49 protein-coding genes and 1 tRNA gene (2 of these 50 only partly in view) are annotated in these 56306 nt (G+C 70.9%); 31 read left to right on the forward strand and 19 right to left on the reverse strand.

Features of this window, described 5'->3' with window-relative positions:
* The 3 genes in view from QSJ33_RS05535 to QSJ33_RS05545 are tightly spaced (at most 1 nt apart) and all read right to left on the reverse strand, a layout consistent with a single transcriptional unit that may run on beyond the window.
* A protein-coding gene (locus QSJ33_RS05535; RefSeq protein ID WP_285723566.1) for a cation:proton antiporter crosses the window boundary here: on the reverse strand, positions 1-339 show its start. Its footprint begins 924 nt before the window's first position; the window shows 339 of its 1263 coding nt (coding positions 1-339); its start codon is at positions 337-339; its stop codon lies beyond the left edge, outside the window.
* On the reverse strand, positions 336-1301 hold the full coding sequence (locus tag QSJ33_RS05540) for a carbon-nitrogen hydrolase family protein (protein ID WP_285723567.1): 966 nt from the start codon (positions 1299-1301) through the stop codon (positions 336-338). Before QSJ33_RS05540 ends, QSJ33_RS05535 begins: the two co-directional genes overlap by 4 nt.
* A 1-nt stretch (position 1302) precedes the next feature.
* A complete protein-coding gene (locus QSJ33_RS05545; protein WP_285723568.1) occupies positions 1303-1932 on the reverse strand; it encodes a GNAT family N-acetyltransferase in 630 nt (209 codons plus the stop codon).
* Positions 1933-2003: 71 nt separating this feature from the next.
* Here QSJ33_RS05545 and QSJ33_RS05550 point away from each other — a divergent pair, with 71 nt between their 5' ends.
* The gene (locus QSJ33_RS05550) at positions 2004-3134 is read left to right on the forward strand and encodes a glycosyltransferase family 2 protein (RefSeq protein ID WP_285723569.1); all 1131 of its coding nucleotides are present in this window, start codon (positions 2004-2006) and stop codon (positions 3132-3134) included.
* A gap of 142 nt (positions 3135-3276) precedes the next feature.
* On the opposite strand, the gene QSJ33_RS05555 is transcribed toward QSJ33_RS05550, so the two are convergent.
* Positions 3277-4455, reverse strand: coding sequence for a hypothetical protein (locus QSJ33_RS05555; RefSeq protein WP_285723570.1), 1179 nt, complete (start codon positions 4453-4455; stop codon positions 3277-3279).
* Position 4456: 1 nt separating this feature from the next.
* Positions 4457-6946, reverse strand: a complete 2490-nt coding sequence (locus QSJ33_RS05560) for an ATP-binding protein (protein WP_285723571.1) — start codon at positions 6944-6946, stop codon at positions 4457-4459.
* Positions 6947-7083: 137 nt separating this feature from the next.
* On the opposite strand from QSJ33_RS05560, the gene recA reads away from it, so the two are divergent.
* Together recA and QSJ33_RS05570 are read left to right on the forward strand one after the other, a co-directional pair.
* Positions 7084-8142, forward strand: a complete 1059-nt coding sequence (gene recA / locus QSJ33_RS05565) for a recombinase RecA (protein WP_285723572.1) — start codon at positions 7084-7086, stop codon at positions 8140-8142.
* Between the two features lie 136 nt (positions 8143-8278).
* Entirely contained in the window at positions 8279-9238 is a 960-nt protein-coding gene (locus QSJ33_RS05570) for an isopenicillin N synthase family dioxygenase (protein ID WP_285723573.1), read from the forward strand.
* On the opposite strand, the gene QSJ33_RS05575 is transcribed toward QSJ33_RS05570, so the two are convergent.
* Together QSJ33_RS05575 and QSJ33_RS05580 are read right to left on the reverse strand one after the other, a co-directional pair.
* The gene (locus QSJ33_RS05575; RefSeq protein WP_285723574.1) at positions 9235-10509 is read right to left on the reverse strand and encodes a tetratricopeptide repeat-containing S1 family peptidase; all 1275 of its coding nucleotides are present in this window, start codon (positions 10507-10509) and stop codon (positions 9235-9237) included. The two genes, QSJ33_RS05570 and QSJ33_RS05575, sit on opposite strands and share 4 nt — an antisense overlap.
* Positions 10510-10555: 46 nt before the next feature.
* A complete protein-coding gene (locus QSJ33_RS05580; protein WP_285723575.1) occupies positions 10556-11737 on the reverse strand; it encodes a hypothetical protein in 1182 nt (393 codons plus the stop codon).
* Positions 11738-11843: 106 nt separating this feature from the next.
* Here QSJ33_RS05580 and moaA point away from each other — a divergent pair, with 106 nt between their 5' ends.
* The gene (moaA, locus tag QSJ33_RS05585; protein WP_285723576.1) at positions 11844-12848 is read left to right on the forward strand and encodes a GTP 3',8-cyclase MoaA; all 1005 of its coding nucleotides are present in this window, start codon (positions 11844-11846) and stop codon (positions 12846-12848) included.
* A 17-nt stretch (positions 12849-12865) separates the two neighbouring features.
* Entirely contained in the window at positions 12866-13861 is a 996-nt protein-coding gene (locus tag QSJ33_RS05590; protein WP_285723577.1) for an isoaspartyl peptidase/L-asparaginase, read from the forward strand.
* A gap of 80 nt (positions 13862-13941) precedes the next feature.
* On the opposite strand, the gene QSJ33_RS05595 is transcribed toward QSJ33_RS05590, so the two are convergent.
* From QSJ33_RS05595 to QSJ33_RS05610, 4 genes are all read right to left on the reverse strand, one after another.
* Positions 13942-14550 (reverse strand): hypothetical protein, encoded by a 609-nt coding sequence (locus tag QSJ33_RS05595; protein ID WP_285723578.1) that lies wholly within the window; start codon positions 14548-14550, stop codon positions 13942-13944.
* A gap of 160 nt (positions 14551-14710) precedes the next feature.
* Entirely contained in the window at positions 14711-18190 is a 3480-nt protein-coding gene (locus tag QSJ33_RS05600; protein ID WP_285723579.1) for a PKD domain-containing protein, read from the reverse strand.
* Positions 18191-18461: 271 nt separating this feature from the next.
* A complete protein-coding gene (pheA, locus tag QSJ33_RS05605; protein ID WP_285723580.1) occupies positions 18462-19580 on the reverse strand; it encodes a prephenate dehydratase in 1119 nt (372 codons plus the stop codon).
* A gap of 183 nt (positions 19581-19763) precedes the next feature.
* The gene (locus QSJ33_RS05610) at positions 19764-20210 is read right to left on the reverse strand and encodes a hypothetical protein (protein ID WP_285723581.1); all 447 of its coding nucleotides are present in this window, start codon (positions 20208-20210) and stop codon (positions 19764-19766) included.
* 113 nt (positions 20211-20323) lie between these two features.
* On the opposite strand from QSJ33_RS05610, the gene QSJ33_RS05615 reads away from it, so the two are divergent.
* From QSJ33_RS05615 to QSJ33_RS05635, 5 genes are all read left to right on the forward strand, one after another.
* Positions 20324-22918, forward strand: a complete 2595-nt coding sequence (locus QSJ33_RS05615) for a CHASE domain-containing protein (protein WP_285723582.1) — start codon at positions 20324-20326, stop codon at positions 22916-22918.
* A gap of 153 nt (positions 22919-23071) precedes the next feature.
* Positions 23072-25843 (forward strand): NADPH-dependent glutamate synthase, encoded by a 2772-nt coding sequence (gltA, locus tag QSJ33_RS05620; protein ID WP_285723583.1) that lies wholly within the window; start codon positions 23072-23074, stop codon positions 25841-25843.
* A 118-nt stretch (positions 25844-25961) separates the two neighbouring features.
* Complete coding sequence (nifJ, locus tag QSJ33_RS05625; protein WP_285723584.1) at positions 25962-29516, forward strand: pyruvate:ferredoxin (flavodoxin) oxidoreductase; 3555 nt, start codon at positions 25962-25964, stop codon at positions 29514-29516.
* An 11-nt stretch (positions 29517-29527) separates the two neighbouring features.
* The gene (locus tag QSJ33_RS05630; protein ID WP_285723585.1) at positions 29528-30520 is read left to right on the forward strand and encodes a dihydroorotate dehydrogenase-like protein; all 993 of its coding nucleotides are present in this window, start codon (positions 29528-29530) and stop codon (positions 30518-30520) included.
* A gap of 140 nt (positions 30521-30660) precedes the next feature.
* On the forward strand, positions 30661-31197 hold the full coding sequence (locus QSJ33_RS05635) for an RrF2 family transcriptional regulator (protein ID WP_285723586.1): 537 nt from the start codon (positions 30661-30663) through the stop codon (positions 31195-31197).
* A gap of 89 nt (positions 31198-31286) precedes the next feature.
* Here the strand turns inward: QSJ33_RS05635 and QSJ33_RS05640 are convergent, their stop codons facing one another.
* A complete protein-coding gene (locus QSJ33_RS05640) occupies positions 31287-31604 on the reverse strand; it encodes a carboxymuconolactone decarboxylase family protein (RefSeq protein WP_285723587.1) in 318 nt (105 codons plus the stop codon).
* A 25-nt stretch (positions 31605-31629) separates the two neighbouring features.
* Positions 31630-32094: an RrF2 family transcriptional regulator gene (locus QSJ33_RS05645; protein WP_285723588.1), complete on the reverse strand. Its 465-nt coding sequence runs from the start codon at positions 32092-32094 to the stop codon at positions 31630-31632.
* Positions 32095-32447: 353 nt separating this feature from the next.
* Here QSJ33_RS05645 and QSJ33_RS05650 point away from each other — a divergent pair, with 353 nt between their 5' ends.
* The 13 genes from QSJ33_RS05650 (at position 32448) to QSJ33_RS05710 (ending at position 46123) form a co-directional block, all read left to right on the forward strand.
* The gene (locus QSJ33_RS05650) at positions 32448-34112 is read left to right on the forward strand and encodes a thiamine pyrophosphate-dependent enzyme (protein ID WP_285723589.1); all 1665 of its coding nucleotides are present in this window, start codon (positions 32448-32450) and stop codon (positions 34110-34112) included.
* Positions 34109-34708 carry an indolepyruvate oxidoreductase subunit beta gene (locus tag QSJ33_RS05655; protein WP_285723590.1) on the forward strand — a complete coding sequence of 200 codons (600 nt, stop codon included), beginning with the start codon at positions 34109-34111 and terminating at the stop codon, positions 34706-34708. Before QSJ33_RS05650 ends, QSJ33_RS05655 begins: the two co-directional genes overlap by 4 nt.
* Position 34709: 1 nt before the next feature.
* Positions 34710-36845 carry an acetate--CoA ligase family protein gene (locus tag QSJ33_RS05660; RefSeq protein WP_285723591.1) on the forward strand — a complete coding sequence of 712 codons (2136 nt, stop codon included), beginning with the start codon at positions 34710-34712 and terminating at the stop codon, positions 36843-36845.
* Between the two features lie 63 nt (positions 36846-36908).
* Positions 36909-37676 carry a YwiC-like family protein gene (locus QSJ33_RS05665; RefSeq protein ID WP_285723592.1) on the forward strand — a complete coding sequence of 256 codons (768 nt, stop codon included), beginning with the start codon at positions 36909-36911 and terminating at the stop codon, positions 37674-37676.
* Between the two features lie 70 nt (positions 37677-37746).
* Positions 37747-38193: an RrF2 family transcriptional regulator gene (locus QSJ33_RS05670; protein ID WP_285723593.1), complete on the forward strand. Its 447-nt coding sequence runs from the start codon at positions 37747-37749 to the stop codon at positions 38191-38193.
* A gap of 74 nt (positions 38194-38267) precedes the next feature.
* Positions 38268-39380 carry a hypothetical protein gene (locus QSJ33_RS05675; RefSeq protein WP_285723594.1) on the forward strand — a complete coding sequence of 371 codons (1113 nt, stop codon included), beginning with the start codon at positions 38268-38270 and terminating at the stop codon, positions 39378-39380.
* Positions 39381-39387: 7 nt separating this feature from the next.
* On the forward strand, positions 39388-41649 hold the full coding sequence (locus QSJ33_RS05680; RefSeq protein WP_285723595.1) for a molybdopterin oxidoreductase family protein: 2262 nt from the start codon (positions 39388-39390) through the stop codon (positions 41647-41649).
* On the forward strand, positions 41649-42299 hold the full coding sequence (locus QSJ33_RS05685) for a 4Fe-4S dicluster domain-containing protein (protein WP_285723596.1): 651 nt from the start codon (positions 41649-41651) through the stop codon (positions 42297-42299). The genes QSJ33_RS05680 and QSJ33_RS05685 overlap by 1 nt, the downstream gene beginning before the upstream one ends.
* Positions 42299-42859, forward strand: a complete 561-nt coding sequence (locus QSJ33_RS05690; RefSeq protein WP_285723597.1) for a QcrA and Rieske domain-containing protein — start codon at positions 42299-42301, stop codon at positions 42857-42859. The genes QSJ33_RS05685 and QSJ33_RS05690 overlap by 1 nt, the downstream gene beginning before the upstream one ends.
* A complete protein-coding gene (locus QSJ33_RS05695) occupies positions 42856-43077 on the forward strand; it encodes a DUF6755 family protein (RefSeq protein WP_285723598.1) in 222 nt (73 codons plus the stop codon). The genes QSJ33_RS05690 and QSJ33_RS05695 overlap by 4 nt, the downstream gene beginning before the upstream one ends.
* Before the next feature lie 17 nt (positions 43078-43094).
* Positions 43095-43724: an HPP family protein gene (locus QSJ33_RS05700; RefSeq protein ID WP_285723599.1), complete on the forward strand. Its 630-nt coding sequence runs from the start codon at positions 43095-43097 to the stop codon at positions 43722-43724.
* A gap of 32 nt (positions 43725-43756) precedes the next feature.
* A complete protein-coding gene (locus QSJ33_RS05705) occupies positions 43757-44974 on the forward strand; it encodes a protoporphyrinogen/coproporphyrinogen oxidase (protein ID WP_285723600.1) in 1218 nt (405 codons plus the stop codon).
* A gap of 9 nt (positions 44975-44983) precedes the next feature.
* Positions 44984-46123, forward strand: coding sequence for a molybdopterin molybdotransferase MoeA (locus QSJ33_RS05710; RefSeq protein WP_285723601.1), 1140 nt, complete (start codon positions 44984-44986; stop codon positions 46121-46123).
* A gap of 84 nt (positions 46124-46207) precedes the next feature.
* On the opposite strand, the gene QSJ33_RS05715 is transcribed toward QSJ33_RS05710, so the two are convergent.
* From QSJ33_RS05715 to QSJ33_RS05735, 5 genes are all read right to left on the reverse strand, one after another.
* Positions 46208-46882, reverse strand: a complete 675-nt coding sequence (locus QSJ33_RS05715; RefSeq protein WP_285723602.1) for a Crp/Fnr family transcriptional regulator — start codon at positions 46880-46882, stop codon at positions 46208-46210.
* A gap of 200 nt (positions 46883-47082) precedes the next feature.
* On the reverse strand, positions 47083-47649 hold the full coding sequence (gene efp / locus QSJ33_RS05720) for an elongation factor P (RefSeq protein WP_285723603.1): 567 nt from the start codon (positions 47647-47649) through the stop codon (positions 47083-47085).
* Positions 47650-47726: 77 nt separating this feature from the next.
* Positions 47727-47801: transfer RNA gene (locus QSJ33_RS05725), tRNA-Val, on the reverse strand.
* Positions 47802-47856: 55 nt separating this feature from the next.
* Positions 47857-49071 (reverse strand): pyridoxal phosphate-dependent aminotransferase, encoded by a 1215-nt coding sequence (locus QSJ33_RS05730; protein WP_285723604.1) that lies wholly within the window; start codon positions 49069-49071, stop codon positions 47857-47859.
* A gap of 8 nt (positions 49072-49079) precedes the next feature.
* Complete coding sequence (locus tag QSJ33_RS05735; RefSeq protein WP_285723605.1) at positions 49080-50003, reverse strand: LysR family transcriptional regulator; 924 nt, start codon at positions 50001-50003, stop codon at positions 49080-49082.
* A gap of 80 nt (positions 50004-50083) precedes the next feature.
* On the opposite strand from QSJ33_RS05735, the gene QSJ33_RS05740 reads away from it, so the two are divergent.
* Together QSJ33_RS05740 and QSJ33_RS05745 are read left to right on the forward strand one after the other, a co-directional pair.
* Positions 50084-51070: a YeiH family protein gene (locus tag QSJ33_RS05740; RefSeq protein ID WP_285723606.1), complete on the forward strand. Its 987-nt coding sequence runs from the start codon at positions 50084-50086 to the stop codon at positions 51068-51070.
* A 20-nt stretch (positions 51071-51090) separates the two neighbouring features.
* The gene (locus tag QSJ33_RS05745; protein ID WP_285723607.1) at positions 51091-51672 is read left to right on the forward strand and encodes a gamma carbonic anhydrase family protein; all 582 of its coding nucleotides are present in this window, start codon (positions 51091-51093) and stop codon (positions 51670-51672) included.
* Between the two features lie 7 nt (positions 51673-51679).
* Here QSJ33_RS05745 and QSJ33_RS05750 read toward each other — a convergent pair whose 3' ends face one another.
* Positions 51680-52402, reverse strand: a complete 723-nt coding sequence (locus QSJ33_RS05750; RefSeq protein WP_285723608.1) for a hypothetical protein — start codon at positions 52400-52402, stop codon at positions 51680-51682.
* Between the two features lie 103 nt (positions 52403-52505).
* Here QSJ33_RS05750 and QSJ33_RS05755 point away from each other — a divergent pair, with 103 nt between their 5' ends.
* The 6 genes from QSJ33_RS05755 to pyrH all read left to right on the forward strand — a co-directional run.
* Entirely contained in the window at positions 52506-53579 is a 1074-nt protein-coding gene (locus tag QSJ33_RS05755; RefSeq protein ID WP_285723609.1) for a hypothetical protein, read from the forward strand.
* A gap of 128 nt (positions 53580-53707) precedes the next feature.
* Complete coding sequence (gene rplM, locus QSJ33_RS05760; protein ID WP_285723610.1) at positions 53708-54142, forward strand: 50S ribosomal protein L13; 435 nt, start codon at positions 53708-53710, stop codon at positions 54140-54142.
* A 13-nt stretch (positions 54143-54155) separates the two neighbouring features.
* The gene (rpsI, locus tag QSJ33_RS05765; protein WP_285723611.1) at positions 54156-54548 is read left to right on the forward strand and encodes a 30S ribosomal protein S9; all 393 of its coding nucleotides are present in this window, start codon (positions 54156-54158) and stop codon (positions 54546-54548) included.
* A 158-nt stretch (positions 54549-54706) separates the two neighbouring features.
* The gene (gene rpsB / locus QSJ33_RS05770; RefSeq protein ID WP_285723612.1) at positions 54707-55459 is read left to right on the forward strand and encodes a 30S ribosomal protein S2; all 753 of its coding nucleotides are present in this window, start codon (positions 54707-54709) and stop codon (positions 55457-55459) included.
* A gap of 103 nt (positions 55460-55562) precedes the next feature.
* Entirely contained in the window at positions 55563-56213 is a 651-nt protein-coding gene (gene tsf, locus QSJ33_RS05775; RefSeq protein ID WP_285723613.1) for a translation elongation factor Ts, read from the forward strand.
* 87 nt (positions 56214-56300) lie between these two features.
* A protein-coding gene (pyrH, locus tag QSJ33_RS05780) for a UMP kinase (RefSeq protein WP_285723614.1) crosses the window boundary here: on the forward strand, positions 56301-56306 show its start. 699 nt of this gene lie beyond the right edge of the window; 6 of the gene's 705 nt are visible here — the first part of the coding sequence; the start codon lies at positions 56301-56303; its stop codon lies off the right edge, out of view.

The following is a 56306-nucleotide window of genomic DNA, read 5'->3' on the forward strand; positions in this document are numbered from 1 at the left end:
GAGCATCGGCACGAGGACGCCCACCGTGGCCACCCGCAGGGAGGGCAGGCCCACCCGCATCATCTGGGGGACGGTGGACTCCAGGCCCACGGCGAACATGAGGACGATGACGCCCAGGTTCGCGAGCACGCCCACGGGTTCCGAAGCGCCCACCTCGGGGAAGCGCGGGAACGCCTGGTGCAGCCCGGCCAGGACCAGGCCGGCGCAGAGCTCGCCTGCCACCGTGGGGAGCTTCAGGCGCAGCGCCACCTCGCCGCCCACCTTGGCCGCCAGCCAGACCAGGGCCAGGAGCAGCAGGGTGCCCGCGAAGGGGTCGACGACGAGCAGGGCGAGGGTCATCGGGCCCGCTCCGTGGTGCCGGGTCCGGGGTCGGACCAGGGGAGGTGATGGATGAGGATGCGTCCGTCGAAGGCGACGTGGAGCCCATCGCGGGCGGCATCCTGGTGGTTCAGCACGGAGCCCCGAGCCCGGGCCTGGTCGAGGAGGGCGAGGTCGATGTCGCCCACCAGCACCATCTCGGAGTTCGCGGCGGCCTCCGTGGTGATGCCGTCCATGGGGAAGGGGAAATCCGAGGGGGTGTAGATGCCGCTCTGGGCGTACTGGGCGGTGAGGTCGGTGATGAGCGGCAGGCTGCCCACGGTGCCGGCGGTGGCCACGTAGATCTGGTTCTCCACGGCCCGGGCCCGGGCGCAGGTGGTCACGCGGGTGTAGCCCCGCCGGTCGTCCGTGAGGTAGGGCACCAGCAGCAGCTGGACGCCCTGTTCCGCCTGGACCCGCGCCACCTCGGGAAACTGCACGTCGTAGCAGATGGAGACGCCCATCCGCCCGAAGTCCGTCTCGATGACATGGATCTCATGGCCTGGCTCGAAATGCCAGACGTTCCGCTCGGTGGGGGTCAGGTGCAGCTTGGGCTGGTGGACCGGGGCATGGCCCGGCACGAAGATCGAGGCCACATTCTGCAGTTTCCCGTCCACGAAGGCCGGATGCGTCCCGGCCACGATGATCCGGTCGTACTTCCGGGACATGCGCTGGAAGAAGGCCTCGAAGGGCTCGGTGAACCGCTCCGCCAGGACCCGCATGGCCTCGGCCGGGGCGAACCCGCCGGGGAGGCAGCTGAGCAGCTGGACGGCCAGGAGCTCCGGGAACAGGATCACGTCCGCGTCGTAGTCGTCGCCGACATCCACGTAGTTCTCCACCTGCTGGGCGAAGGCGTCGAAGTCCGCGACGGGACGCAGGCAGTACTGGATGCCGCAGACCCGCACTGGGCGGGACATGAAGGGGGTCGGGGCCTTGAACCGCATCTCAGAGCTCCAGGAGGATGAGGGCCGCATGCCCCAGCGTTTCGTGGTCGGGCGCATAGTCCCGGAGCAATCCCAGCACCCGGAAGCCCACCTGAACCTGCTTCGAGAGGGTGGGATCGAACATCCGCCCCGCCACCACCGCCTCCAGGTAGGCTTCCGGCGTGAGCGTGGCGGCGTGCCGGTGGTAGCCCGGAATCCGCGCCCCGGCCACGAAGGCCCGGCAGCCGAGCCGCCGGCCGAGGGCCAGCCGGGCCTCGTAGAGCAGACGGCCCACCCCCCGGCCCTGCCAGGCCGGATCCACCGCGATGTTCACGCCGTAGAGGACCTCCCCGGCCGGGTCATGGGTGGCCAGGGAGCCGGCTCCGGTGATCCCGGACCAGGTGTGGGGGGCCAGGGCGAGCTCCCGGGAGATCCTCAGGGTCGTGGAGGTCCCGATGAGGCCGGCCCCCGCCTCGGCGACCATCTGCCCCTCCGGGAACCGCTCGAGGTGGCGGCGGAGGTTCCCCGCTCCCCACACCGCCTCGGGCCCGTGGGGTGGCGGATAGACCCGGCGCATGAGGTCCTGGATGGCGGGAATGTCCTCGACCGCCCTGGGGCGCACGATGGGGGACACGGCAGGAAGATCGGGCATCTCGCTCCTGGGGCCGGTGATTGTCCAGGATAACCCACGGCCCCGGCCCTCCCGGCCCGCTAGCCTGGAGCATGTCCTGGATCGACGCCGCCGCCTGGTCCTCCGCCATCCTGCTGCTGGCGGGGCTGGTGCTCCTGCGGCGGCACTGGTCGCGGCTGCCGGCCCTGGAGGACGATCCCCCGCTGCCCGCGGATCCGCCCACGGTGTGCCTCTGCATCCCCGTCCGGAACGAAGTCCGGGAGCTGCCCGCCGCCGCGGATTCCTGGCTGGCCCAGGACTATCCGGCCCTTCGCATCGTCGCGGTGGACGACGGCTCCACGGACGGCAGCTCCGAGGTCCTGCGAGCCCGGGAAACCGCGCGGCCCGATCGCCTTCGGGTGCTCCGCAACGACCACCTCCCCCCCGGCTGGCTGGGGAAGAACCACGCGCTCCACCTGGCCTCGGAACAACCCGAGGCCCGGGCCGCGATCTGGCTCCTCTTCGCGGACGGGGACGTGCAGGCCTCGCCCTCCCTGCTCCGGCGGGCCATGGCCTTCGCGCTCCGGCAGCCCACGGACATCCTGGCCCTCATTCCGGCGGTGGACGTGGGGTCGCCCGGCGAGCGGCTGGCCCTGCCCCTCGCCGCCTCGGCCTTCCTGGTGCTGGTGCCGCCGCACCGCGTGCCCGATCCCCGCCACCCGGCCTTCTGCGGGGTGGGCGGCTTCACCCTCGTGCGCCGCGCGGCCTACGATGCCGTCGACGGCCATGCCGGCGCCCCCCTGGAGGCCGTGGACGACATGATGCTGGCTCGCCGGGTAAAGCAGGCCGGGTTCGTAAACCGCGTGGCCCGGGGCGGCCCGGACCTGCACCTCCGCATGTACCACGGCCTCTGGGACGTGGTCCGCGCCATGCGGAAGAACACGGCGGCCCTGCCCATCTGGTGGACCATCCCCGTCGCCCTCCCCGTCCTGATGGCCGTGGGCCTCTCGCCCCTCTGGCTGCCCTTCGCCGGACATCCCGCCCTCGCTCTGCTCCTCTGGCTGTTGGTGCCCGCCCTGGCGGGGGACGTGCAGCAGCGGATCACGGGCCGCCCCATGGACCTCATCTGGGCCCTGTGGCCCCTGAACGCCTTCCCTCTCGGCTGGGGCACGGCCTGGGCCTTCGCGGACCGCCTGCGCGGCGTGAACCACTGGCGGGGCCGCGAAGTCCGGCTCCGCCCCTGAAGCATCAAGGCCCCCCACGAAGGACACGAAGGGAAGCCAAGGCCACCAAGACGAACAAGGTGGGCACCTGGTCCCTCTCGTTCATTCGTGTGCTTCGTGCGCCCGAAGGGCGCCTTGGTGCCCTTCGTGGAGGACTTTCGCCTCAGGCGCCCTCGAAGAGCTTCAGGGTCTCGTCCAGCTTCCGGAGGGTGGCCAGGATGCGGAAGGGCTCCACGGCGATGTAGTCCACGGCCCCGGCGGCCACGGAGTGGTGCCGCTTCTTGGCCTCGTCCTCCTCGGTTCCCAGCAGCAGGATGGGCAGGGTGCAGCCCTCCTTCTGCACCAGCTGGCGGCAGAGGTCCAGGGCCCCGGTGAGGCGGAGCTGGTTGTGGATGAGCACCATGCGGACGCGGCCCCAGCCCTCCCCCCCGCTGACCGGGGCGATCTGCGCCTTTACGGGCCCCTTGATGTAGTCGAGGGTCACGAGCCCGAACTTCCGGCCCATGGCCTCCCCCAGGCGGCGGGCGAAGTCCTCGCGCTCGGTGAGCAGGAGCAGCACCGGATCGCGGTCCACGAGGAGCCGGGCCGAGGGGAGGGCCGCCCCCTGGACGGACCGCTCGAGGGACTCCTTGAACCCCCGCGGGCTGAAGGCCTCGCGGTCCTGCTGGGCCTGGAGGCGCTGCTGGTCCTGGATCCAGGCGCGGTAGCGCTCCAGGAGTGCGCCGTCGGCCTGCTTGGTGAACCGGAGGCCCACCAGGTTCTCGCCGAAGTAGGCCACCGTCGTGGGTGCGCGCAGCCGCAGGTTGGCCGCCAGGGGCACGTCGAGGAGGGACTCCTCGCCCATGCGGAGGAGCTCCCGGACGTCCTGCTTGCTGTTGCGGAGGACCAGCTCCAGGCCCTCCTCCCCGAAGCTCTGGACCAGGCCGTCGATGAGGGCGTTCCGGGTGTTGGTGAAGGTGGCCACCTGATTCTGGGCGGCGAAATCCGGGATGAAGTCCGCCAGGCGGTGCATGTCCGAGCGCCGCAGCACCCGCGGCACGGTGGCGAGGCAGGCCTCCACGCCCTCCATCACCTCCCGGCCCACATGGGCCACGACGCACTCGTACTCCAGGCCGCGGTCCTTGAACTTCAGGGCCAGGCTGTCGCCGGGCTCCAGGCCCCAGGCGGCGATGGCCTCGTGCTCCATGCGGAAGGCCAGGCGTTCGCCATCCTCCGTGAGGATGGGGAAGCTGCCCCGCTGGTCCTGGAAGGCCACGCCCAGGCGCGCCCCTTCCACGCAGAGCCGCTGCAGCACCATGCGGATGGCGACATCCTCCTCGACGAGCGCGGCGGAACGGGCCATCTCAGTCCTCCACCGGCGGCAGGGCCCCGACGGGAAGCCAGCGGGACAGGGCCCGGCGCAGGTCGTCCATGCGCACGGGCTTGGGGATGTAGTCGTCCATGCCCGCCTCCAGGCAGCGCTCCCGGTCGCCCACCATGGCGTTGGCGGTCATGGCCACGATGGGGAGGCGCCGGCTGCCCCGCTCCCGTGCGCGGATGCGGCGCGAGGCCTCGAAGCCATCCATCTCGGGCATCTGGCAGTCCATGAGCACCAGGTCGTAGGACACGCCGACGAGGGCGTCCAGCGCCTCCAGGCCCGTGGCGGCCACGTCGGCCTCGATGCCCAGCTTGGCCAGCATCCGCTCGGCCACGCGCTGGTTGACCAGGTTGTCCTCGGCGAGCAGCACCCGCACGGTCACGGGGCCCTCCGCCTCCCCCGCCTCCCGCTCGCGTACGGTGCCGGTCCCCGCGCCGACGCCGGGTTCCACCAGGGCCCGCAGCTGGGCCGGGGAGACCGGCAGCGACAGGAAGGCGGGGATGCCCCGGGCCCGGGCCGCCTGCCGCAGCTCGGGCTGGTAGAGCGGACCGGCGAAGGCCAGGCCCTCCTCGGGCTCCCGGCCCTCCGGGAGGGTGTCCAGGGCACCCGCCCCCAGGATGGTCAGCGTGCCGGTTTCGGGGAGGATCGCGCCCCCCCGGCCGACGGCCTCCCGGATGGCGGCCTCCAGGCCCCAGGCGCGGAGCTGCTCGGCCATGACCCGGGCCGAGGCGGGCGGCAGGCCGATGAGCTCGACCCGGCGGACGGCCGGCTGGACGGGAACCGCGGCGGCGCGCTGTCCCAGGCGGACCGTGAACCAGAAGGTGCTGCCCTCGCCGTGGACGCTCTCCACGCCGATGCTCCCGTCCATGAGCTCCGCCAGCTTCTTCGAGATGGCCAGCCCCAGGCCCGTGCCGCCGTACTTCCGCGTGGTGGAGCTGTCGCCCTGGAAGAAGGAATTGAAGAGCCGGTCCACCACCTCGGGCCGCATGCCGATGCCGGTGTCGCGGATCTCGAAGCGGAGAAGGACGCCCTCCGGCCCCGAGGACACGGGCGCCACGCGCACCTCGACGGCACCCTCGGCGGTGAACTTGAGGGCGTTGTCCATGAGGTTCGTGAGGATCTGGCGGAGGCGGCCGGGATCGCCGGCCACCAGCGGTGGGGTTGCCGGGTCCACGAAGGCGGCCAGCTCCACCCGCTTGGCGTGGGCCTTCACGCCCAGCACCGCCATGACGTCCTCCAGCACCGCGAAGAGGTTGAACTCCAGCGTCTCGAGGGCCAGCTTGCCGGCCTCGATCTTCGAGAAGTCGAGGATGTCGTTGATGAGGGTGAGGAGGGATTCGCCGCAGGAGCGCACCGTCTCCGCGTACTGCCGCTGTTCCGGCTCCAGGGGCGAATCCAGCAGGAGGCCCGTCATGCCGATGATCCCGTTCATCGGCGTGCGGATCTCGTGGCTCATGTTGGCGAGGAACTCGCTCTTCAGGCCCGACAGCTCCAGGGCCTTGTCCCGGGCCTCGGCCAGCTCCCGGTTGGTGCCCTCCAGGGCCCGGGCGGCCTCCTCCAGCTTCATCTGGGCCCGGCGCCGGTCCGTGATGTCGTGGTACTGCCACAGGTGGCCCAGGTCGTCCCCGCCCACCACGATGGGCACGAAGTCCCGGGAGAGGATCCGCCCGTCCACGAGGCGGATCTCCTCGCCGATGACCGGGGTCCGCTGCTCCAGCAGCTCCGCCTGCCGCCGCTCGAAGGCCTCCGGCTCCTCCAGCAGGGGCCGGCACTCGTCGAGCAGCTCCTGGGCCTCGCTCTCCACCAGCACATGTGCCGGGACGGGAATCTGGAAGAGCCGGCAGAACTCCTCGTTCAAGAGCGCGATCCGGCGCCCCTCGGTCTCCACGAGGATGCCGGCCTGCATGTTCTCGATGAGGGCCCGCAGGCGCGAGGTGGCCATCCGCAGGACCAGCTCCGCGTGCTTGCGCTCGGTGATGTCGTTGAGGGTGCCGGAGACCCCCACCACCAGACCCGACCCGTCCAGGGTGATGCGCTGGTACAGCTCCACCCAGCGCACCTCTCCCGCCTTGGTGGAGAACCGGAATTCCCCCTGGAGGGCCTTCTGCCCCGTGTCCAGGGCGTAGGTGAGCATGTTCAGGTACCGCGGCTTGTCCGCGGGATGGAGGTAGCCGAGGAAGGGCGTCCCCAGGCTCTCCGTCACCTCGAAGCCCGTGAGCTGGGTCCAGGCCGGGTTCAGCAGGGACCAGAGGCCGTGGCGGTCGATCTGGAAGAGCACCTCCTTCAGGTGGTCCACGAGCACCCGGTAGCGCTCCGCCTCCAGCCTCGACGCCTCGCACCGCTCCCCCGCCGCCTGGAGGAAGGCCTCCCAGGCCGGCCCCTCCGGCAGGGCGATGCCGGAGGCCTCCAGGGCCCGGAGGGGGCCGTCGAAGGGGGAGAGTCGGGGCGGCGTGGAGGCGGAGGGGTCGTTCGGCATGCCCCCCTCTCTTCGGGCGGGGGCGCTTCCGACCTTTGATCGGCACCGCGGCTATGCTGGTCCCCCGGCGCCCGGAAGATTTTTCTTGTTTTTTTCGCTTTTTGCCCCATTCTTAGGTTCCGCCCCCTGGAGGACCCATGGCCGCCACCGAGCACGACGACCGCCTGAAAGCCCTGACCCGCACCGTCGCCGACATCGAGCGGGCCTTCGGCAAGGGCTCCATCATGAAGCTCGGGGACCGCATGGCCGGCGCCGAGGGCATCGACGTCATCAGCACCGGCTCCATCGCGCTGGATTCGGCCCTGGGGGTGGGTGGTGTGCCCAAGGGCCGCATCGTGGAGGTCTACGGCCCCGAGGCCAGCGGCAAGACCACCCTGGCCCTCCACATGGTGGCCCAGGCCCAGAAGAAGGGGGGCCTCGCCGCCTACATCGACGCCGAGCACGCCCTGGATCCCGAGTACGCCAAGAAGCTGGGCGTGGACGTGGACAACCTCTTCATCAGCCAGCCGGACAGCGGCGAGCAGGCGCTGGAGATCTGCGACCAGCTCGTGCGCAGCGGCGCCCTGGACATCATCGTGGTGGATTCCGTGGCCGCCCTGGTGCCCAAGGCCGAGATCGATGGCGAGATGGGCGACAGCCACGTGGGCCTCCAGGCCCGGCTCATGAGCCAGGCCCTGCGGAAGATGACCGGCACCATCAGCAAGACCCAGTCCTGCGTGGTGTTCATCAACCAGATCCGCATGAAGATCGGCGTGATGTTTGGCAACCCCGAGACCACCACCGGCGGCAACGCCTTGAAGTTCTACGCCTCCGTGCGCCTCGACGTCCGCAGCATCCAGAGCATCAAGGGCAGCACGGGCGATCCCCTCGTGGCCGCCAAGGACGAGGACTCCTCCGTCATCGGCAAGAAGACCAAGGTCAAGGTCGTGAAGAACAAGGTGGCGCCCCCGCTGAAGATCGCGACCTTCGACATCATGTACGGCGAGGGCATCAGCCGCACCAGCGAGCTGGTGGAGCTGGGCACCCAGCTCGAGATCATCCAGAAGAGCGGCTCCTGGTACAGCTACAAGGACAGCCGCCTGGGCCAGGGCGCCGAGAACGTGAAGAAGCTCTTCACCGACAACCCCGAGCTGGCGGACGAGATCGAGGGCCAGATCCGCGAGCGGCTCGGCCTGAAGGCCCTCGTCGAGGCCTAGGAACCCCATCCAGTCGCCTCCCTTGGAAGGGGAAGGCAGGCGGCGGCGCCCCCCACGGGTCGCCGCCGCCCATGCGTACGGGGGACTCGCCTGTCGCGACAGGTGGCTACACTGGCCGTTCCCCTCCGGAGGCCCCATGTCGCGTTCCGCCTTCCAGGTCGAGACCGTCCACCTCACCCAGTTCGAGGCCGGCGAGGCCCGGGACCGCGCCGACTTCGTGCGCCGCCTGGGCGACAGCCTGCGGGACACCGGCTTCGTGAAGGTGGCCGGGCACCGGGTGGAGGCCGCGGACATCCGGGGCGCCTACGACGCGGCCCGGGCCTTCTTCGCCCTTCCCGAGGGCACCAAGCGCCGCTACCTCCTGGAGGGCTCGGGCGGGGCCCGGGGCTTCACCCCCTTCGGCAGCGAACATGCCAAGGACAACCCCGTGGGCGACCTCAAGGAGTTCTGGCACGTGGGCCAGGAGCTGCCGTCCGGCCACCCCCTCCAGGCCCTCTACGGGGAGAACCTCTGGCCCGAGGCCGAGGTGCCCGGCTTCAGGGCCCACACCCTCGCCCTCTACCGCGCCCTGGAGGCCTGTGCCGGCACCCTGCTGGAGGCCCTGGCCCTCTACCTCGGCCTGCCCGAACGCAGCCTGGCGGACATGATCGTGGACGGCAACTCCATCCTGCGGATCATCCACTACCCCGCCCTGCGGGACCGGTACCTCGAAGGCGGCGTCCGCAGCTCCGCCCACGAGGACATCAACCTCATCACCCTCCTGCCCGCGGCCACCGACGCGGGACTGCAGCTCCAGGACCGCGAGGGGAACTGGCACGCCGTGGACGCCGGGGCGGGCGAGATCGTGGCCGACGCCGGCGACATGCTGAGCCGGCACGTGAACCTGAAGATCCCCAGCACCACCCACCGCGTCGTGAACCCCGACAGCCCGGACGCCGTGCGCTACTCCATGCCCTTCTTCTGCCACCCCCGGCCCGACGTGGTGCTGGACTGCCCGGACCAGCTGCTGGCCCCCGGCGAGGCGCGGCGCTTCCCGCCCATCACCGCCCACGCCTTCCTCCTCCAGCGCCTGCGGGAGATCGGGCTCATCAACTAGGGCCGAGCGGGCTGGCGCCGGGAGACTCGCCGCAGGACCCGGCGCAGGCGATCCACCAGGGGCGAGTCCCATTCCACCAGCCTCCGCAGGACGTCCTCGGCCTCGGCCCGGCGGCCCAGGTGGGCCTGGGCGGCGCCGTAATCCAGCCACAGCTCCTGGGAGAGGGGCCGGTAGCGCAGGGCCACCTCGAGCACCTCGATTTCGGCCCGCCAGTCCTGCAGCTTCCGCTGGCACTGGGCCAGCCGGATCCAGCCCTCGGCCTCATCGGGGCGGAGCACCAGCCCCTTCCGGAAGGCCGTCGCCGCGGCGTCGAACCGGAGGGCATTCAGCAGGGTGCTGCCCAGGTTCAGCCAGGCCAGGGCATAGTCCGGGCGCAGCTTCAGGGCCTCGTCGAAGGCGTGCTCGGCCTCCACGAAGCGGTTCTGGGCGTCCAGCGCCACCCCCAGGTTGTTCCAGACCCGGGCCTCCGGACGCAGGGCGAGGGCCCGCCGGTAGGCCTCGACCGCCTCCTGCACGCCGGTCCCGCCCGCCCCGCCGCCGCGGATCTCCCGGCGCTCGGCCTGATCCAGGGCCAGGCCCAGGGCGAACCAGGCATCCGGGCTCCCGGGCTCCGCAGCCACCCAGGCGCGGGCGGCGGGCTCCCACTCGGCCGCATTCCGGGGATCCTCGGCCAGGGCGGCGAGGTAGTCCTCGGCTTCCGTGAAGCCGGTCCTGAGGGGCCGGCCCGGCGTCTCGGCCGGCAGACCCTCCAGGGCCTCGAGCCCCGAGATCGAGATGGCGAAGCTGAGCCGGGGGCTCCGGGCCGCGGTGAAGGTGGTGAGCCCCAGGAGGCGCCCCCGGGCATCGAAGAGGCCGCCGCCGCTGGAGCCTGGATGCGTCTCCACATCGGCCTGCAGCAGCCAGCCATCCCGGTAGTGCCAGATCGCGCGCAGCCGCCCCTGGGAGACCACGGGCCCGTGGCCGCCGGGGAACCCGAGGGCGAAGACCGGCGCCCCGGCCGCCAGGTTCCCGCCGCCGGCCTCCGCGGGGGGCAGCGGCAGGCCCGGCACCGTGAGGAGGCAGAGGTCCAGGTCCGGGTCCACCCGGATGGCCGTGGCCCTCCAGGTCACCCCGCCCTGGCTCACGAGAATGGGGCTGCCGCCCGCCGCCACATGGGCATTGGTGGCCACGAGCCCCGGGGCGACGACCACGCCCCCCCCCACCCGGTCGAGTTCCCCCTGGGGCAGCCGGGCCCGCACCTTCACCAGGCTGGCCCCGGCCTGGATCGCCACCGGGGCGGGCGCCTCCTGGTGCGGGAGTGCGGCCGGGAGCAAGGGGCTAGTCCCCGTCCTGCATGCCGAGGCCCGCGCCCTGGAGGTGCCGGGGCAGCGACGGGACCGGCTGGGTGGCGAATCCGCCGGCCGGTGCGGCTGGAGCCTTGGGCTGTGGGCGTCCACCCTGGGCCTGCATGGCCTTCATCTGCTCCCCGGTGGCGAAGCACTCCAGGCGGGCCAGCTGCTCGGCGTCGGGGAACCCCTCGTGCCGCACGCGACGGGGACCCCAGATCTCCACCAGCTCGCCCCGGATCTCCGAGAGGCGCGGCAGGGACTGGCGCCAGTAGATCCCCAGGGGTTCGCCCTCGGCGGTGGTGAAGGCCACCAGGTCCGCCTCGGGCAGGAGGGCCGGGGCGCCGGCCACCCAGGTGGCCACCGTGAGGGACTTCCCCTGCTGGGTCTTGAGCAGGCCCACCGGGGCGGGCCGGCCCAGGGCCGGATCCAGGTCGCGCTCCTGGGTGCGGATGGCCTCCAGCTGGTCGAGCTGCTTGAACTCGCGCTGGGGGCCGGACATGGGATGGGGTTCCTGGATCCGGGCGGGGACGAGGTGCTCGCCGATGCGCTCCAGCACCGCAGCCTGCAGCAGGGGTGCCCCCTCGGAGAGGGCCTTGCCCACGGCCTCCATCAGCTTGGGCAGCAGGACCTGGGGGGCCGCCAGCAGGAGGCCCGGGGTGGGGATGGCGAGGAAGGGATGCTGGTCCCGGAAGAGGCCGTCCCACACCTCCGGAAGCAGGAGGCGCGCGGCGTCGTGGCCGTCGTGCCAGGGTCCCCGGTAGATGCCCGAGGGCAGGCGCTCGAAGGCGCCCTCCGTGCGGTGCCGGAGGTTCTCCAGGGCCAGGTCGTGGACCTCGGTCTCGGACTGGTCCCAGAGCCGCATCCAGGCCGCGGGCACGGCCATGTCGTCCAGGCGGACGCGCTGGAAGAGCCCTTCGACGAAGAGGCGGTGCCACCGGCCCTCCCGCTCAGCGCGCCAGGCCGGCACCAGCTCGGGAAAGAGCCGGTCCTGGACCTCCTCCCAGGGCGGCGGCAGGGGCAGGCCGGCCCGGTGGGTCACCGCCACGGCCTCGGCCCAGCTCTCCCGCCCGGGGGCATCCCGGTGGGCCTCGAAGGCCGGCACCAGGGCCTCCAGTCCCGGCAGGTCGGCGGGCAGGCCCCGCGCCTCCAGGAGGTCCGCCAGGGTCGGCAAGGGCCCCTGGGGAGCGCGGTTGAGAAATCGGTCGAAGAAGCCCATCGCGGATGATCCAGACGAAACAATCCATTCTGACCCATGAAGTGAATTTATGCTTGGAGGAATGGAGCCGCTGGACACCCTCGGCCGCCCGCTCCGGGCGCTGCGCCTGTCGGTCACCGACCGGTGCAACTTCCGCTGCACCTACTGCATGCCCCGGGAGGCCTTCGGCCCCGACCATGCGTTCCTGCCCCGGGAGGCCCTCCTCACCTTCGAGGAGATCGCCCGGCTGGCACGGATCTCCGCAGGCCTGGGCGTCACCAAGCTCCGGCTCACGGGGGGCGAACCCCTGCTGCGCCGGGAGCTGCCCGCCCTCGTGCGGATGCTGACCGCCCTTCCGGGGGTGGACGACCTCGCCCTCACCACCAACGGGGCCCTCCTGCCCGAACTGGCGGCTCCGCTGAGGAACGCGGGGCTGAAGCGGATCACCGTCAGCCTGGACACCCTGAACCCCGACCGGTTCCAGCGGATCAGCGACACCCAGATCCCCCTCTCGCAGGTGCTGGCGGGCCTCGAGGCGGCGCGGGCCGCGGGCTTCGGTCCCCTCAAGCTGAACTGCGTGGTCCAGCACGGCGTGAACGACGACGAGATCCTGGACCTCGCCGCCTTCGCCCGGGAGGCCGGCCACAGCCTCCGCTTCATCGAGTTCATGGACGTGGGCACCACCAACGGCTGGCGTCTGGATTCCGTGGTGGGAGCGGAGGAGATCCGCCGCCTCGTCCACGGCAGGTGGCCCCTGGAGCCGGTGGACGACCCCGCCGGCGCCGTGGCGCGCACCTGGCGCTACCGCGACGGGAAGGGCGAGCTGGGCCTCATCGCCTCCGTGACCGCCCCCTTCTGCCGGGGCTGCGATCGGGCGCGGATCTCCGCCGAGGGGCGCCTCTACACCTGCCTGTTCGCGGGAGACGGGCTGGACCTGAAGGCCTTCCTGAGGGGCGGCCACAGCGATGCCGATCTGGCCGCCCTCCTGGCCTCGCGCTGGACGCGGCGCGACGACCGGTATTCCGAACGGCGCCGGAGCCAGACCCCGGGGCTGCCGAAGGTCGAGATGTCCCACATCGGCGGCTGAGCCGCCCGGAGCAGACCATGTCCCTCATCCCGCGCCTCGTGCCCCTGTTCCTGGCCTCCCTGCTGGCCGCTGCGCCCGCCGCGGTCGTCCACGGGGGGGCCGGCAGCCCCCGGGCCCGGAAGGATGGCACCGATCCCGCCGCGGCGAAGGCCCTGGCCGTGCTGAAATCCGGTGGCAGCGCCCTGGACGCGGCCCTGGCGGCCGTGGTGGTGCTGGAGGACGACCCCCGCTTCAACGCCGGCACCGGCGCCAACCTCCGCATGGACGGCAGGACCATCCAGATGGACGCGGCCTGCATGGACGGCAGCTCCGGCGCCTACGGGGCCGTGGCCGCCATCGAGCGGGTGAAGAACCCCGTGCTGGTGGCCCGCAGGGTCATGGACACGCCCCACCTCCTCATCGTGGGCGAGGGCGCCACGCGCTTCGCTCGGGCCATGGGCTTCCCCGACTACGACCCGACCTGCGCCGAGAACCGGGCCAAGTTCGAGCGCGTGAAGGCCATCCTCACGGGGGCCCAGCCCGGCGAAGAGGAGGCCTGGAAGCGGTTCGACTGGCGGAAGGCCTGGAACTTCCCGAACCCCATCCCCGCCGAGCTGAAGGCGGCCCTGGGCCCCTCGGACACCGTGGGTTGCGTCACCCGCGATGCGAAGGGCCACTACGCCGCCGCCATCAGCACCGGCGGCACCACCATCACCTTCTACGGCCGGGTGGGGGACGTGCCCATGTACGGCGCCGGCATCTACGCCGGGCCCCTGGGCGCCGTGGCCTGCACGGGCAACGGCGAGGACATCATCAAGCACCTCATGGCCAAGACCGTCTACGACCTGCTCGCGAAGGGCGTGCCGCCCCAGCGGGCCGTGGACCGGGCCCTGCGTGCCTTCCCGCCCCGCATCGACCTCGGCCTCATCGCCATCGGTCCCCGCGGCACCGGCGGCGGCTGCAACTATTCCCCCGAGAAGCAGGCCTACGTCACCGACTACCGGCACCAGATGGCCTGGAGCGTGGCGGAGTAGGGACCAGGCCCGGGGGGGGGGACAATTGTGAAGAGGGCCCGGCATGACCGGGCCCTCTTCCGTTCCGGGCGAGCCTGGCGCTAGAACTGGAAGCCGGCGTAGACAGATCCGGACCAGGTGGGGGCCATCGCCCGCAGCGTGTTCGCATCCAGGGCGGAAAGGGGCATCACCTGGGACTGAGAGGTCTTCACGAGAGCCGCCGCAGCCTCGACACCGATGAGGGGGCGGAAGGATCCGGCGCTGAACTTGACGTCCAGGCTGAGGCGGACCCAGGGGCGGAAGTACACATTGTGGGCGTCGATGTAGCCCACCCCCCCCGCGGTCGTGGAATATTGGCCCTTGGGGTTGATGGTCTCGCCCCGCCCTTCGAGGTGGAACCCCAGGTCGACCGCGCTGCCCAGCGGAAGAAGATAGGCGCCACCGAGGGACCAGTAGCTGTAGTGGATCTTGGTCTGGGTGGCATCAAGCACGTTCGGGGGAGGGGTGGAGCTGATGTCCCGGTTGGTGACCATGCGGGCGGAACTCTCGAAGCGACCCCCGACCTCCCAGTACCAGCGGGATTCGTCGATCTGGCCGACGATGCGGATCCCGGGACCCGTCTGATAGCCGGCCTGGTCCTTGACCCCCTGGCCGAGGAGGACGCCGGAAGTCTGGATGGTCTCGCCGAACAGGATCACTCTGGCGTTCAAGGAATCAGCGGTCTCCTGGGCGCACAGCGCCCCCGTCGCAAGAGCCGCTGCCAGGATGCTGAGGGATTTCACGGAACCTCCGTTGCAGATGGGAAAGGGGGGACGACCACGCAGAGTGGCCTCCCATGGGCCGCCCCGGACGTCGGGCCCGGTTTCAGGATCAGGGTGCGACCGGGGTCTGGGGACCGCTGGCCACGACGATGTCCCAGTCGAAGTTGAAGGGGATCTTGTAGGCGTAAGTGAGGTCCACCCCGCTGGAGGTGAGCATCTTCATGGTCGCCGTGGCCGTCTTGATGGCATCCATCCAGTCCGGTCGGTTCAGGGGCCGGGCGGCTGCCACCGGGTGGTTCTTGAGGATCGACTTCACCGCGAAGACAGTGAGGGTCGCTCCGGAAGCGGGGCGCAGCTCGACTGGGACATCGAACCAGCAGTACCCGGGTGCCACGCGATCGGTGGTCTGGGTGGCCGGCGGAACCGGGGGAACCGGCCCTGCGGACGGGGCGTTGCCAGAAGGCAGGTAGGTGCGGGCATCGGTCAGGATCAGGCTGTTCACGCTCTGGGTGCCGCTGGGATAGCTGCCGGGCAGCATGAAGTGCTTGGTGCCGGAGGCATCCTTCAGTTCCACCACCCAGAAGTCGGGAGGCACGGGGTTGAGGCTCGCGTCCTGCGTCGGGTTGTACCAGGTGACGCGGTAGCCACCGAGCAGGCTGCCGTTGAGCGAGCCATCCGCATTGCGGCCACGCTTGTCGACGATGGTGTCCTGGGGAGTCATGAACCCCAGGGCGTCGGTGGCATCCCCGGTGGCGCTCGCCGCGGGGAACGAGGTGGGCGGCTGCTGGGTGGCATCGTCGGCCAGCCAGGTGCGCGCGATGGCCGCGCCCGAGTTGGCATCCCCGCCATAGCTGGGGGTGAAGGCCGTCCAGAAGAAGCGGCCGACCCCCGTCGCGGACGCCGCCGCCCCGGCCAGCCCCACCGGTGCGGAACCGTCGAAGACGCCGCCCCCGCGTACCGTCAGGTCGAAGGCGCTGTTGTCCGGGCTGATGCCCGAGGCCTTGGGCCAGGAACTGGGCTTGCTGTAACGGAAATAGGGGAAGGTAGAGATCGGGGCGATGAACTTCGGGCGGGCGGTGTTCAGCACCAGCGGCCGGGCCCAGACGGTGGACCAGAGGTACTCCGAATAGCTGAAGACCTTCCGGATGTTCGAATAGGAGCGGGTGGTGGGCGCCATCAGGGGCACCCGGTCCGGGTCATTGGGATCGTAGGGCAGGGGCAGGCTGGCGATGCCGCCGGCCAGGGGCGTCGAACCCGGCGCGCCGTAGACGAGGTTGTCGAAGAAGGCGGGCACGGACCCGTTCAGGGGAACGGGATTCAGGGCCTCATGCACATCGAGGGCGGTGCTCTTCATCTGCGCGTCGATGCTCTGCCAAGCCGGGGACAGCTGGTAGGGATCGGTCACGCCGGCTGGCACGCGGAACGCCTGCATGGAGAAGGCCGTGAAGGTTTCGCTGGGCTGGGTATCTCCGGAGTACTTGGCGTAGTCCAGCACGAACCCGAGATCGCTCGAGACGCCCGGGCTCCCCGTGGGGTCACCGTCTCCCAGATCGCCCGACTTGCGGGTCAGGAGCAGCGTGGGCCACTCCGCGAAGAGCTGGTAGGCGGGGACGCCGCTGAGCTGGCCCACGGCGTTGCTCGCCTGGGACCACTGGATGGCCCCGGTGGGATCGTTGGCGGGCACGGACAGCCGATCCAGCCAGCGCTGGTTGGCCGGCGTGGTCCCGAGCACGATGTCCGTGTAGCCGTTCAGCTTGCGCTGGGGGGCGGTGAGCGATTCCGGCGCGAATCCCTGGGCCGTCACGATCTGGAGGCTGGGATTCCAGGGGGCCGTGGCGTTCTGGAAGCTGAAGGTGGAGCTGCCGACCGGGGCGGAGGCCGTCAGGGTGGGATCGGCGTAGGCGCCCGACGGCGCATTGGGGATGCGCATCAGGTAGGTGGTGGCGTCATTCCCGAATCCCGGGATCTCCACGTAGAACGGAAGGTCCGATCGGACAGGGATGTTCACCACTGCCTTCGCCCCGCTGAGCTGGGCCTGGTTCTGGACGTTGTAGGTGTTCGACAGGCCATCCTGGAAGATCTGGATGCTGGCCCCGAGGCCATTGGCAGCCGTGGCCACCGGTGTGAGCGAGGTGTTGGTGTTGTTGTCGCTCTTGAGCCGGTACTGGAAGGACAGGTTGAACTGCTGGGTGTTGATCCCGTCCACCAGCACCTGCTTGGTGGCGGTGGCCGTCCGGCCGAAGGCGTCGGTGACCGTGTAGGTCACGGTCTCGGCGGTGATGGCGCCTGGCGACCCGGCGAATATGACATTCCCGGGGTTATCCCCCGTGGCCACGCTGGGCCCCCCACCCGGGAAGGACCAGGACGTGGTCACGGCATCCTGGCTTCCGGGAAGGGTGGAGGAGCCGGTGAAGGTGAGCTTGCCGTTGAGGGGGATGACCACGTAGGGCGGAGTGATGCCTGCCTGGAGACCCGTGGGGGCCGTACCGCTCGCCTGGGGGGAGAGGATGGTAGCCGTGGGAAGCGTGTTGAAGGTGACGTTGACCAGGCGGGCCTTCGGGGTTGCGGTGCTGTTGGTCGACCGGTTGTCCGTGGCCGTGACGGTGATCGAGACCCCCTTCGTCGTGGCGGTGAAGCCATCCGCATATTTGTGCGTGAGCGCTACGGAAGCGCCGGCGGCCGTGGGTCCGGTGGTCGTGCCGGTGACGGCGGGTGAGCCGTCCCCCCAATCCACCGTGTAGGCGATCGGGTCATTCTCCGCATCCGTCAGCGTGAACCCGAAGTCGAAGGGCTTCGAGGTCCAGGCCACCGTGTTGTCGGTGGCGGGCGTGATCAGGGTGATGACCGGGGCGGAGTTGGTCGCGGACACCGAGTTGATGGTGATGACCGGGCCGGTGGCCACCGGGCTGCTGATGCCCCCCGAATCCGTGACGGTCACGGTCGGGGTGACCTGCCGCTGTCCGACCGTCGAGGCCGCTGGGTAGGTGACCGCGATGTTCCAGTTCCCGCCACCCATGTCCACGGGCGTGGCCTGGGTGGAGCCGGTGTCCCCCGAGACCAGGACCACCCCGCTGGGGGCGATGGTCCCCGTCCCGGTGTTCGTGACATTCACCGTGAACGTGACGGTCACCGCACTGCCGATCGAGGGGTTGACCGTGGTGGCGGCGGCGGGGCTGGTGAAGACCGCCGCGAGGGGCGAAGGCGCGGCCACGACCGACAGGACCCTGGTAACGGGAGAGGATGCGAGCCCGGCCGAGTTCTTGGCCGTCACGGTCAGCGTGGGCGTACCGCTCGTCACGTAGGCATAGGTGCAGCTGCCGGTGGGGATCCCGGACACCACCACGGAAGGGGTCACCTTGCGCGTGCCGTCGCCGAAATCCCAGTCGAATTCCGAGATGCCTCCACCGATGTTGGGGTCGGTGGCCGTGGCGGTGAAGGTATAGGCCCTGTACTGCTGCAGCGAGGCATCGTTCGGAGCCCATCCCTGGAGGGTGGCCACGGGCGGCAGGCTGGTCTGGGGGAGCGTCCCGCCACCGGAGGAGGATCCACCACCTCCGCAGCCGATCACCGTGCCCAAGGCTGCAGCCACAACGAGACCGCGGAATACGTTACCCCACTGATACATGCGCAAACCCCGAAAAGAGGTGGAACATTTCCGTCGATCCTACTAAGGGATTCAATGAAATGACTAGCAGAAAAACAACTTCATTAATAATATATACATTAACAATACAAGTATGGACAGGTATATCCAAAATGGCCCTGGGCCTGGATTCCAGACAGGCTGGGGCGTCCCGGGTGGGGTTTTCACCCGGGGCTCCACGACCCTCCGGACTGGGGAATTGTCTTTCGCCCCTTCCTCACCCCAGGGAGCCATCCCCCGCACCTGGGACGGCCCTCGGGTAGCTGCCTAGCACCTTGAGGGAGGCGCTGGCGGCACGGAGATCGGCCAGGGCCTCGGCCATGGGGGCGTCGGCGGCGTGGCCCTCCACGTCGAGGAAGAAGGCGTATTCCCAGAGGCGCCGCCGGGTGGGGCGGCTCTGGATGCGGCTGAGGTTGAGGCCGCGACGGGCCAGGGGTTCCAGGAGGCGCAGGAGGGCGCCGGGTCCGTCCTGGGCCAGCACCAGGAGGGACGTGCGGTCCCGGCCCGTGGGCTCGGCCTCCTTCGGACCCAGGACAAGGAACCGGGTGGCGTTGGCGGCGAGATCCTGGATGCGCGGCTCGGCCACCTTGAGCCCGAACAGCTCCGCCGCCAGCTCCGAGGCCACCGCGGCCCCTTCGGCGTCCTCCCGGGCCAGGCGGGCCGCCTCGGAGGTGGAGGGCGCCTCGACGCGGTCCGCCTGCGGCAGGTGGGCCTCCAGCCAGCGTCGGCACTGGCCCAGGGCCTGGGGATGGGAATAGACGCGCCGTACGGCGCCGAGGTCCAGTTCGGGCCTCAGCAGCAGGGCTTGGTCCACGGGGAGTAGGATCTCCGCGCAGATGCGGAGGGGGCTGTCGAGGAAGGCGTCCAGGGTGGAATCCACCGCCCCTTCGGTCGCGTTCTCCACGGGCACGACCCCGTAGTCCGCCCCGCCCCGCTCCACGGCCCGGAAGACGGCCTGGATGGTGCCCTGGGGCAGGGACTGGCTGGAGCCGCCGAACTGATGCCGGGCCGCCAGGTGCGTGAACGTGCCCTCCGGCCCGAGGAAGGCCACCCGGAGCGGCTTCTCCAGGCTGAGGCAGGCGCTCATGATCTCCTGGAAGATGGTGCGCACCGCGGGACCGGGGAAGGGACCGGCGTTGGCGGCCTCGAGCCGCGCGAGGACCTCCCGCTCCCGCCGGGGCGCGTGGAAGGGCCCCTCGGGCGCCGCCGCGAGCTTGCGGCGGCCCACCTCCGCGGCGAGGCCGGCCCGCTGGTTGAGGAGGGCCAGCACCTGTTCGTCCACGGCGTCGATGGCGCGGCGGAGATCGGCGAGGTTGGCGGGGTCGGGCCGCTGCATGGGTCTCTCCAGAAAGGAAAACCCCCGAGCCGGGCGGTCTCGGGGGCGAAGGCGGAAGCGGGAAGGGATCTAGACGCCGCCGGCCTCCGCACCCGGAGTGCGGAAGGCGCTGGTAAAGGGGCGGAAGGGGTTCGTCATGGGGGTGCGCCTACCTTGCCCGAACCCCCGGCGTTCCGCAATCCCTCAGCGGCCCAGGCTGTCCAGGGCCTCGGCCAGGCAGGCCTCCCACACCTCGTCCGGAGTCTCCTCCAGGAAGAATTCCACGGCGTGTCCGGCCGGACGGGCCTCGGGGTGGAGGGACCAGGCTTCGAAGAGGGCGTCCAGGGGTGCGGCGTCCAGGGGGTTCCGCCGCAGCTTGTGGGCCTTCCGCGTGCGGTCGGGATCGGGACCGCGGAGGCAGACCCCCTCCCGTCGCGTCGCGACGAAGGTGAAGGCCTGGACCCACTTGCCGTCCATGAGCTGGTTGAAATGCAGGAAGACCCCATGGAGGCTCTGGCTGGTGTCCAGGACCCGGTGCTTCCCCCGCCACTGCCCCGCCCAGCGGGTGACGATGGCCGCCAGCCGCGCCCGCTCGGAGGGGTGGTGAAGGACGCGCTGGGCGGCGTTCAGGAACGGCTCGATGGATTCCACGGTCGGCTCTCCGGCGTCCTCCACCCTACCGCGGGGCAGTCCGTCCTGCCCGCAAGGTTGGGGCGCGTGCCCTGAAAAGACAGCTACCATGGGGACTTCTAGCCTCCCCCCCTATGACCCCGGACCCCCTGAGCCCCGCGCCCCTCCCCCCCCGGCCCTGGGGACCGGCCGCCCTGGTATTCGCGCTGGGGCTCGCCGTCACCCTCTCGCTCTACCTGGCGGACCGCCACCGGCAGGAGCGGCGGGACGAGAACCGCATCCAGCGGTTCATGGACCGGGTGGAGGGGTCCCTCCACAACCGCATGGGCCGGTACGAGGACATCGTCCGGGGGGCCCAGGGCTTCCTGGCGCTGGACCACCAGGTCACCGAGACCGAGTGGCGGGACTACGTCGGAGGCCTGGATCTGCCCCAGCGGCACCCGGGCCTGTCGAGCCTGGCCTACATCGTGCCCGTCCCCAACCAGGAGTTGGACGCCACCCTGGCCCGCCTGCCGCAGCTGCAGGGGCGCTACCACCGGCCCCAGGCGGACCCCATGCCCCTGCGGGCCCCGGACCAGGACCCGGACCGGCTCCTCATCGAGCTCTGCGAGCCCGCCGCCCAGAGTCCCGGGGCCCTGGGCCTCGATGTGGGCGCCAGCCACACCCAGCGGGTGGCGGCCGAGCGGGCGCGCGACACGGGCGGCGCCGCCCTCTCCGGCCTCCTCTTCTTCACCAACGGCAGCGTGCGCCAGGAGGCCGTGGCCCTGTACCTGCCTGTCTTCCGCACGACCACCCCGCCGGAGGACCCCGACGCGCGCCGGGCCGCCCTCAAGGGTTGGGTCTCCGCGGGGATCCTCATCCGCCCCCTCATGGACGACATCCTGCACCGCGAAGACCAGGGCCTCACCTTCGAGGTGCAGGATTCCTTCTCGGCGAAGGGTCCCCGCTGGCTCTACGTGAGCCCCTCCTGGCCCACGGGCGCGGCCCCGGTGGCCGTCCACGACCTGACCTTCGCCGAGCGGGGCTGGCGGATCCGGTACGCCCTGCTGCCAGCCTTCTACCGCACCGAGGGTCGCCACCGTTCCGAATGGGTGCTGCTGGCCGGCCTGGCCGTGTCCGCCTCCCTGGCCCTGGGCCTGGCCTCCCTGGTCGGCACCCGGGCCCGGGCCCTGGAGCTGGCCCGGCACATGACCGGCTCCCTCCACCGCGCCCTGGCCCGGAACCGCAGCCACCTGGAGTACACCCCCCTGGCCGTGATCGAGACCGACCCCGACTTCCTCATCCAGGAATGGAACCCGGCCGCTGAGCGCATCTTCGGCTACACCCGGGCGGAGATGCTGGGCCGCGATCCCAGGATCCTGGTCCCCGACGAGGGCCAGGAGGAACTCTCCCGGCGCCGGAAGGGCCTCGTGGACGGGCGGGGCGAGGGCATCCGCATCTCCCTGAACGTGCTCTGCCGCACGGGCCAGCGCCGCCACTGCGACTGGTACATCACCGCCCTCCAGGACGAGGACGGCCGGTTCGCCGGGGCCACCTTCCTGGCCGACGACGTGACGGACCGCCAGCGGGCCGAGGACGCCCTGCGCCAGTCCCAGAAGCTGGAGAGCCTGGGTGTGCTGGCCGGGGGGATCGCCCACGACTTCAACAACCTGCTCACCGCCATCCTCGGCACCACGGAGATGGCCCTGACGCGGATTCCCGAGGATCCCTGGCTGCGCGAGGCGCTCCAGCGCATCGAGGCCACCACCCAGCGCGGGGCGGACCTGGCCCGGCAGCTCCTCGCCTACGCGGGCAAGGGGCACTTCGCCGTGAAGCCCCAGAACCTCAACCGGATCATCCAGGAGATGGGGGATCTGCTGACGGTCTCCATCTCCAAGAAGGTGGCCCTCCAGTACGACCTCCAGCCCGGGCTCCCCCCGGTGGAGGCCGACAGCGCCCAGTTCCAGCAGGTGGTGATGAACCTCGTCATCAACGCCTCCGAGGCCATCGGCGACCGGCCCGGCACCGTCACCCTCCGCACCCGCGCCGTGGAATGCTCCCAGGCCGAGCTGTCCGCGACCTTCCCCGGGCAGGTGCTCGAACCCGGCCTCTTCGTACGCATGGAGGTGGAGGACGACGGCTGCGGGATGGACGCCGAGACCATCGGGCGCATCTTCGACCCCTTCTTCTCCACCAAGTTCACGGGCCGGGGCCTGGGCCTCTCCGCGATGCTGGGCATCGTGCGCGGGCACCATGCCGGCATCCACGTGGAGAGCGTGCCGGATGTGGGGACCACCTTCATCCTCCTCTTCCCCGCCAGCGAGCACACCGCCCTCGCGGAGGCGACCCGCCCTGCGCAGCCCGCCCCCGCCTCAGGCCTCGTCCTGGTGGCGGACGACGAGGCCATCATCCGGGAACTGGCGCGGGAGGCCCTGGAAGGGGCCGGGCTGCAGGTGATCGAGGCCCGGGACGGCCAGGAGGCCGTGGAGCTGTTCCGCCAGCACCGCGCCCAGGTGGACCTGGTCCTTCTCGACATGACCATGCCCCGCATGGGAGGGGCGGAGGCCTTCCGGCTCATCCGGGAGATGACCCCCTCGGTCCGGGTGCTCCTCACCAGCGGCTACACCCAGCAGGAGTCCCTGGACTCCCTCACCGACCTGCCGCCCGATGGGTTCCTGCAGAAGCCCTTCCGGGTCCGGGACCTGGTGGCCAAGGTGCAGGATGTGATGGCCCTCCGGAAGCCCTCGTAGGATCACCGGATGGGCAAGCGCGCATAGACCAAATCCCGCTAAACCCATATCTTTCAAGCTTCTGTGCCCTGGGTCACAAGTGGCCCGCACTCGGTTTTCAGACACAGAAATCGGAAGCCGGACAGCCCATGCTGGAGGGATCTGGAGGCGTCCATGTCCGACTCGGCCACCCACCTGCTCACCCCTGAGAACCTGCCGGCTCCGACCTGGCATGCCACCCACGACGAGGCCCAGGCGCGCCTGACCCGCATGGCCGAGGCCCTGGGTGCGGCCGACTGGCGGGGGGTGGACGAGGGGGCCCGCTGGATCTACGAGGTGCTCCGCCCCCACAACGAGGCGGAGGAGCGGGAGCTCTTCCCCCTGCTGGAGGAGATCGGCGCCGAGTCCCTCCACCAGAGGCTCTTCGAGGACCACCGCCAGATGTGGGACCTCACCCTCCAGCTCCTCTCCGAGATCAACGAGGGCCAGGCCCGGGCCCCCAAGTCCCTCACCCTCCTGGGCCAGCGGCTGGTGGACCTGGTGCGCGACCACATCGAGGCGGAGGAGGAGCTGATGCTGCCCCTCCTCAAGGGCAAGTCCCTCTACGCCTCCGACGCCGAGACGCAGGACGGCTACCTGATCCTGGAGAAGAAGCTCATCGCCCCGGAGACCTGGTCCTTCATCGTCCAGGCCCCCCAGGTGGCCCGGGGCCGCAAGCCCGGCCAGTTCTTCATGGTCGCCCCCTTCCCCGAGAGCGAGCGCATCCCCCTCACCCTGGCGGGCGGCGACGCGCGGAAGGGCTACATCCATTTCATCATGCAGGAGGTGGGCGTCACCACGAAGGCCATGGGCCGCCTCAGCGCCGGCGATCGCCTCTACGCCGTGGCCGGCCCCATGGGCAGCCCCACGGAGCTGGTCGAGGAGGGCACCATCGTCCTCATGGCCGGCGGCTACGGCTCCGCCGCCATCCTGCCCGCCGCCGAGCTGCTCCACGCGCAGGGCCGCCGCGTCATCACCATCCTGGGCGGCCGCAGCAAGGAGCGCGTGCTGCTGGCCGACGAGCTGGGGGCGAACTCCGCGGAGCTGATCGTCACCACGGATGACGGCACCCTGGGCCGCAAGGGCCTGGTCACCGACGCCCTCAAGGACATCATCGCCCGCGAACCCATCGCCGAGGTGGTGGCCGTGGGTCCCCTGCCCATGATGCGGGCCGTCTCCGACCTGACCAAGCCCCACGGCATCTTCACCCTCGTGAGCCTCAATGCCCTCATGGTGGACGGCACCGGCATGTGCGGCGGGTGCCGCGTCAGCGTGGGCGGCGAGACCAAGTTCGCCTGCTTCGACGGCCCCGACTTCGACGGCCACAAGGTGGACTTCGCCATGCTCCGCAACCGCCAGGACTGGTACAAGGCGGAGGAGCAGTGCGATCCCTCCGACTGCAAGATCGGCCGGGTGGCCGCCACGGGCCCCGTGGATTACTCCCAGTACCTCAACGAGCCCGTGACCGAGCTGGACTGGAAGAACCTCGACCTGAAGGCCATCAAGCCCAGCCAGAAGATGAAGATCCCCCGCCAGGAGATGGCCTGCCAGCCGCCGGAGCTCCGGGTCTGCAACTTCGACGAGGTGAGCCTGGGCCTCTCGCCCGAGCAGGCGAAGCTCGAGGCCGCCCGCTGCATCATGTGCAAGCACCCCGCCTGCATCGAGGGCTGCCCGGTGAGCATCAACATCCCGGCGTTCCTGCAGGAGATCGTCAACGACGACCCCAAGGCCGCCGCCCGCATCATCAAGGAGAGCTCCTCCCTCGGCTCCGTTTGCGGCCGCGTCTGCCCGCAGGAGAAGCAGTGCGAGATCAAGTGCGTGGTGGGCATCAAGGGCCTCCCCGTCTCCATCGGCCGGCTGGAGCGCTACGCCTCCGATTCCATGCTGGGCTCGGATGAGCTGCCCCCCGTGGAACCCGCCACGGGCAGGAAGGTGGCCGTGGTCGGCGCGGGCCCGGCGGGCCTCACCGTGGCCGGCGAGCTCGTGAAGAAGGGCCATGAGGTCACCGTCTACGATGCCTTCCACAAGCCCGGCGGGGTGATGCTCTACGGCATCCCCGAGTTCCGCCTGCCGAACGCCATCGTGGACCAGGAAGTGTCCACCCTCCGCCGGCTGGGCGTGAAGTTCGTCATGAACACCCTGGTGGGCCGCAGCATGACCCTCGAGGACCTCCGCAAGGAGAACGACGCCATCTTCATGGGCACCGGCGCCGGCCTCCCCAAGATGATGGGCATCCCCGGCGAGGAGTACAAGGGCGTCTACACCGCCAACGAGTTCCTCACCCGCATCAACCTGATGCGCGCGGATCTCTTCCCCACCTACGGCACCCCGGTGACCGTGGGGAAGAACGTGATCATCGTGGGCGCGGGCAACACCGCCATGGACGCCGCCCGCGCCGCCCGCCGCATGGGCGCCGAGCACGTCACCGTGGTCTACCGCCGCACCATCAAGGAGTCCACCGCCCGCAAGGAGGAGCTGGAGCACGCCCACGAGGAGGGCGTCGAGTTCAAGTTCCTCTGCACGCCCGTCCAGCTCCACGGGAACGAGAAGGGCTGGATGACCCACGCCGAATGCGCGGTGATGGAGCTGGGCGAGCCCGGCCCCGATGGCCGCCGCAGCCCCAAGATGACCGACGAGCGGATCATGATCCCCTGCGAGACGCTGGTGGTGGCCCTCGGCTTCGACGTGAACCCCCTCCTCGCCCAGACCGACAAGGGCCTCAAGACCCTCAAGGGCGGGGTGGTGGTGGTGGACAACGAGACCGGCGAGACCTCCCTGCCCGGCGTCTTCGCCGGCGGCGACGTCATCACCGGCGGTGCCACCGTGATCCTGGCCATGGGCCAGGGCCGCCGGGCCGCCGCGGCCATGCACCACCGGCTCATGGGGGAACCCACGGTCGCGGTCTGACCACTGACCCATGTGTGACCGATTTTGACCCATCCATCAGGTATGATGGATCCGCTGCATTGCCTGTCTTGATACCTTTTGCCGGGTTTGTCCAAGGGATGCCCGGAAGGAGCTAAGCATGAGCCCGCGCGTCATGAAGACCCTGGATGGGAACGAGGCCACCGCCTCGGTGGCCCACCGCCTCAGCGAGGTCATCGCCATCTACCCCATCACGCCCTCCTCGAACATGGGCGAGTGGGCGGACGAGTGGAGCTCCCAGGGCAAGGTCAACATCTGGAAGACCATCCCCTCGGTCATCGAGATGCAGTCCGAGGGCGGCGCCGCCGGCGCGGTCCACGGGGCCCTCCAGGCCGGCAGCCTGACGACGACCTTCACGGCGTCCCAGGGCCTGCTGCTCATGATCCCCAACATGTACAAGATCGCCGGCGAGCTGACGCCCTTCTGCATGCATGTCAGCGCCCGCACCCTGGCCACGCACGCCCTCAGCATCTTCGGCGACCACTCGGACGTGATGTCCTGCCGGATGACCGGCTTCGCCATGCTGTCCTCCGACAGCGTGCAGCAGGCCCACGATTTCGCCGCCATCGCCCACGCCGCCACGCTGCGCGCCCGGGTCCCCTTCCTGCACTTCTTCGACGGCTTCCGCACCAGCCACGAGGTGGCCAAGATCGAGATCCTCAACGACGAGGACCTCCGCCAGATGGTCCCCGACGAGCTGGTGGCAACCTTTCGCAAGTCTGCCCTGACGCCGGATCATCCGATGATCCGCGGCACGGCCCAGAACCCCGACACCTTCTTCCAGGCCCGCGAGGCCTGCACGCCCTACTACGCCGCCGCTCCCGCCCTCGTGCAGCAGGAGATGGACCGCTTCGCCAAGCTCACGGGCCGCCAGTACCGCCTCTACGAGTACTTCGGCCACCCCGAGGCCGAGCGCGTGATCGTCGCCATGGGTTCGGGCTGCGATGTCACCCACGAGTACGTCGAGCACGCCCTGCAGCAGGGCGAGAAGGTGGGCGTCCTCAAGGTGCGCCTCTACAGGCCCTTCGCCATCCCCGAGTTCGTCCGCGCCCTGCCCGCCTCCGTGAAGAAGCTGGCGGTGCTGGACCGCTGCAAGGAGCCCGGCGCCCCCGCCGATCCCATGCACCTGGACGTGCTCGCCGCCCTCCGCCAGGGCCGCGAAGAGGGCCACACCACCCTCGACCCCGTGGTCGTGGGCGGCCGGTACGGCCTCTCCTCCAAGGAGTTCACGCCGGCCATGGTCAAGGCTGTCTATGACAACCTGGCCCAGGATCGCCCGAAGAACCACTTCACCGTGGGCATCGTGGACGACATCAGCCACAGCTCGCTGACCTACGATCCCGCCTTCGACGTGGAGCCGAAGGACGTGACCCGGGCCCTGTTCTACGGCCTGGGCGCCGATGGCACGGTGGGCGCCAACAAGAACTCCATCAAGATCATCGCCGAGGAGACGCCCAACTACGGCCAGGGCTACTTCGTCTACGACTCCAAGAAGTCCGGCGCCATCACCATCAGCCACCTGCGCTTCGGGCCCCGGCCCATCCGCAGCGCCTACCTGGTGACCAAGGCCAACTTCATCGCCTGCCACCAGACGAGCTTCCTCGACAAGTACGAGATGCTCGAGACCGCCGTGCCCGGCGCCACCTTCCTGCTGAACACGCCCTACGGCCCCGACGCGGTCTGGGACACCCTGCCGGTGGAGGTGCAATCCGCCATCGTCGAGAAGCAGCTCAAGTTCTACGTCATCGACGCCTACGAGGTGGCCAAGAACACCGGCATGGGCGTGCGCATCAACACCATCATGCAGACCTGCTTCTTCGCCATCTCCGGCGTGCTGCCCCGCGAGGAGGCCATCGAGCAGATCAAGAAGGCCATCAAGAAGACCTATGGCAAGAAGGGCGACGCCATCGTCCAGAAGAACTTCGTGGCTGTGGACGAGACCCTGGCCCACCTCCACGAGGTGAAGGTCCCGGCCGCCGTCAGCGCCACCCGCAAGCGTCCGCCCATGGTGGCGGACGAGGCGCCCGACTTCGTCAAGCGCGTCACCGCCGTGATGATGGAGGGCAAGGGCGACCTGCTGCCCGTGAGCGCCTTCCCCGTGGACGGCACCTGGCCCGTGGGCACCACGAAGTGGGAGAAGCGCAACATCGCGCTGGAGATCCCCGAGTGGGACGCCGGCATCTGCATCCAGTGCAACAAGTGCGCGATGGCCTGCCCCCACGCCGCCATCCGCGCCAAGGTCTACGATCCCGCCGAGCTGGCCGGCGCGCCCGGCACCTTCAAGGCCGTGGACTACAAGGGACCCGAGTACAAGGGCCAGAAGTACACCATCCAGGTGGCCCCCGAGGACTGCACGGGCTGCTCCCTCTGCGTGGCCATCTGCCCCGCCAAGGACAAGAGCAACCCCAAGCACAAGGCCATCGACATGGTGCCCCAGGCCCCGCTCCGCGAGCCCGAAGCCGCCAACTACAAGTTCTTCCTCGACCTCCCCGAGGCCGACCGCACCACCGTCAAGCTGGACGTGAAGGGCTCGCAGTTCCTGGAGCCGCTCTTCGAGTACAGCGGCGCCTGCTCCGGCTGCGGCGAGACGCCCTACCTCAAGCTGCTCACCCAGCTCTTCGGCGACCGCACCCTCATCGCCAACGCCACGGGCTGCTCCAGCATCTACGGCGGCAACCTGCCCACCACGCCCTACACCGTCAACAAGGACGGCCGCGGCCCCGCCTGGGCCAACAGCCTCTTCGAGGACAATGCGGAGTTCGGCCTGGGCCTGCGCCTCTCCGTGGACAAGCACCAGGAGTTCGCCCTGGAACTGCTGCACCGGCTGGCGCCCAGCCTCGGGGACGACCTCGTCTCCGGGCTGGCCACGGCCGACCAGGCCACGGAGGCCGGCATCAAGACCCAGCGTGAGCGGGTGGCGGCCCTCCGGCAGAAGCTCGCCGGCCTGGCCGATCCCGAGGCCCGCATCCTGAACGACCTCGCGGACTACCTGGTGGACAAGAGCGTCTGGGTGGTCGGCGGCGACGGCTGGGCCTACGACATCGGCTACGGCGGCCTGGACCACGTCCTCGCCTCCGGCCGCAACGTGAACGTGCTGGTGCTCGACACCGAGGTCTACTCCAACACCGGTGGCCAGGCCTCCAAGTCCACCCCCATGGGCGCGGGCGCCAAGTTCGCCATGGCCGGCAAGACGCTTCCCAAGAAGGACCTGGGCATGATCGCCATGACCTACGGCGGCATCTACGTCGCCAAGGTGGCCTTCGGCTCCCGCGACGCCCAGACCGTGAAGGCCTTCCTCGAGGCCGAGTCCTACCCCGGCCCCAGCCTCATCATCGCCTACAGCCACTGCATCGCCCACGGCTACGATCTCGCGCTGGGCGCCGAACAGCAGAAGCTCGCGGTGGATTCCGGCCACTGGCCGCTCTTCCGCTTCGACCCCCGCCGCACGGAGAAGGGCGAGAACCCCCTGCAGCTGGATTCCGGCACGCCGAAGGTGTCCCTGGGCCAGTACGTCCGCAACGAGACCCGCTACCGGATGATCGAGCAGGCGCACCCCGAGGCCTTCAAGCAGCTGCTGGAGACCTCCCAGCACGAGATCACCAGCCGCTACTCCGTCTACGAGCAGCTCGCCAAGCTCACGATGCCCGGCAAGTGAAGGAGGACGCCATGGATCTCTCCACCACCTACCTCGGCCTCAAGCTCGCCCATCCCCTGATGGCGGGCGCCTCGCCCCTGGTCGACGACCTCGGGATGGTCAAGCGGCTCGAGGACGCCGGGGCCTCCGCCATCGTGATGCACTCGCTCTTCGAGGAGCAGATCACCCGCGAACAGGAGGGCACCATCCTGGACATGGAGCTCCACGCGGAATCCAACGCGGAGGCCCTGTCCTACTTCCCGACCCCCGACGAGTTCCGCCTGGGCCCCGAGAAGTACCTCGAGCAGATCATGCGCCTCAAGGCGGCGGTGTCCGTTCCGGTCATCGCCTCCCTGAACGGCACCACCCCCGCGGGCTGGCTGCACCATGGGAAGCTCATGGAGCAGGCGGGCGCCGATGCCCTGGAGCTGAACACCTACTACCTGGCCACGGACCCCGCGGAGACCGCGGCCGCCGTGGAGAAGCGCACCCTCGACATCGTCCGGGCCGTGAAGTCCGAGGTGAAGATCCCCGTGGCGGTGAAGCTGTCGCCCTTCTTCTCCTCCCTGGCCCACTTCGCGGTGGAGCTGGAGGCCGCCGGCGCCGATGGCCTGGTGCTCTTCAACCGGTTCTTCCAGCCCGACATCGACGTGGAGGCCCTGGAGGCCACCCCCAGCCTGCAGCTCTCCAGCTCGGCGGATCTCCTCCTCCGCCTCCGCTGGCTGGCCATCCTCCACGGCCACGTCAAGGGCGGCCTCGCCGTCACCGGCGGGGTCCACACGGGCCTGGACGCCCTCAAGGCGGTCATGGCCGGGGCCAGCGCCGTCCAGATGGTGTCCGCCCTCCTCCTGCACGGCCCCGAGCGGCTTGCCCAGACCCGCGCGGAACTCACCGAGTGGCTGGAGGAGCACGAGTACGATTCCCTCCAGCAGGCCCTGGGCAGCATGAGCCTCCAGAAGTGCCCCAACCCGCAGGCCTTCACCCGGGCCAACTACATGCGCATCCTCAACGGCTGGAAGCCCTGAATATCGATTTTAGCCTAGGACCCCCGGTGCCCCCGGGGGTTCTTTGCATGGGATACGGATTTGCAGTCTTTGGATGTGTTTGACCTGAAGATCGTCTATTATTCAGATCGCCCACTATCCACTCCACGGCACAGGTGCCCATGCTCCCTCTGTCCCAATCCTCCGGTTACGCCGTACTCGCCATGAGCTGCCTGGAGGATCCGGGCGGCAAGCCCACCCTCGTGGTGGACGTCGCGGCCCGCACGGGGTTCCCGCGCCCCTACCTCTCCAAGATGATCCACAAGCTGGCCAAGGTGGGCCTGGTGATGGCCAAGCGCGGCAACAAGGGCGGCGTGGTGCTGGCCCTGGCCGCCAAGGAGATCACCCTCGACCTCATCGCCGAGGCGGTGGACGGCGCCGAGTGGCGGAACAAGTGCCTGCTGGGCTTCTCCGAGTGCTCGGACGAGCGGGCCTGCCCCGCCCACACCTTCTGGACCTCCGAGCGGGACCACATCCACCACCGCCTGAAGGGCATCACCCTCGAGGAGATCCGCACCTTCGAGCAGCACAGCCGCACCTGGCGCCTGGCCGACGCGCTCCCCGAGCGGAAGGCCAAGCCCAAGCCCAAGAAGGCGGCCAAGCCCGCCGCCAAGAAGCCCGCGGCGAGCGCCGCGAAGCGGACGGCCAAGAAGGATTGACACCCGCGGGGAGGGACGGTCTGTGCCCTCCCGTCGATCGGCGTCCTCCCCGCGCGGTGGCGGGGAGGACGCCGATCGTCAGGTCCGGCCTACTTCTCGGTGACGTCCAGGACCCACCGGTGGGCCGCCACGGCTGCCGGCATGCCGAGGGTCCCCGCGGCCAGCGCCACGACCTGCTCCATCTCGGCGCTCGTGATGCCCATGGCCTGGGCCTTGCGCGCGCTGGCATGCACGGCGCCCTCCCGGCCTGCACCGATGGCCACGGCCAGCTTCACCAGCCGGGCCGTGCGGGCGTCCAGCGGGCCCTCCTGGCCGGCCTCCGCCATCAGGTCCCAGGCCTGGCCCAGCTTCGGGAAACGGGACACGAAGGCGCGGTAGGCCTTGGGCGGTTCGGGTTGCTGGGACATGGTCAGCCTCCGCGGAGAAACCCCATCATCCCACGGTGCCGGCCTCGGCCACCTTCCGGCGGGCCCGGCAGCGCTCCACCCCGGGGTCGTGGTGACGGTCCATGTCCGCCAGGGTCACCTGGCTCAGCCGCGTGAGGATGTCCTCCCGCATGCCCCCCCAGTATTCATGCAGCACGCAAGGCGTCTCCTCCGAGCAGCCCAGGAGGCCCAGCAGGCACCGGTTCCGCCAGGACGTGCCGTCGATGGCCACGGACAGCTCCTCCAGGGTGATGTCCCGCGCCGACTTGGCGAGGACCACCCCGCCGTGATGGCCCCGCCGGGCCACCACGAGGCCCTGCTTGGCCAGGCGGTGCACCAGCTTGGAGAGGTAGGACCGGGGGATGCCCGTGTAGTCCGCGATGGTTTCGACGAGGATGGGGTGGCCCCCCGGTTCCTCGAGGCAGCGGAGCGCCCGCACTGCGTAACCGGTGGTCTGGGAGAGTGGAAGCACGGGAAACCTCCGCAAGAACCTGGTAGGACGGCCTTAACCAAGAGGATCAATCGGTAAATTATAGGGTCAACCCCCTTTGTGGCGCCACCCATCACTTTTTTGTTCGGGCAGTAAAAAAAAGTCATGGATACGCCCGGCGCAGACCGCCTTTTTGCCTTCGACAAATGACCGCAACTGGCCTCAATCGGCCTCTAGGCATGAATGATTCACAGAATCATCCGCCTTCGCCTTCCCGGCACGGGCCTCCCCGTGCGTGTGATCGCTGGCACAGCAGGGCTTCCGCGGCCTCCCGTGTGACCCGGCGCACGGAGACCCGCCCCCATACTCCGAGGTTTGGTTGAGGCGGAGGCCCCATGACGCAAAGCACCCTGGCCCTTGGCGTGGAAGCCGCCGCGCAGGCGGCCTTCGACGCCGGCATCAAGGGAGCCTTCGGCTACCCCGGGACCCCCTCCACGGAGGGCTTCGAGTTCGCCGAGGCGCTCGTGAAGCAGGACGCCGGCGGTGGCCGGGTGGCCCACTGGGCCGCCAATGAGAAGGTGGCCTACGACCTGGCCCTGGGCATGAGCTACGCGGGCCACCGCAGCCTGGTGACCATGAAGCACGTGGGCCTGAACGTGGCCATGGACGCCTACGCCAACTCGGCGCTGACCGGCGTCCAGGGCGGCCTGGTGCTCCTCGTGGCGGACGACCCCGGCATGCACAGCAGCCAGAACGAGCAGGACAGCCGCCGCCTGGCAGAGTTCGCCTGGCTCCCCTGCCTGGAGCCCAGCACGGTCCAGGAGGCCTACGACCTCACCTGGCGGGCCTTCGAGCTCTCCGAGGCCCTGCAGGTGCCGGTCATGCTCCGCCTGGTGACCCGGCTGGCCCACTGCCGCGCCCCCTTCCTGCGCCGACCCGTCCTCGCCCCCACGGGCGTGGGCCTCACGCCGAAGGCCCGCGTCCAGGACTGGGTGCTGATCCCCTCCAACGCCCGCCGGCGCTACGTGGACCTCCTGGCCAAGCAGCCCCGGCTGCGGGAGGCGGCCGCGACCCTGAACCGGATCGTCCCCGGCACGGGCCGCCGCGGTGTGGCCCTGGCGGGCCTCGGCCGCGCCTACTTCGGCCAGCTGGTCCTGGAGCACCCGGAGCTGGCGGCCCTACCCCGGCTGGAGGTGGCCGCCTATCCCGTGGATCCGGAACTCGAGCAGGCCTTCCTCGGCCAGGTGGACGAGGTGCTGGTCTTCGAGGAGGACTACCCGGTGCTGGAGGAGCGCCTGGGACTGCGCGGCCGGGCCCGCGTCCGCGGCCGCCTGGACGGCGCCGTGCCCCGCACGGGCGAGCTGTCCCCCCGCATCCTGAAGGACGCCCTGGGCCTCGCCACCCCCGAGGGCAAGGCCGCCGCCGGCCTGGAGCTGCCCGTGCGCGCCCCCCGCTTCTGCGAAGGCTGCGGCCACGTGGACGCCTACGAGGCCATCCAGGAGGCCCTCCGCAATGTGGGGGCCCCGGAGGCCCGGGTCTTCGGCGACATCGGCTGCTACACCCTGGCCGCCCAGGAGCCCCTCGCCGCCATCCACGCCGTGGTGGAGATGGGCGCCAGCATCAGCATGGCCGTGGGCGCCGCCTTCGCGGGCCAGACGCCTTCGGTGGCCGTCATCGGCGACTCCACCTTCGCCCACAGCGGCCTGCCCGCCCTGCTCACCGCCGCCGAGGCCAGGGCCAACGTCACCGTGGTGGTGCTGGACAACCGCGTGGTGGGCATGACGGGCCAACAGCCCAGCCAGGCCCTGGACCAGGTGGAGCGCCTCGTGCTGGGCCTGGGCATCCCCGAGGCCGACCTGCAGGTGCTCACGCCCCTGCCCAGCCGTCACGGCGACAACGTGGCGGCCATGGAGGCGGCCCTCCGCCACGCGGGCCCCTCGGTGGTGGTCTTCCGGCGGGAGTGCATCCAGTCCCTGCGCCGCGGCGTGCTCAAGGAGCACGACCGGGAGGCCCGGGAGCACGCCGCCTGTTCTTCCTGCACTCCGGAGGTGACCCGATGAACGGCGCCCGCATCCACGGCATCGTCCTCTCCGGCGTCGGCGGCCAGGGCGTCCTGTCCATGGCCCAGATCGTCCTGGAGGCCCTGCGCCGCAGCGGCTTCCACGCGCTCCAGTCCGAGATCCACGGCATGAGCCAGCGGGGCGGCAGCGTGCACGCCCAGGTGTGCTACGCCGACCAGCCCATCAGCTCGCCCCTCATCGACGACGGCTGCGCCGACCTGCTCATCGCGCTGGAGCCCCTGGAGGCCCTCCGCTACGTCCCCATGCTCCGCATCAGCGGGCACCTGGTGGTGGCCGAGGATCCCATCGCCGACATGGAGGGCTACCCCCCCCTGGAGGATGTCCACGCCGCGCTCCGCGCCGTGCGGGGATCCCACCTCCTGGACACCGAGGCCCTGGCCCGGAAGCTGGCGCACAAGCAGGCCGGCGGCATGGCCCTCCTGGGCATGGCCTCGCGCTTCCTGCCCGTGGCCGAGTCCCTGTGGCAGGAGGTCATCGCCCAGCGCTTCGCGGCCAAGGGCGAGAAGGTCACCGCCAAGAACCTGGAGGCCTTCGAGGCCGGCCGGAACCTGATCGGCGAAGGCGTGGGGGCCTGAGATGACGGGCGGAACCTTCCTCCACGAGGGGCGCGCCTACGCCCTGCTGGCCGCCGCGGGCCTGCGGGTGCCCCGCCACGGGTTCCTGGAAGCCGGCCCCCTGCCCTTCGCCCCCGGCGAGCCCATCGTGCTGAAGGGCATCGCGGACGAGCTCTGGCACAAGTCCGACAAGGGCGCCGTCCACTTCGGCGCCTTCGAGCCGGAGGCCCTGCGGGCCGAGGCCGCGGCCATGAAGGCCCGCGTGGCGGAGCATCCCTGGATCGGCGGCCTGGTCTGCGAGAAGGTGCCCTTCAAGCGCCTCTCCGGCCTGCCCACCGAGGCCCTGGTCTCCCTGAAGCGCGATCCCGATGCGGGCTGGCTCGTCATCTGCGGCATCGGCGGCCTCCAGGCGGACGCCTGGGCGGCCCTGGCCCCGCCCCTCATCTGGCCCGTGGCCCTGGCCGCGCCGGAGCAGGCGCTGGCCGAGCTGAAAAACCACTGGCTGGGCCGCACCTGGCTGGGCCTCCAGCGCGGCACCGAGGCCCTCACGGACGAGGCGAAGCTCCTGGGCTTCCTCCAGGGCCTGTGGCGTGCGGTCGAGGGCCTGGACCGCGAGGGCGTGGGCCTGCTCGAGCTGAACCCGGTCGTGCTGGATGCCGAGGGCCTGCCCACGGCCCTGGATGGCGTGGGCACCCTGGGGGCGATCGCCACCGGTGCGCCCGTCGCGCCCGATCCCGCCTGGTACCGGGCCCTGCTGGCCCCCCGCAGCGTGGTGCTGGCGGGCGTCTCCAGCCGCGAGGGCACGGTGGGCCGCATCATCCTGGAGAACCTCCAGCGGTCGACGCTGCCCGCGGGCGCCCTGCGCCTGCTGAAGCCGGGGGCGACCGAATTCCTGGGCCTGCCCTGCCTGGGCTCCGTGGCCGAGCTGGCCGCGGCGCCCGCGGACCAGCTCATCCTCTCGCTGCCCGCGCCCCAGACCCTGGAGGTGGTGGAGCAGCTCTGCCGCCAGGGCGGTGGCGCCACGGTGGTGTACCTCGTGGCCGGCGGCCTGGGCGACGGCGCCGACACCGAGGGCCTCGGCAAGCGGCTGCTGGCCTGCCTCGACGAGCACCGCCGCGCGGGCCAGTGGACCCCGGCGCTCGTGGGCCCCAATGGCCTGGGCCTCTACAGCCCCGACCTGGACCTGAACACGCTGTTCATCCCCCGGGAGAAGCTGCCCCTGTCCCCGAAGCCGGGCCACCTGGCCCTGGTGAGCCAGAGCGGCGCCTTCCTGATCACCCGGCTCAGCCGCCGGCCGGAGTTGGGCCTGCGGGCCGCCGTGGCCATCGGCAACCAGATGGACCTCCGTTGCTCCGACTTCCTCAGGGGCTTCGGCGGGGACCCCGCCGTGAAGGTGGTGGGCGCCTACCTGGAGGGCTTCGCCCCCGGGGACCTGGCCGCCACCGCCGGGGCGGCGCGAAGCCTGCGCGCCTCCGGCCGCCGGCTGCTGCTCTACAAGGGCGGCCGCAGCCAGGCGGGCATGGCCGCCGCCAGCAGCCACACCGGCGCCCTGGCCGGCGACGCCGCCCTGCAGGCCAGCGTCCTGCGCCGGGCCGGCGCCCTGCTCGCGGAGCGCATGGAGGCCTTCGACGGGGCCCTGGCCTGGCTCGGGACCCATCCCGGCCTCCGCCCCCGCAAGGTGGCCATCATGACCAACGCCGGCTTCGAAGCCGTGGCCTCCGCGGACCTCCTGGCCGGCCCCCTCGGAAGCGCCCAGCTCACCGCCGGCGAGACCCGGGACCTGGAGGCCCTCCTGGAGGCCCAGGGGCTCAAGGGCCTCGTGGCCGCCCATCTGCCCCTGGACGTGACGCCCATGGCCGACGAGGCCGCCTACCTGGCCTGCGCCCGCCTCCTCCTCGGCGGCGAGGCGGACACGCTGGTGGTGGGCCTGGTGCCCCTCACCCGGCGCCTGGGCACGGCAGATCCCGCCGCCTTCGCCCCCTTCGCCCGGGCCCTGGCGGACCTGGCCCGCGGCAGCGGCAAGGGCGTGGGCGTGGCCGTGGAGGGCGGGGCGATCTACGACGCCTACCGCCAGGGCCTGCGGGATGCCGGCCTGCCCGTCTTCCTCAGCATGGAGGAGGCCCTGGAGGGCCTGCGGCTCATCGCCTCGGAGGTGTGACGGGACGCATGGCGTCGGGTCCGGAAGGGGTGCAGACTCTATTTCGGACCCATGAGGCCTGAAATGTCCCGAGCCCTCCCCCCCCTCCGCCAGCTCCTGCCCGCCGAGCACGGCACCTGGTTCATGCTGGCCTTCCCGCTGCTGCTGGGCCTCCTGCTGCGGCCCACCGCGGCGGGCCTGTGCCTCGGCCTGGCGGCCCTGGCCGTCTTCCTGGCCCGGCCGGCCCTGCGCCGGGTGGCCACGGGCCAGCGGGATCCGCTCCAGCGGCGCGCCCTCGCCCTGCTGGGCCTCCTCGCGCTGGCCCTCGGCGGCGGCGCCCTGGCCCTGGCCGGTCCCCGGTTCCTCCTGCCCCTGGCCCTGGCGGCTCCCCTGGTCGTCGTCGCCCTGCGGGCGGACTTCAGCCGGGCCGTGCGGTCCCTGCCCGTGGAGCTCACCGCCCAGGCCGCCTTCGGGGCCCTGGCCCCGGCCATCCTCCTGGCGGGGGGCGGCACGGTCCGGCAGGGTGCCGTGGCCTGGCTGCTCGCCTCCCTCGTGGGCGGCGCCAACCTGGCCCACGTGCGGCACGTCCTGGGCCACGCCCACGGCCTTTCACCCGCCGAGCTGCGCCGGCGCCGGGTGCCGGTCCATGCCCTGCACCTGCTGCTGCTGGCCGCCTCGAGCCTCCTGACCGCGGGGCGAGGGCCCGCGGGCCTCTTCTGGACCCTCTGGACCGCCCTCCTCTACCTCCGGGCCCTCTGGCCCTACCGGCCCATGCCCGCGCGGATCCTCGGCTGGCGGGAGGGGTTCCTCAGCCTCGGCGGCCTGCTGGTCCTGTGGCGCGCCCTCCTATGACCCCCATCACATGGGGCTGGACTCCGAAACCTCCCCCGACGATCCTGTAAATCAGAGACAGGATTCCTGAATGCTCTTCACCACCGCCACCGGCTACGCCCTCCGCGCCCTCGCGGGTCTCCCCGAGGACGGGAGCTTCTGCCTGGCGAAGGACCTGGCGGCCCGGCTGGACATCCCCGGGCCCTATCTCGCCAAGATCCTCCAGGGTCTGGTCCAGTCGGACCTCCTGGAATCCGTGCGGGGACCGAAGGGCGGCTTCCGGCTCACCCGCCCCGCCCACCGGATCACCGTGGGGGAGGTGGTGGCCGCCCTGGAGGGTCCGGATTCCCTGGACGGCTGCATCATGGGCTTCCCCACCTGCGGCGGCGACCATCCCTGCCCCCTGCACGAGGCCTGGGGCGCCGTGAAGGCCCAGGTGGCCACCTCGATGACCCAGGCCACCATCCGCGACCTCCAGCTCATGGACCTGCGGCACCTGAAGGAGGCCAAGGACCGGTCCGGCGGATCCCGGCCCTGACGCCCCTTTTTTGGATTAATTTAGGACTAATCTGTCCTATTGTATTCCGGCATCCCATCCCTCGGAGTCCACCCATGTCGCTCCCCGGCCGCCTCGAGCTCGAAGCCCGTCCCCTGGTGCGGGCCGCCCTGACCACCCTGGGGCTGGCGGGCCTGGTGGCCCTGGGCAGCCGCGGGGGCCGGTGGCTGGATCCGGCCCTCCTCGGCTACCTGGTGGCCTGCCTCTTCGCCTGCTTCGGGGTGGCCTACCGCTACTGGGCCTGGATCGAGCGGCCCGCCACCCGGATGTACTTCGGCCACACGATGCGCACCCTCCGATCCCGGAAGGCCGTGGCGGCCCTGGGCCGCATGGCTCTCCTGGGCCTGGACCAGCTGGTGCTGCAGCGGTTCATCGAAAAGCGCTCGCTCAAGCGGTGGGGCGCCCACGCCCTCCTCGCCTGGGGCTGCCTGCTGGCCTTCGCGGTGACCTTCCCCCTGGTGTTCGGCTGGGTGCGCTTCACCACGGCAGGGGCCGACGCCACCCGGTACCAGGCCTGGTTCTTCGGCTTCCCCGCGGGCTCCTTCCCCCTGGACTCCGTGGCCGCCTTCCTCACCTTCCACATGCTGGACTGGGCGGCCCTCATGGTGATCGCCGGCTGCCTCCTCGCCTTCATCCGCCGCCGGCAGGACGAGGGCGACTTCGCCACCCAGCGGTTCGACCTGGACCTCGCCCCCCTGCTGCTGCTCATCGCCGTGAGCGTGACGGGCCTGCTCCTCACCGTCTCCATCTCCTTCATGCAGGGCCGCAACTACGGGACGCTGGCCTTCATCCACGAGCTCACGGTGATCCTGCTGCTGCTGAGCCTGCCCTTCGGCAAGCTCTTCCACATCGTGCAGCGCCCCGCCCAGCTGGGCGTGAGCCTCTACAAGGCCGAAGGCGAGGCGGAGGGCCGCGTGCCCTGCCGGGGCTGCGGCGAGCCCTTCATCCGCGCCAACCAGCTGCGGGACCTGAAGGCCCTCTACGCCACGCTGGACCTGGGCGCTGCCGTCCACGGATCCCGCACCCACCACCTGGAGCTCTGCCCCCGCTGCAAGCGCCGCCTCCTGGCCAAGGCCCAGTGGCAGCGCATGGGCGGCGCCTTCGATCCCTTCGCGGACCTGCCCGAGTGGGCCGCCCCCATCGACGATCCCCAGACCCTCCGGAGCTGAGCCCGCCATGGCCACCCTGCCCCAGACCCCCGACCAGCTGCGCACGGCCTTCGGCCCCCACCTGAACCTCGCCCCGCCGGACGGCTGGGACGCGGACCCCGTGCCCGACCGCCTGGTGGAGACCCACTGCTGCTTCTGCGGCCAGCAGTGCGGCATCAAGCTCAAGGTGAAGGACAACCGTGTCATCGGCTTCGATCCCTGGGAGGAGTTCCCCTTCAACAAGGGCAAGCTCTGCCCCAAGGGCGTGAAGCGCTACCTCCAGGGCAACCACCCGGACCGCCTCACGAAGGCCCTGATGCGCACGCCGGAGGGCTTCCGCGAGGCCGACTGGGAGACGGCCATGGCCCACACCGTGGCCAAGATCCAGGAGATCCAGGGCAAATACGGGAAGGACGCCTTCGCCGTGCTGTCGGGCGTCTCCCTCACCAACGAGAAGAGCTACCACGTGGGCAAGTTCGCCCGCCTGGGCCTCCAGACGAAGAACCTCGACTACAACGGCCGCCTCTGCATGGTGAGCGCCGGTGCGGGCAACAAGAAGGCCTTCGGCCTGGACCGCGCCGCCAACAGCTGGGAGGACATCGAAGGTGCCGAGGTGATCTGGGTGGCGGGCTCGAACGTGGCCGAGTGCTCGCCCATCACCACCGACTACATCTGGCGGGCCCGGGACCGGGGCGCGAAGCTCATCGTCGTCGATCCCCGCATCACGCCCCTGGCCCGCACCGCCGACCTGGTGCTGCCCCTGAAGCCCGGCAGCGACTCGGCCCTCACCAACGGCATCCTGCACCTGCTGGACACGTGGAACCTCATCGACCGTGCCTTCATTGAAAACCACACTCAAGGTTTCGAGGAAACCTTGAGTGCCGTGAAGGACTGCACCCCGGAGTGGACGAGCCGCATGACGGGCCTGCCCGTGGCGGCCATCGAGAAGGCCGCGCGCATGTGGGGCGAGGCCCGGACCAGCTTCCTCCTCCATGCCCGGGGCATCGAGCACCAGAGCAAGGGCGTGGAGAACGTGCTGGGCTGCATCAACCTGGTGCTGGCCACGGGCCGGATCGGGAAGCCGAACTGCGGCTACGGCACCATCACGGGCCAGGGCAACGGCCAGGGCGGCCGCGAGCACGGCCACAAGTGCGACCAGCTGCCGGGCAACCGCGACATCGAGAACCCCGAGCACCGGAAGTACATCTGCGACGTGTGGGGCTGCACGGACGAGGAGCTCCCGCGCAAGGGCCAGAGCGCCCAGGAGATCATGAACGCCATCCACGCCGGCGAGATCAAGGGCCTCCTTCTGCTCTGCTTCAACCCCGTGGTGAGCCTGCCGGACAACCAGTTCACGGCCGAGGCCCTCTCGAAGCTCGAGTTCTTCGTCTGCCTGGACTTCTTCGCCTCGGAGTCGGCCCAGTACGCGGATGTCATCCTGCCCTCGGCCCTGCACGAGGAGGACGAGGGCACCAGCACCTCCGCCGAGGGCCGCGTCATCAAGATCAACAAGGCCGTGGACCCGCCCGGTGACGCCCGGCCCGACTGGGTGATCCTCAACGAGATCGCCCACCGCCTGGGGCGCGGGAAGTACTTCGACCACTTCACGTCGCCCGAGGCCATCTTCAACGAGCTGCGGGTGGCTTCGAAGGGCGGCACCGCGGACTACTACGGCATCACCTACGAGAAGATCGAGCGGCAGATGGGGGTCTTCTGGCCCTGTCCCAGCCTGGACCATCCCGGTACGCCGCGCCTCTTCGAAGGCGGAAGGTTCGCCCACCCCGACGGGAAGGCCCGCTTCGTCCCCACGCCCTGGCGGCCGCCCATGGAGGTGGTGGACGCGGACTACCCCGTGTGGCTCACCTCCGGCCGCGTGGTCTTCCACTACCTCTCCGGCACCCAGACCCGGCGCATCGGCTGGCTGGTGGAGCAGTGCCCGAACCCCTACCTGGAGATCCATCCGAAACTGGCCGAACGCTATGGACTGAAGGACGGCGATGCCGTGGAGATCACCAGCCGCCGCGGCAGCCTGGTGCTGCCCGCGAAGGTGGTGATGACCATCCGGCCCGACACGGTCTTCATCCCCTACCACTGGCCGGGCAACCTCGGCGCCAACCGCCTCACGGCCCGACACCTGGATCCGGTGAGCAAGATCCCCGAGTTCAAGGTGAGCGCCTGCCGCCTCCAGAAGACCACGCCGGACCGCATCCCCGCCGAGCTGCGCGAGCTCCAGCGCATGGCCTTCGAGGCCCGCACCAACCAGGCCGCCCTTCCCCAGCGGGTGTTCTGATGGCCCCGGAATCCTACGGCATCCACCCGGAACCCATCCTGGCGGCCCCTGGGACGGAGCTGCCCCTCACCAACTTCGATGAATGGGGCTTCTTTATCGACCCCAACCGCTGCATCGGCTGCCGGAGCTGCGTGGCGGCCTGCGCGGAGTGCGGCACCCACAAGGGCCGGCCCATGATCCACCTGGACGAGATGGACCGGCTCCACTCGCCCCAGACGGCCCCCACGGTGTGCATGCACTGCGAGGATCCCATCTGCGCCCAGGTCTGCCCCGCCGACGCCATCAAGCGCAGCGAGGACGGCGTGGTGCACGCCAGCCAGAAGCCCCGCTGCATCGGCTGCCAGAACTGCGAGCTGAGCTGCCCCTTCGGCGTGCCCATCGTCTTCAGCGGCCTGGAGCAGATGCTCAAGTGCGACCTCTGCTACGACCGCACCTCCGAGGGCCTGAAGCCCATGTGCGCCACCGTGTGCCCCAGCCAGGCCCTGCTCTACGCCCCCAAGGCCGAGATCAGCCGGATGCGCACCGCCCAGCCCGTGCGCGAGTTCCTCGTGGGCAGCCTGGTGGTGAAGACCAAGAACGCCCTCATGGTGCCGGACCCCGAGGCGCCCCTCTTCCTGGACGCCGCGCTGCTCATCGAAGGAGACCTGTGATGGCCCTCTGGCGACGTTCCTTCCCCGTGGACCTGGCGGACGAGGGCCGGTTCTCCCGGCGGGAGTTCGCGCGCTTCCTGGCCCTGGTCTCCGCGGGCTTCACGGCCGGCCTGGGCTACCTGTGGCTGCGGAAGAAGCCCCTGGAAGGTGCGCCGGAACCTCGGGGCCAGAACGAGGTGCCGGTGGCCCTGGGCCTCGCCGCGGACCTCCGCCCCGGCCAGAGCCGCCTCTTCACCTTCCGGGATGCCCAGGACCGCTGCATCCTCCTGCGCACCCCCATGGGCGAGCTCCGGGCCTTCCGGCAGACCTGCACCCACCTGGGCTGCGCCGTGCGGTTCCGGAACGACCGGCTGGAGTGTCCCTGCCACGAGGGCTTCTTCGAGGTGGAACGCGGCTTCCCCATCCAGGGCCCGCCCACCCGGCCCCTCTCGGGTATCGCCCTGGAGCTGCGCTCCGACGGCACCCTCTGGGCCGTGGGCGACCTGCCCAAGCCCACGGACCTCCCCGCCCGGGCGGGCGCCGCCTGTCCCCGCATCCTCCCGAAGGAGGTGGAGGCATGAGCCGTCCCCACCGCAGCCACCTGTCTGACGCAGCCCTGGTGGTGGCGCTGCTCATCCTCGGCATCCAGGTCTATCTGTTCGAGACGGTCCTCCAGTCCGTCCTGGACGGCCAGCGGGCCCTGCTGCCCGGCGCCTTCGCCGCGTCCCTGGTCCTGACGGCCATCGCCCTCCTCCTCGCCTTCAAGGTCCCCCGCATCGATCAGGGTCCGAAGCACTGATCCCACCTGGAGCCTCCATGACGACCCCGACTCCCGACCGACCGCCGGCCCTCGAGCTCCTGGAACCCCAGGTCACCCGCGGCCTCCTGGCCCGCTTCCGCCTCACCACCCTGCTGGGCCGGTTCCCGGAACGCCAGCTCTGGTCGGCCTTCATGTTCATCAACGGCCTGATCTCCATCGGCCTGCTGGCGGGCTTGGCCATGCTCACCCGCTCCCCCTTCGTCTTCCCCTCCCTGGGGCCCACCGCCTTCCTGTTCTTCTTCACGCCCACCCTGCCGACGGCCAGCCCGCGGCACACCATCTACGGCCACATCATCGGCATCGTCTGCGGGTACGGCGCCCTCTGGCTGATGGGCCTCCAGCACGCCCCGCCGGCCATGGTCATGGGGGTGACGCCTGCCCGCATCGGCGCCGCCGCGCTGTCCCTGGCCGCCACCGGCGCCCTCATGATCCTCTTCAAGGCCGCCCACCCGCCCGCGGGGGCCACGACCCTCATCATCTCGCTGGGCATCATCACCAAGCCCCTGTCGCTCGCCATCATGCTGCTGGCCGTGGCCCTGCTCACGGTCCAGGCCATCGTCATCAACCGCCTGGCCGGCATCGACTACCCGCTCTGGGCGAAGCGCGTGGCGCCCGGCAAGGGCTGATCGTCCCCGGCCGGTCCCGGCCACAATCGGGCATGGCATCCCGTGCTTCCCAGGCCTCCCCGTCCCTGCCCACGCTGGTCCTCGGTGGGGGCATGGCCGGGTTGCTGGCGGCCTGGCACCTGCGGCGGCGGGGGGAGCCGGTGGATGTGTGGGAGGCCGGGGACACCCCCGGCGGCTGGGCGCGCACGGTGGCCTGGGAAGGTGGCTTCGCGGAGCTGGGGCCCCAGAGCCTCCCCTGGCGTCCGGGCGATGCCGCCGACCGTCTCCTCCACGCCCTGGACCTGCCCTTCGAGGAAGTCCCCCGCCGGCCCCGCTGGGCGGCCCTGGGCGGCCGCCTCGTCCCCGTGCCGGCCCACGGCGGTGCCTTCCTGGCCTCCCCCCTCCTGAGCCCCGCAGGGCGTCTCCGCCTCCTCGCCGGGCTGCTGTGGCCGGCCCGTGCCCGGGAAGACGAGCACCTGGCCGCGTGGACCCGCCGGTGCTTCGGCCGCGAGGCGGCCGAGCGCCTGCTGCCCCTGGCGGCCCGGGGCCTCTTCGCCGCCGAGGCGGAGGACCTGGACGCGGAGGCGCTGGCCCGTCCCCGCACGCGGCAGGCGCGGCTGCCCGGGGGCATGGGCAGCCTCCCGTCGGCCCTCGCGAGGGGGCTGGAGCTCCGCACCGGACTCCGGGCCCGGCGGCTCGAGCCGATCCCCGGCGGCTGGCGCGTGTCGGGCGACGGCCACGAAACGGCCGCGGCCCGGGTGGTCCTGGCCCTGCCCGCCTTCGAGGCGGCGGAGTTGCTGGCGCCCTCCGCCCCGGAGGCTGCGGCCGCCCTGCGGGAGATCCCCTACGCCTCCGTCGAGGGCTGGCATTCCCTTCACACGAGCGTGGAGCTCCTGGCAAGGGGCCACGGCTTCCTCGTGCATCCCCGGGAGGGCAGCGACCTCCTGGGCTGCACCGTGGTCCACGATGGGGGCCCCGGCCTGCACCTCCGCAGCTTCCTGCCCCTGGGGACACGGACCTGGTCCGCCGTGGATGCGGCCCTGCGGCGCTGGGTGCCGGACCTGCCGGAGGCCCGGGCCGTCCTGCGCATGGCGGCCCCCCGGGCCCTGGCCGCCCCCCCGCCGGGCCAGCGGGCGCGGCTGGCCCGCATCCTGGGCGGCCTCCCCCCGGGCCTGGACTGGGTGGCCGCGGCCCGCTTCGGCCAGGGCCTGGGCCCGCTCCTGGCCGGCGTCGCGACCTGGGTCACGGAGCCGCACCCTCCCGGGGAGTAGCATCGGGGCATGGCCATGAGCTGCGACCACCCGGACCTGCTGCCCCTCGAGGAGGCGCTGCGCCGCCTCTGGGAGGCCCTGCCCGCGCCGGCCACGGCCGAGGTCCGCGCGGACCGGGACGACCCCGCCGCCGACCGTGCCGCCATGGACGGCGTGGCGCTGCGTTCCGCCGATGGCCGCGCCCCGCGCCGCATCCTGGGCACCCTTTTCGCAGGAGAGGACCCTGCCGCCTTCCGCGTGGCGACCGGCACCTGCGTGCGCATCATGACCGGCGCGGCCCTGCCTCCGGGGGCGGACGCCATCGTGCCCGTGGAGCAGCTCTCCGAGGCGGAGGGGGCGGCCCTGGTCCAGGTGGATCCCAAGTCCGGCGACCACGTGCGCCCCCGGGGCGAGCAGGCCCGGGCGGGCGGCCTGCTCCTGCCCGCGGGCGCACCCCTCACGGCCGCGGCCGCGGGCCTGCGCGCCCAGGTGGGCCTGCCGGTGGCCGCCCCGGTGCGTCTCCGCGTGGACGTAGCCTCCACCGGCGACGAACTGGTGGCCGATCCCGCACCCCACCAGATCCGCGACTCGAACGGCCCCATGCTGGCGGCCCTGGCCCACGCCCTCGGCGCGGAGGTGCGCCGACGCCCCTCGCTGCCGGACGATCCCGAGGCCCTGGCCAAGGCCCTGCAGGCGCCGGACGGCGCCCCCATCCTGCTCACCTCCGGCGGCGTGAGCATGGGCGAGCACGACCACCTGCCCTCCGTGCTGGCGGACCTCGGCGCCACAATCCTCTTCCACCGCATCCGCCTCAAGCCCGGGAAACCCATGCTGGCGGCCCTGCTGGGCGACCGTCTGGTCCTCGGCCTGCCGGGGAACCCGGTCTCGGCCTACCTCAACGCGATGCTCTTCCTGCCCGTGGCCCTGGCGCGGCTGCAGGGCCTTCGCCCGCCGGACCCCTGGCGGACCGCGACGCTCGCGGCCCGGGTGAAGAACAAGGGCGACCGCCCGCTGCTGCACCCCTGCCGCCTGCGGGACGGCGAGCTCCATCCGCTGCCCAGCAAGGGCTCCGGCGACCTCGTCACCCTCGCCCAGGCCGACGCCTGCGCCTGGATCGAGCCCGGCGGCCTGGAGGCCGGCGCGAAGGTGCGCTGCCTGCCGGTGGTGTAGCCCCGCTCCAAATCGCCTGCGGCGATTTGGAGGTAGAAAAATTCTTCCCCTAGCTCCAAAACGCGACGCGTTTTGGAGCCGGGCTCAGCCCTTCGCGTACCGCTGCAGCTTGCCCAGGTCCAGGATGCGCACCACGGGGAAGGTGCTCTGGATGAGGCCCAGGTCCGTGAGCAGGCGCAGGGCGCGGCTGAAGGCCTCGCGGCTGGCGCCGATGCACTGGGCCAGGTCCTCCTGCGTCTCCTGGAACTCCACGATGGAGCGGGTGGGGTTGGCCTCATGGGCCTCGATGAGCAGCTGCGCCACGCGCTCGGGCACGCTGTGCAGGCTCAGGGTCTCCACGAGGGTGACGAGGTGGCGCACCTTGGCGGCGAAGTGCTGGATGAGCATCTCCGCCACCTCGGGATGGCGGTGGACCACCTGCCGCAGCGGCGCCGAGGGAATGAGCCAGCACTCGGTCTCGCCGTGGGACTCGGCACTGGAGGCGATGGGGACGCCGTCGAAGACCGGCACCTCGCCCACGCAGTCCCCGACCTTGAGGAACTGCAGGACCTGCACCCGGCCCCGGCCGTCCGTCCGGAAGACCTTCAGGCCCCCCTTCACCACCACGTACACGCCGGGGATCTGGTCACCCTGGGTGTAGACGCGGGCGCCGTCGGGGAAGCGGCGCATCTCGGCGATGCCGGCCAGCTCCTCGGCCGCCGCCATGGGCAGACCCGCCAGGAACTCGATCCTTCTGAGATTGAGGACTGCTTGAGGCATGGGACTCCAGGACGCGACAGGAACCAACAGGAAAGTTATCGCACAAAACCGCCCCGCCTGTGACCCCTGTCACGCAGAGGATGTCGAGGTAATGAATATCCGCACGGATTTGCAACAATTCCGATTCCGGCGGCTTGCAATAAAAACGGCCCCGATGGCAAAAGCCAATCGGGGCCGGGGTTCCGGAATCCGGAGGGCGGCTACTTCACCCGCTCCATGAAGGTGCGGTCGACCGTGTTCACACGGATCCGCTGCCCCGCCTCCATGTAGGGGGGCACCCCCACGGTGATGCCGTTGCTGAGCTTGGCGGGCTTGTAGGAGCCGGTGGCGTTGGCGTTCTTCATGACGGGATCGGTCTCCATGATCTCCAGCACGACGGAGGCCGGCAGGGTCGCGCTCATGGGCTGGCCTTCGTAGAACTCGATCTCGAGCTGCATGTTGGGCTCGAGGAAGACCAGGTCGTCGCCCAGGATCTCCTTGCTCACCTCCATCTGCTCGTAGGTCTCGTTGTTCATGAAGACGAGGTGGTCGCCGTCCTCGTAGAGGTACTCGAGCATGTGCTGCTCGAGGCTGGCCTTGTCCACCTTGTCGGCGCTGCCGAAGCGGTTCTCGCGGTTGATGCCGTCCTTCAGCCGCTTCATCTTCACCACCACGCGGGCCGGCAGGTTGCCGGGCGTCTGGTGCTCGACGCTGATGACGCGGCAGAGCTCGTTCTCGAAATTGACGATCATCCCGGCACGGACCTGGGTGGCATTGATGAAGGGCATGGAGGCTCCGAAGGGAGGTGGGGCGGATCCGGATCTCAGTTCAAAAACCCCTCGCCGGGACCCCGGCGAGGGGTTTTTGGTGGGCGTACCAGGATTCGAACCTGGGACTTCTACCGTGTGAAGGTAGCACTCTACCGCTGAGTTATACGCCCGCGGTCGTTCAGATTACCCCAAGCCCGTCCTGATTCCAAGGGCGAACTCCCGGGCTCAGGGGGCCAGCGCCTTCCGCAGCGCCCGGGCGAAGCGGGGCGCGTCCGCGGCCCGCAATCCGCAGATCCCCACCCGCAGGCCCCAGGGCATGGGCACGCTGAAGGCGCCGTCGGCCTTCATGCGGTCGCAGGTGCCGAAGGGATCGGGCACCGCCAGCGTCACGAAGAAGCCCCCCTGCCAGGGCGCGCCCGCCAGACCTTCGGCGCGGAGGGCGCCATCCAGGGCCAGGGCGCGGGATTCGAGCACCTCGGACCAGTGGCGATGTTCGGCGGCGAGATGGGCCTGGGCCTTGCCCTCCCGCATGAGGTGCAGGAGCAGCGACTGGGGCGCCCGGGGACAGGTGGACCAGAGCCCGCGGCAGGCCATGGCCAGCGCGGCCTGCAGGTCCGCGTCCCGGGACCAGGGGAAGGCGAGGGCCCCGGACCGCGCGCCGTAGAGCGTGAAGGCCTTGGAGAGCGAGAGCGAGGCCCCCACCAGCACCGCGCCCGCCTCGCCCAGGGCCGCGTAGTCCGCCAGGGCCGCGGCCACCTCGGCGGGCTCGCGGGTGTAGTCCTGGTAGGCGAGGTCCAGCAGCAGGGTCACGGGGCCGCGTCCCGCCAGCTCCGTCAGGAGCGCCGCCAGGCCCGCCCGGTCGGCGGCCGTCAGGCTGCGGCCCGTGGGGTTGTGGCAGGGGTCGTTCAGCCACACCAGCAGGCGGCCCTGGGCGGCCAGCAGCGCCTCCGCCTCCCGCCGCCACGCCGCCAGATCCAGGGGCTGGCCGGCCCCGGGCCAGGGGGCCGTGGCCAGGCGCAGGCCCGCCTCCGAGGCCAGGGTGCCGTAGGGTCCCCAGAAGGGCGCCGCGGTGAGCAGGGCCTGGCCCGGCTCCAGGAAGGTGCGCAGGGACACGGCCAGGGCCCCGCTGCCACCAGGCGTGGCGCAGGCCGGGCCGGCCTCCCGGAGCATCGGCCAGTGCCGCTGCACCAGGGCCCGCAGGTAGGCCGGATCCCCGGCGATGGGCGCGTAGGGGGCCACTTCCAGGGCCGCGAGGCCCCGCCAGAGGTCCATGACGGATTCCAGCACCACCAGCTGGCCGCTGTCGTCCAGCAGGGCCCCCACGGTGGCGTCCACCACCGGCTTGCCCGCCGCTGCGCGGGCCACGGCCTCCGCATGCAGGGCGAAGATGGGATCGTCGGCGGGCAGGCCGCGGCGGGAGGGGATGAGGTGGTCGGACATGCCCCAGGTTAGCGTCCCGGGGCCGTCGTCAGGATCGGCGGATGGGCAAGGGCGTGGCGCAGGAAGGCCCCGGCCTGGCCCGGGGCGCCGCCGCCCGCCTGGGCCCAGGAGAAGATCCTGGGGATGCCCAGGTCCGGCAGGGGGATGACCTCCACCAGGCCGTGGCGCACCTCCCGCTGGATGCTCCAGCGGGACAGGAACCCGATGCCGAGCCCCAGCAGCACGCAGGACTTGATGGATTCCGTATCCCCCACCACCAGATCCGAGCCGCGGGGGGCCCGCACCACGCGGGCCTTCCGCAACGCCCGTTCCACCACCGCGCGGGTGCCGGACCCCGGCTCGCGCCAGATGAGGGGCACGCCCCCCAGGTCCCCGGCGCTCCGCACGGCCGCCAGGGGCTTCGGGGCGCGGACCGCGCGGACGGGCACCAGCTCGTCCTTCAGGTAGGGGTCCAGGGCCAGCCCGGGCGCCCGCGTGAGGCCCTCCACCAGGGCCAGGGACGTCCGGCCCTCGCGCACCCACTGGAGCACCTCCTCGGTGTTCCCCACCTCCAGCACCAGGGGGGCCGGCCGGTGGTCCGCGAGGAAGCCGCGGAGCAGGGGCGGCAGGATGTAGGCCGCGGCGGTGGTGCTGGCGCCCAGCCGCAGCTCGCCGCCCAGCCGGCCCTCGCCCAGCACCCGCTCGCCCGCCTCCTCCAGCAGGCCGCGGATCCGCTTGGCGTAGTCGAGCAGCAGCCGCCCGGCCTCCGTCAGCTCCACCCCCGAGGCGTGGCGCGTGAAGAGGGGCCGGCCCGCCTCCGCCTCCAGCTGGCGGATCTGGGCGGTCACGGCGGGCTGGGACAGGTTCAGGCTGCGGGCCGCGCCCGAAACCTGGCCCAGCTGGGCCACCACGCGGAAGGTCTCCAGCCGCCGGGGATCGAGCTCGGACACCATCCGCCCTCCATTTGTTTTTCTGATATTACATCCGGTAATACGATTCGTTTTCCAAATGGTTCCTGCCGATGCTGGATGCCATGAGCGAAGCTGCCCTCCCCTCCCGCCCCGCCTCCAGCCTGGCCACGCCCCTCCTGATCCTCGGAGCGGTGCTCGCCCTGGCCCCCTTCACCTCCGCCGCCGTGGCCCTCCTGGGGGGCGCCGCCATCGCCCTCGTGTTCGGGAACCCCTTCCAGGGCCAGACCCGCACCTGGACCCACCGGCTGCTGCCCCTGGCCGTGGTGGGCCTGGGCGCCGGCATGGACCTGCGCACCGTCGCCCGGGCCGGGCTCCACGGCATCGGGATCACGGCCATGAGCCTCGCCGTGGTGATCCTCCTGGGCCTCTGGCTGGCCCGGGTCCTCAAGGTGGACCGCGACGCGGGCCTCCTCATCGCCGTGGGCACGGCCATCTGCGGCGGCAGCGCCATCGCCGCCGTGGCGCCCGTCATGCGGGCCCGGGCCCACCAGGTCTCGGTGGCCCTGGCCACGGTCTTCCTGCTGAACGCCGTCGCCCTCATCCTCTTCCCGCCCATCGGCCACTACTTCCACCTGGGGCAGTCGCCCTTCGGCCTCTGGGCCGCCCTCGCCATCCACGACACCAGCTCCGTGGTGGGGGCCGGCCTCGCCTACGGCAAGCAGGCCCTGGAGGTGGCCACCACCGTGAAGCTGGCCCGGGCCCTCTGGATCGTGCCCGTCACCATGGGCATCGGGATGATCCACGCCCGGAACAACAAGGAAGTCGCCGCGGACGCCCCGCCCGTGAAGAAGCCCTGGTTCATCGCCGGCTTCCTGGCCATGGCGGCCCTCGTGACCTGGGTGCCCGCGCTGCACGGCGCCGGCCACCTGGTGGCCCTCGCGGCCAACCGGGCCCTGGTGCTCACCCTCTTCCTCATCGGCGCCGGCCTCAGCCGCGAGGCCATCCGCACCGTGGGCATCCGCCCCTTCCTCCAGGGCCTCATCCTCTGGCTGATCGTGGCCTCCCTCGGGCTCACCCTCGTGAAGACCGGGATCCTCACCGTGGGCTAGACTGGGCGGCCGAGGCCCCCATGATCCGCCCCTTCCAAGGCATGGTCCCCCGCCTGGGATCCCGCGTGTTCGTCCCCGACAGCGCGCTGGTCCTGGGCGATGTCGAGATCGGCGATGACGCCAGCATCTGGTTCAACTGCGTCATCCGCGGCGACGTGAACTGGGTGCGCATCGGGGCCCGGACGAACATCCAGGATGCCTGCTGTCTCCATGTCACCAACGCGAAGCGGCCCCTGCTCATCGAGGAGCAGGTGAGCATCGCCCACAACGTGATGCTGCACGGCTGCACCATCCGGCGGAACGCCCTCATCGGCATGAGCACCACGATCATGGACGGGGCGGAGATCGGCGAGGGCTGCCTCGTGGCCGCCGGCAGCCTCGTGCGCGAGGGCTTCGCGGCCCCGCCCCACACCCTGGTGGCCGGCTGGCCCGCCACCGTGAAGCGCGAGCTCACGCCGGAGCAGCGGGAGCTCACGGAGAGCGTGTGGCAGCGGTACGTGCGCTACAAGGAGGCCTACTTCCGCGACGGCTGGCCCGTGGCCGAGGCCCCGGCCATCCCCGACCCCCAGCCCGGGTTCGCCGGGGGGCACCCCTTCCCCTGACCTCCCCTCACTGGGGCGGCGCAGGGGCCTCGCCGGGATTCCGGAGCACCTGCCAGCCCTCCTCCGTGGTCTGGACATGCTCCTGGGTGCGGGTGATGACCTCGGCCTCCAGGGCCTTCTCCCCGCCGGTCCCCGGGTAGGCGACCCTCAGCTTCACGGAGTAGGTGGTCACGCCCCCCGCCTCCTCCTGTCCCGGGAACAGGCAGATGACGCCCGGGCCCGCCTCCGGCGCAGCCTGCAGGGCCGGGGCCTTGGGATCGTAGGGATTCCGGAGGACGGCCAGCCCGGGGTCCGCCACCAGCCCGCGAATGATGGCTTCCGCCTCCAGGGGCTGGCCCGGGGTCCTGGCCTGGGCGTCCAGCACGAGGGCCTCGGCCTTCTGCTGCACCTGCCGGAAGTTGACCTGCAGGGCCATCTCCCGCGCCCGGGCGCGCTGGCCCAGGAGCGCGGGGATCGCGATGGCGCTCACGATGCCGGCCACGGGCAGGAGGAGGACCGGCAGCACGAGCCCGAGGATGCCGGTGACGAGCCCGGTGGCCGGCACCGGCGCGTAGGACTCGGGCTGGGCCCGGGCCAGGCGCTTGGCCTTCCCGTGCTGCACGAGGGCCACGATGCCCAGCACCACGGCGACGGGGATCCCCACGCAGGTGAGGGCGAAGACGATGGCGAGGATGCCGCAGACCTTGGCGGCCTTGGCGCCGGGGGCCGGCATCAGCGGGGAAGCGGACATGGGTGTCTCCGATGGGATTCCCCCAGCATTCCAGCCCGGGAGGGTTCCGCCAAGGGCAACTCCCCTCCCCAGGGGTTCCCTGCGCCGTTACACTCTCCGGATCATGTCCCCCCTGCTGCTCCTCCGCGTCCACGCCGACCTGCGCCTCGGGCTGGGCCATGTGGCCCGGGCCCTGGCCCTGCAGGAAGCCTGGCGCGCCCTGGGGGGCCAGGCCTGCCTCGCCGTCTCCGGCGACGAGCGCGCGCGCCGCGTGGGCGGCGGGCGCCATCCCTTCCTGGACCAGCCCCTGCCCTGCGAGACCCTGGATCTCGGCGAGGATCCGCACGCGCCGCTGCCGACGGACCTGCGGGACCGCGCCGCCGTGGTGCTGGTGGACCAGTGGGACACCTCGACCGCCTTCCTCCAGGCCCTGCGCCCCCTCAAGGTAGCCGTGATGGAGGACGACACGGACGCCCACGAGACTGCGGACCTGCTGTTCCAGCCCTACCTGGAGGGCGTGACCTGGCCGGACCATCCCGTGAAGGTGGTGGATGGCTGCAAGGTCCGCCCCTACGAGACCCGGTCCGGCGCCTGCCGGGTGGTGCGGGGCTCGGCCTTCATCGTGGTGGACCGCACCGCCCTGGAACTCCGGCCCAAGCGCATGCCCATGCAGCCGCTCGCCGTCCACAGGCTGCTCGTCACCTTCGGCGGCAGCGACGGGCCGAACCTCGCCCAGCGCGCGTTCGACCTGCTGGCGCGGCTGGCCGCCGAGGACCGCTGGCGGGGCACCTGCACCCTGCTCGCCCCCAACGGCATCGAGGGCGACCCCTTCCCCGGCTGCACGGTGGTCCGCAGCCTGCCGAACCTCACCCGGCGCATTCCCGACTTCGACGCGCTCTGGTGCGCGGCCGGGGTCACCCTCGCCGAGGCCCTCTGCATGGGCGTGCCCGCCGCGGTCTGGGGCCAGAACGAGCGGCAGCACGCCATCCTGGCGGACCTGGCCCTGGCCAACGGCTGCTTCGACCTGGGCGTGGGGACCGAGGCGGATCCGGCCGCCACGGCGGAGGCCCTGGCCGGATGGCTGGGCCCCGAGGGGCAGGACAACCGGCAGGAGCAGGTCCGCGACGGCATGGCCCTCGTGGACGGCCTGGGCGCGTCCCGCGTGGCCCAGGAGCTCTGGCGGCTGGCCCAGGCCTGACCCCCGGTCCGGGAAGGCGGAAATCCTTCCTTGACCCTCCGGAACGCCAGCGATAAGCTTTCCCTTCTGCGGACTCGCCGCCCTGCGCGTGGTGTCCCCGCGGCCCGATCAAGATTCCGGAGCAGGCCATGAGCACTTACTTCCCGAAAGCCAGCGATCTGAACCGCCAGTGGTTCCTGGTGGATGCCAGCGGCATCCCCGTGGGCCGCCTGAGCAGCGCCGTGGCCGAGGTCCTGTCCGGGAAGAACAAGCCCACCTGGACGCCCTTCCTCGACACCGGCGACCACGTGATCGTCATCAACGCCTCCAAGGCCGTCCTCACCGGCAAGAAGGGCACCCAGAAGATGTACCGCCGCACCACCACCCAGCCCGGCTCCATGGTGGAGACCCGCGCCGAGGTGATGCAGGCTACCTACCCCGAGCGGATCATCGAGAGCGCCGTCAAGGGCATGCTGCCCAAGGGCCCCCTCGGCCGCGCGATGTACCGCAAGCTGAAGGTCTACGCCGGCTCCGACCACGAGCACAGCGCCCAGCAGCCCCAGATCCTGACCATCCAGAAGTAGAGCAGAGGACTCCATGGCCACGACCCAGAACTACGGAACCGGCCGCCGCAAGAGTGCTGCGGCGCGCGCCTTCCTGCGTCCCGGCAGCGGCAAGATCACTGTCAACGGCCGCACGCTGGAGCACTACTTCCCCAACGCCGTGCTCCGCATGATGGTGCACCAGCCCCTGGTCCTGGCCGACCTCGACGGCAAGTTCGACATGATCATCACCGTGACCGGCGGCGGCCCCGCCGGCCAGGCCTCGGCCATCCGCATGGGCATCTCCCGCGCCCTGCTGGGCTACAACGAGCAGCTGAAGTCCCTCCTGCGCGGCGCCGGTCTCCTGACCCGCGACCCCCGCATGAAGGAGCGCAAGAAGCCCGGTCAGAAGGCCGCGCGGCGCCGGTTCCAGTTCAGCAAGCGCTAGTCCGTTTCTCTGGAAGGGGGATCCTCGGGTCCCCCTTCCGCTTTTCCGGTCCGACCCGAACCAGGGCGGACGAATCGGGCGGAGGGATCCAACCCACCGCCTCCATCCCACCCGCGGCGCCCTTCACTCGCATGCGCCGCTTGACCAGGGAGGCCAGCATGGCTGCCATCCAGATGAAGGAACTCCTCGAGGCCGGCGCCCACTTCGGGCACCAGACCAAGCGCTGGAACCCCAAGATGAAGAAGTACATCTTCGGGGCGCGCAACAGCATCTACATCATCGACCTGCAGAAGACCCTGCGCCTCTGGAACCAGGCCGCGAACTTCCTGACCAAGTCGGCCAGCGAGGGGAAGAACTTCCTCTTCGTCGCCACCAAGCCCCAGGCCCAGGACCTCATCGCCGAGCAGGCGGCCCGCTGCGGCGCCTTCTACGTGAACAACCGCTGGCTGGGCGGCATGCTCACCAACTTCGCCACCATCAAGAAGAGCCTCGAGAAGTTCCGGGACATCGAAGCCACCCTGGCCGACCCCGCCCGCACCGCCATGCTCTCCAAGAAGGAGCTGCTCACCCTCAACCGCACGCGGCTGAAGCTTGAGGCCTCCTTCCACGGCATCCGCGACATGCGCGCCCTGCCCGATGTCATCTTCGTCATCGATCCGCACCGCGAGGACATCGCCGTCACCGAGGCCAAGAAGCTCGGCATCAAGGTGGTGGGCATCGTGGACACCAACTGCGATCCGGACATGGTGGACTACGTCATTCCCGCCAACGACGACGCCATCCGCTCCATCCTGCTCTTCTCCGAGCGCGTGGCCGACTCCATCCTCGAGGGCCGCCAGTCCTTCCGCGACAAGGGCGACAGCGACGAGATGAAGAAGATGATGGCCGAAAAAATGGAAGCCGAGGGCTAGTCGCGAGACGCCCTGGAACGCCGCCCCATCCCTTTCAGCCATCGGCGGCCCTGCTGCTGATGGCTGTTTTTCTGAATACCCAGACTGAACCAGGAGAGATCCCATGGCATTCACCGCCAATGACGTGAAGGCGCTGCGCGAGAAAACCGGCCTCGGCATGATGGACTGCAAGAAGGCCCTGGAGGAGAACAACGGCGAGATGGAGGCCGCCATCGAGTGGCTGCGCAAGAAGGGCCTCGCCGCCTCCGCCAAGAAGGCCGACCGCATCGCCGCCGAGGGCATCGTCGAGGCCTACATCCACCCCGGCGGCCGCGTGGGCGTGATCGTCGAGGTGAACTCGGAGACCGACTTCGTGGCCCGCAACGAGGCCTTCCAGCGCATGGTGAAGGAGATCGCCATGCACATCGCCGCCGCGGATCCCGCCCCCCGCTTCGTCACCAAGGACGAGGTCACGCAGGACTTCCTCGACACCGAGAAGCGCATCGCCACCGAGCAGGCCCTGGCGACCGGCAAGCCCCAGAACATCGTCGAGAAGATCGTCGAGGGCAAGATGAACAGCATCTTCAAGGAGGTCTGCCTCCTCGAGCAGCCCTTCATCATGAATCCCGACCTGACCGTCCAGCAGTACCTCAGCCAGAAGACCGCTGAGATCGGCGAGAAGCTCAGCGTCCGCCGCTTCACGAAGTACATCATGGGCGAGGGCCTGGAGAAGCGCAGCGAGAACTTCGCCGCCGAAGTGGCCGCCGCCAAGTAGGATCCTTTCCTGCTACAAAAGGGGCGGCCGTTCCGGCCGCCCCTTTTGTAGGTAGTCCCCTATCCACGAACCCGGCCTGGAGCCCCCATGAAG

The sequence above is a fragment of the Geothrix rubra genome (genome assembly GCF_030268065.1).
GTDB lineage: Bacteria > Acidobacteriota > Holophagae > Holophagales > Holophagaceae > Geothrix > Geothrix rubra.

Coding starts and splice junctions, on each gene's coding strand:
- QSJ33_RS05655 (WP_285723590.1), top strand. CDS start 34,109: ATGAACGGCGCCCGCATCCACGGCATCGTCCTCTCCGGCGTCGGCGGC.
- QSJ33_RS05685 (WP_285723596.1), top strand. CDS start 41,649: ATGGCCCCGGAATCCTACGGCATCCACCCGGAACCCATCCTGGCGGCC.
- QSJ33_RS05665 (WP_285723592.1), top strand. CDS start 36,909: ATGTCCCGAGCCCTCCCCCCCCTCCGCCAGCTCCTGCCCGCCGAGCAC.
- QSJ33_RS05545 (WP_285723568.1), bottom strand. CDS start 1,932: ATGCCCGATCTTCCTGCCGTGTCCCCCATCGTGCGCCCCAGGGCGGTC.
- QSJ33_RS05640 (WP_285723587.1), bottom strand. CDS start 31,604: ATGTCCCAGCAACCCGAACCGCCCAAGGCCTACCGCGCCTTCGTGTCC.
- recA (WP_285723572.1), top strand. CDS start 7,084: ATGGCCGCCACCGAGCACGACGACCGCCTGAAAGCCCTGACCCGCACC.
- QSJ33_RS05710 (WP_285723601.1), top strand. CDS start 44,984: ATGGCCATGAGCTGCGACCACCCGGACCTGCTGCCCCTCGAGGAGGCG.
- QSJ33_RS05560 (WP_285723571.1), bottom strand. CDS start 6,946: ATGCCGAACGACCCCTCCGCCTCCACGCCGCCCCGACTCTCCCCCTTC.
- QSJ33_RS05680 (WP_285723595.1), top strand. CDS start 39,388: ATGGCCACCCTGCCCCAGACCCCCGACCAGCTGCGCACGGCCTTCGGC.
- QSJ33_RS05615 (WP_285723582.1), top strand. CDS start 20,324: ATGACCCCGGACCCCCTGAGCCCCGCGCCCCTCCCCCCCCGGCCCTGG.
- moaA (WP_285723576.1), top strand. CDS start 11,844: ATGGAGCCGCTGGACACCCTCGGCCGCCCGCTCCGGGCGCTGCGCCTG.
- QSJ33_RS05590 (WP_285723577.1), top strand. CDS start 12,866: ATGTCCCTCATCCCGCGCCTCGTGCCCCTGTTCCTGGCCTCCCTGCTG.
- nifJ (WP_285723584.1), top strand. CDS start 25,962: ATGAGCCCGCGCGTCATGAAGACCCTGGATGGGAACGAGGCCACCGCC.
- pheA (WP_285723580.1), bottom strand. CDS start 19,580: ATGCAGCGGCCCGACCCCGCCAACCTCGCCGATCTCCGCCGCGCCATC.
- QSJ33_RS05650 (WP_285723589.1), top strand. CDS start 32,448: ATGACGCAAAGCACCCTGGCCCTTGGCGTGGAAGCCGCCGCGCAGGCG.
- gltA (WP_285723583.1), top strand. CDS start 23,072: ATGTCCGACTCGGCCACCCACCTGCTCACCCCTGAGAACCTGCCGGCT.
- QSJ33_RS05730 (WP_285723604.1), bottom strand. CDS start 49,071: ATGTCCGACCACCTCATCCCCTCCCGCCGCGGCCTGCCCGCCGACGAT.
- efp (WP_285723603.1), bottom strand. CDS start 47,649: ATGCCCTTCATCAATGCCACCCAGGTCCGTGCCGGGATGATCGTCAAT.
- QSJ33_RS05550 (WP_285723569.1), top strand. CDS start 2,004: ATGTCCTGGATCGACGCCGCCGCCTGGTCCTCCGCCATCCTGCTGCTG.
- QSJ33_RS05570 (WP_285723573.1), top strand. CDS start 8,279: ATGTCGCGTTCCGCCTTCCAGGTCGAGACCGTCCACCTCACCCAGTTC.
- QSJ33_RS05735 (WP_285723605.1), bottom strand. CDS start 50,003: ATGGTGTCCGAGCTCGATCCCCGGCGGCTGGAGACCTTCCGCGTGGTG.
- QSJ33_RS05695 (WP_285723598.1), top strand. CDS start 42,856: ATGAGCCGTCCCCACCGCAGCCACCTGTCTGACGCAGCCCTGGTGGTG.
- QSJ33_RS05540 (WP_285723567.1), bottom strand. CDS start 1,301: ATGCGGTTCAAGGCCCCGACCCCCTTCATGTCCCGCCCAGTGCGGGTC.
- tsf (WP_285723613.1), top strand. CDS start 55,563: ATGGCATTCACCGCCAATGACGTGAAGGCGCTGCGCGAGAAAACCGGC.
- QSJ33_RS05555 (WP_285723570.1), bottom strand. CDS start 4,455: ATGGCCCGTTCCGCCGCGCTCGTCGAGGAGGATGTCGCCATCCGCATG.
- QSJ33_RS05745 (WP_285723607.1), top strand. CDS start 51,091: ATGATCCGCCCCTTCCAAGGCATGGTCCCCCGCCTGGGATCCCGCGTG.
- QSJ33_RS05755 (WP_285723609.1), top strand. CDS start 52,506: ATGTCCCCCCTGCTGCTCCTCCGCGTCCACGCCGACCTGCGCCTCGGG.
- QSJ33_RS05675 (WP_285723594.1), top strand. CDS start 38,268: ATGTCGCTCCCCGGCCGCCTCGAGCTCGAAGCCCGTCCCCTGGTGCGG.
- QSJ33_RS05635 (WP_285723586.1), top strand. CDS start 30,661: ATGCTCCCTCTGTCCCAATCCTCCGGTTACGCCGTACTCGCCATGAGC.
- QSJ33_RS05670 (WP_285723593.1), top strand. CDS start 37,747: ATGCTCTTCACCACCGCCACCGGCTACGCCCTCCGCGCCCTCGCGGGT.
- QSJ33_RS05660 (WP_285723591.1), top strand. CDS start 34,710: ATGACGGGCGGAACCTTCCTCCACGAGGGGCGCGCCTACGCCCTGCTG.
- QSJ33_RS05740 (WP_285723606.1), top strand. CDS start 50,084: ATGAGCGAAGCTGCCCTCCCCTCCCGCCCCGCCTCCAGCCTGGCCACG.
- rpsI (WP_285723611.1), top strand. CDS start 54,156: ATGGCCACGACCCAGAACTACGGAACCGGCCGCCGCAAGAGTGCTGCG.
- QSJ33_RS05690 (WP_285723597.1), top strand. CDS start 42,299: ATGGCCCTCTGGCGACGTTCCTTCCCCGTGGACCTGGCGGACGAGGGC.
- QSJ33_RS05705 (WP_285723600.1), top strand. CDS start 43,757: ATGGCATCCCGTGCTTCCCAGGCCTCCCCGTCCCTGCCCACGCTGGTC.
- rpsB (WP_285723612.1), top strand. CDS start 54,707: ATGGCTGCCATCCAGATGAAGGAACTCCTCGAGGCCGGCGCCCACTTC.
- QSJ33_RS05630 (WP_285723585.1), top strand. CDS start 29,528: ATGGATCTCTCCACCACCTACCTCGGCCTCAAGCTCGCCCATCCCCTG.
- rplM (WP_285723610.1), top strand. CDS start 53,708: ATGAGCACTTACTTCCCGAAAGCCAGCGATCTGAACCGCCAGTGGTTC.
- QSJ33_RS05700 (WP_285723599.1), top strand. CDS start 43,095: ATGACGACCCCGACTCCCGACCGACCGCCGGCCCTCGAGCTCCTGGAA.
- QSJ33_RS05750 (WP_285723608.1), bottom strand. CDS start 52,402: ATGTCCGCTTCCCCGCTGATGCCGGCCCCCGGCGCCAAGGCCGCCAAG.
- QSJ33_RS05715 (WP_285723602.1), bottom strand. CDS start 46,882: ATGCCTCAAGCAGTCCTCAATCTCAGAAGGATCGAGTTCCTGGCGGGT.